This is a genomic window from Pseudomonas sp. Fl5BN2, assembly GCF_009908205.1.
In the GTDB taxonomy this organism is placed as follows: Bacteria; Pseudomonadota; Gammaproteobacteria; order Pseudomonadales; family Pseudomonadaceae; genus Aquipseudomonas.
This window is the reverse complement of record NZ_JAAARL010000004.1, coordinates 1-57,671: the sequence shown is the minus strand read 5'-3', so window position 1 is coordinate 57,671 and position 57,671 is coordinate 1. Positions and strand designations below refer to the sequence as shown.

The following is a 57,671-nucleotide window of genomic DNA, read 5'->3' as shown; positions in this document are numbered from 1 at the left end:
CGGGGGTGACTGCGCGACAATCCTCCAGGGCCGGATAGAAATCGATTACCCCGGCATCCAGGCGCTTGGGTGCCAGCAGCAGGTCCGGCACCGGGATGCTCGGGTTCGTCGGGCAGAGCTCTGACAGGCTGCTGGCCAGGACCTGGCGCAAGGCACAGGATTGCTGCACGGCTGCGACCAGGTCCAGCAGCTGGTCGAAGCACAGGATGACCCGCGCGCCGCTGTCCTTAAGCTGGTATTCCAGCTCCAGGGCCCGCGCCAGTGGGCTGACCGGGGCGTACACCGCGCCGCACTTGAGAATGCCCCAGAAGCCGATGTGCAATTGCGGGCAGTTGGGCATGTACACCGCGACCCGATCACCCGGGGCCACCCCCAGCTCGCTGAGCAGCGCCGCGCAACGATCGGAGAGCCGGTCCAGCTCGGCAAACGTCAGCTGGTAGCCATAGAAGTCCAGGGCCACCGCAGCCCCTTGCCGCTGCGCCCAGGTCCGCAGGTATTCGGTGAGCGGTTGCTGGCCATGGGGATACTGCGGGGCACGCGGCGTCCCTGCGGGCCAGGCCGCTTGTTGCAAGGCGCGAAGTTGTTGCTGATAGGCTGCAAGGTCCACGGTGTCTCCTGCTTATTGTTATCGGCAGGGCTATCTTAGGCAGCGTCCGACGCCCGGCAGAACCGACGGTTATTCATCGAGATTCATGAATGCGCTACATGGTTCTACCGCTCGCAAGCGGCTGCTAGCCTGCTGCGGGTCGAGACTGCGAGGGCACAACCATGAACTCACCGCATGAATGGTCGGGGCTGAGCCGGCTGGACCTGAACCTGTTCCGGGTGTTCGAGGTGGTGTACCAGGAGCGCAACCTGACCCGCGCCGCCTCGGTGCTGCACCTCAGCCAGTCGGCCATCAGCCACGCCCTGGCGCGGCTGCGGGTGCAACTGGATGACCCGCTATTCGTCCGCGAAGGTTATGGCGTGGCGCCGACGCCCCTGGCCAAGCAACTGGCGCCGGGGATCCAGGACGCCCTCAGCGGTTTGCGCCGCAGCCTCAACCCGGCCCAGGCCTTCGACCCCTTGCAGGACCGGCGGTGCTTCACCCTGAACATGCCGGAGCAGCTGGAACCGGTGATTCTGCCGAGGATCCTGGCGCACCTGAATCGACTGGCCCCGCACCTGGAAGTGCGCAGCACCAGCGTGCACTGGGCCGACCTGAAACTGGAGATGATTGCCGGGCGCATCGACCTGGCGATCGAGCTGTCGCGCCTGACCGATCCACAGCTGCAACAGCAGCTATTGCTGCAGGATTCCTTCTGTGTGATGGCCGGGCCGGGGTTTCACGGCGAGCTGACAGCGGAGCGCTACTTGGCCTCCGAGCACGTGGCGGTCACATCAAGGCGCCGCGGCATCTGCGTCGAAGACCTGGCCCTGGGGCACCTGGGGGTGCGGCGGCGCATTGGCCAGCACTGCCAGCACTTCCTCACGGCTGCGCAACTGGTGGCCCAGGGCGACGGGCTGCTGACCCTGACCCGCAACAATGCGCGACTGATCAATGCCGGGCTGCACAATCAGATCCTCGACATGCCCCTGACCCTGCCCGAGGTGTGCCTGAACCTGTACTGGAGCAAGCCGATGCAGAACGAATCGGCCAACCGCTGGTTGCGCGAGCAGCTGCTGGCGCTGGCGGGACGGGACTGAATCGCCTCCGGCGCTTGTGCCCGCAAGGTCCCTGGGGTGTAATCCCGCGCCGAGCCCACCCACGGAAGCCGCCACATGCATGAGTCCGCACGCCAGATTGTCAGCCTGTACCAGCGTCACGCCGAGGCCTGGGATCAGGCTCGTCAGGCCAACCCGGCGGCGTTCCAGCGCGAGCAGGTCTGGCTGCAGCGCTTTCGTGAAGTCATGGGGGAGGGCCGGCAGGTGCTGGATCTGGGCTGCGGTTCCGGCTGGCCAATAGCAGGCCACCTGATCGATAACGGCTACCAATTGACCGGCGTCGACAGCTCGTCCGCGCTACTGGACCTGTGCCGCCAGCGCTATCACGGACAGCGCTGGATCAACGCCGACATGCGCAGCCTGGCCCTGGACCAGAGCTTTGACGGAATCCTCGCCTGGAACAGTTTCTTTCATCTGACACCGGACGATCAGCGCGAGATGTTTGCGCTGTTCGAGCGCCATGCCGCGCCGGGATGCGCGCTGATGTTCACCAGCGGCCCGGCGGCCGGCGAGGCCATTGGCGAGTTCCAGGGCGAGGCGTTGTACCACGCCAGCCTGGACCCGGGGGAGTACTGCACCTTGCTGGACACCCATGCCTTCGAGGTGGTCCAGCAGGTCAGTGAAGATCCGCAATGTGACGGACTGACGGTGTGGTTGGCACGAGCGATTTACTGAGGTTCAGATCCCGCCGTGTTGCTTGGCGATGTCCCGCAGGCAGATGCCCAGTGCACGTAGCTCAAAGGAACCCGAGGATGAACGCCGGGCGTCTCGCCAGCGATTGCATGACCGCGTCGCTTGCATTGATGAACCGCTTGCGCTTGAGCATGTCGTTGGCCTGAAGCCGGTTATCTCAGTGCATCATCATGCTGTGGTCCGGCGCATTCAGCGCCCGGGCTTCGGCTTGCACCTTGATGGTTTCCTTCTCGCCCTTGGCGTTTTCCACAGTCAGGGTCAGTGGCACTTTGTCGCCGGCTTTGATCTGCCCGGTCAGCTCCATGAGCATCACGTGGTAACCGTGGCTGTCCAGGCTGACTTTCTGCCCGGCCGGCAGGGCCACGGCGTCCACTTGCTGCATGCTCATCACATCGTTGTGCATGCTCGACTGGTGGATCTGCACGTTCTTGGCCACGGGCGATTGCACCGCGATCAGCTTGCTGTCAGTGCTGGCAGTGAGGTCCATGAAGGCGCCGCTGGCGTGCTGGCCGGGCACGGTGGCACGGACCCAGGCGTTATCGACCTGGGTCGCGGCGCTGGCAGTGCCGGCCAGGCCCAAGAGGGAGATCAACAGCAGAGCGTGCTTGATACGGGATGGGCGTTGTGGCGAATTCATTAACAAACCTCCATGACAGTGAGCAGATCTTGCGCGCACTCTTGGGCGTTGAGGGATTGGGACAGGCCCAGGCGCAGGGTGCCCCGGGAGTCGAAGACGAAACTGGTGGCGGTGTGGGACAGGGTATAGGTCGAACCGCTGGGAATCTTTTCGTAGAACACGCCGAATTCCTTGGCGGTGGCCGCAGTCTGTTCCAGGGTGCCGTACAACGCTTCGAAGCTCGGGTCGAATGCCTTGACGTAGGCATCCAGCACCTCAGGCGTGTCGCGCTCCGGGTCGAGGGTGATGAACACCACTTTCAGCCGGTCGCCATCACGGCCCATCAGCTTCTTGGCCTGCGCGGCACGGGCCAGCGTAGTGGGGCAGACCGCCGGGCACTGGGTGAAGCCGAAGAAGATCATCGGCATCAGGCCACGGTAGCTGGACAGCGACTTGGTTTCGCCCTGGGAATCGGTGAGTTTGAAGGTCCGGCCGAGAATCTGATTGCTCAGGTCCTTGCCGTATTTGAAGGACAGTCGGGGACTGTTGTCGCAACCGGCGAGCAGGCCCAGGCCGAGGACCCCGGCGCTGGTGAGCAGGGTGCGGCGAGTCAGCAAAACACTCATGAAATAACGCCCTTTGAACAGCCAGACAGGCAAAAAACCCGCGCATGGTAGCAAACAGACGAAAGCCACGGCGGGCTAATTAGACCAATGCCTGCGGCTATCGGTCGCAGTCCGGGGCTGGCGGATTCAGCCAGGTTCGCGCTCGGGAGCCTGTAATTGACGCAGCCACAAGGCGATGTCTTGCACCGCATCCGCCATGCGACTGCGGCCATCGGCGTCCATCAGGCGGTGGTCGAGCCCGGGATAGAAGTGAAACGCCAGGCCCGGTCGGCCCGCTTGGCGCAGTTTGCTGATCATGCTCGTTACCGCCGGGACCGACACCGACTCATCGGCCGCCGATTGAATGATCAAGGCCGGGGTCCGAGTCGCTTGCAGCAACGCCAATTGATCCAGGCGCAACACCTCCTGCCACCAGCGGGCACCATGCCCGCTCACTTGCAGGCCTTCCGGGGGCTGATCGCGCACTTGCCGGGTAAACGCCAGCAGGCTCGCGCGCGACTCGCTTTTCTGCGCCGCCGACAATGGGCTGACGGCCACGCTGTGCAACAGGTCGTCGAGGAACCATTGGCCGCCGCCATTGAAGGCCACGGTGGCGTCGATCCAGTTCGAACGGGCCGCCAAGGCATGAGCGATGACTGCACCTTCGCTGCCACCCAGGGCGACGATGCGCGTGTAGGCGTGGCTTTTGCGCAGTTGACCGATGACCGCCAGCAGATCCTCCACACGTTGGCTCGGGCTGTCGTGCTTGAGGTAGGACGCTGGGCAATCCGCGCGCTCGGCCTCATTGCTGTAGGGCAACCTGGCATCGAGGCCGTACTTCTCCACGGTCAACACGTCCGCCTCGGGCATGGCCTGAGCCAGATGCCGATAGACACTGGGGATACGCGTCACGCTGTTGCAGTCCGAACCCTGGATGATCAGCAGCAAGGCCTTGGCTGATCTGGCCTCGGTGCGCTGCAGCAGGTAGTAGGCGATCTGTGAGCCGTCGGGCCGGGCCTGGCGCTGCTGCGCGGGCGTCGGCAATAGCGTATCGGCCTGGGCCAGAGCGGCAAGGATCAGCCACCCTGCTGCCATCCAGCGCACGCCGCGCTTCAATTTTCCACCGCCGCCATCTGCACCAGTGCCCGGACGGCCGCACGGGTGGCCAGGGTCAGGGGCTTGGGCAAGCGATCCAGTTCGAACCAGGCGATAGCGCTGTGTTTCTGCGGCTCACAGTTACGTGGCTGCATGGCCGGGGCTGAAGCCAGGTACACCGGCGACACCCAATGTTCCTGTCGCTCGGGGTCAATCTGGTCCACCACGCACAGCAGGCTGACGCCCTGCAGCGTCAGCCCTAGCTCTTCGAGGATTTCCCGGCGCATGGCCTGTTCCACCGGTTCCAGCCAGTCGACCTTGCCGCCGGGCAGACCCCAGCAGTCGGCTTCGGGATCGCGCCGGCGCTTGACCAGTAGCAGTTGACCATCGCGGACGATGGCGGCGCCGCACCCCAGGCGAGGCTGTTGTGGCATGGCAATTCTCCTTGGCGGCGCAGGTGTAACAGGCGCTGGAGGTTGCCCGGCGGCCTGCTGAGCGATCCGACACTATCGACTGCCGAGGATGACAACAGAGTGTTGCTTTGTTGCTTATTTGTAATTTTCTTTATAGCGCGCGAAGCCTGCGCCGCCTGTTCAATGGCGCAGCAAAGTGGCCGCGATAACCACCAGGGCCAGGAGGATCAGGATCCCCCCGGTGACTCTTTCCAACCAGGGCAGGACTCGAGAAAAACGCTCACGCACCGTCGCATTGCCAATGGCCAGCGCCACCAACAGGTCCCACAGCAGCACCACGCTGAACATCCACAAGCCGTAGATCAGCTTCCAGGCGGGGCTGGTCTGGCTCCCCACCAGAGACGCCAGGCTGACATAGAACAAGGCGTTTTTCGGGTTGAGGATGCCCGATACAAAGCCCATGCCCAGGCCGCGCCACCAAGTGGCAAGGTTCAATGCCCGGGTTTCGCCGGGACTGGCCACACCGGCCAGGGAACTGCCGCCGGCGTGGCGGATGAACAGCCAGCCCATATAGAGCAGATAGCCACACCCGGCCAGCTGGATCACCAGGAACAGCTGGCTGTCCGGGCGAAACACCGAGACCCCGCCGAAGGCCAGGACAATAAACAGACCGTTGGCCAGGGCGATCCCCAGGCAGGCACCGGTGGCTGGCTTCCAGCCTGAGGCCATGGACATCCGTGCCACCAGGAAAAAGTCCGGGCCGGGGGAGAGCAGGGCGAGAAAGTGCGCGGCGGCAACCAGCAGAAACTGTTGAATCATCGGTAAGACTTCCAGAGACCTGAGTGGCTGGAAGTCTGCTGCGCCCGGTGATCCGGGTATTGAAGAAAATTGCGCGGTCCTAGGCTTTGTACAGCCCCGGAGTGACACCGACATGGGCCTTGAATACCCGCTGAAAGTGCGCCTGGTCGGCAAATCCCAGGCGCTGGGCCAGGGCCGCCGAGGCCTCTCCGGCCTGCAGCGAGGTCCGGGCCTGGATGATCCGCTGGTTCAACTGATAGGCGTGGGGCGTCATCCCGGTCGCGCTGCGAAAAGCGCGGATCAACTGATAGCGGCTGATACCGGCCAACTCTGCCAACTGCTCCAGGGGGCACAGGGCCTGCGGGTCCTGCTGCAGCAGATCCATGACCCGGCGTACGCCGTTGCTGGCCCGGGCCGGATCGGCCGCCAGGGCAATCACCGGTTGGCCGCGGGCTGGGAAATCACCGATGAACTCGATCAGCGCAGCTTCCTTGTCCTGCCAGCTGGCGCTGGAAAACAGCAATTGGTTGAGTTGGCTGAAGCGCCGGTACAAGTCGTCATTGTGGCTCAGCAGCACCTGGCACAGCGGCGTCGATAGGCCCTGCCGCGACTCCTTGCGGATGTCCTCGACCCAGCGGGCCTGCAGATGCAGCATCTGGTAGCTCCAGGCGCTGTCGGCCTGGGGGTTGCAGGCATGGGCGCAATCGGCTGGAACAAACACCACACTGCCGGCCCGGATCAGGGTCGGCCCCTCGGCGCCACCGCTGAACACACTGACCCCACGGTCCACGGCACCGATGGACACCGTCGGGTGGCTGTGGGCCTTGTAGTTGGCGCGGCTGTCACAGGCCCGGCGACTTTCGACGTAAGGCAGGTTCGGGTCACGCCAGAATTGCGCTGTGGGGGTCATGGTGCAGGTCTGCGGTAAGGGGAGCGGGAGGTAGGCTAACAGGCAAGACTGTACGGGGACCAGTGTGGGCCGGAGCAGGGTGCTCGCCGGCCAGTCGGCGCCCCTGGGAGTACGGCGGGGAAAAAATCCGGCTCGGTTAGAACGTTTATTTCTCCGGGTTATGTAAATAGCTGTTTTTCACATATCCACAGCAGACGCAATGACGCTGAAAAGCCATTTCCATCCGCTATGAAATACAGGTCGCTGCTACAACGGACATTCTCGGCTGCGCCACGCTGGAAAGCGGGTCGCGACAGCCGTCGCCGCTGCAGGACCGGCCCCTTGCCGATCCTGCGGCGCTGCTTAGAATCCGCTCCATTCGCTTCATCCAACTATCGATACTTCAGGGAACAAGATCATGCTGAACGCCATGCAGATGCCAATGAACAGCGCCATGCCGATGATGCCAATGATGGGTATGCCGATGATGATGGCGACCATGAGCTGCGAAATGCTCGAAGACGGCATGCAGTGCAAGATGATGCCGGCCGCGGGCATGGACATGGCGATGTTCAAGAACAGCGCCGAAATGCTGCAGATGATGATGAACTGCGGCATGCCGATGATGATGCACTGCGCCAACATGAGCATGCTGTGCATGTCCCAGGCGGCCATGGCCATGCCGATGATGAACATGATGATGCCCATGCCGATGGTGGGTATGCCGATGCCCTCGATGAAGTGCGTGATGGAATGCACCCTGGTGGCCGACGGCATGCTGTGCAAGCTGATGCCCATGGCCGGCATGAACATGGACATGATGCAGAACAGCTGCACCCTGATGATGAAGATGATGAACGATTGCAGCATGCCGATGATGATGAGCTGCAATGGCATGCCGATGATGTGCTGCACCTGCTAAGCCAGCAACGGCTTCACGCAAAAGCCCGGCGGGGATGACTCCCCCGCCGGGCTTTTTATTGCGTGGGCCGATCAGTCCAGGCGTTCGGGGTGGGTCACCACCAGATAGGCCACGGCCTCACTGTCTGCCGGGTTGCGATAGCGATGGGGCTGATCGGCATAGAACAGGATCGAATCGCCCGGCGACAGCAAGTAACGCTCCTCGTTGACGCTGATTTCCAGCACCCCCTGGGCCACCACCAGATTCTCCTGGACGCCCGGCCCGTGGCCTTCGGAGCGGTCTTCACCCAAGGGCGCGATGCGCAACTCGTAGAATTCCGATTGGCGTGCCACGTCGAAGGGAAACAGCGCACGGCTGACGAAGGCGCCATTGGCACTGACCAGGCGTTTGCTCTGGCTCGCCGTGAGCAGCGCCACGCCCTCGAAGGCCCGATGCTCGAGAAAGGCCGCCACCGAAACCTTTAGGCCCTTGGCGATTTTGCACAGCACCTTGATCGACGGCACGCTGCGTCCGGACTCGATCTGCGCCAGCATCGCCCGGCTCACGCTGCACTGGCGGGCCAGGGCATCCAGGGACAGGTGGCGTTTGCCACGCAAGCGCAGCAGGTTCTGTGCAACCCGCTGGCTGATGGGGTCTTCGTCCTGTGCATGCAGGGGCACGAGGTCCAGCAGCGACGAGGCATCGCCGGCCAGAAAGCGCGAGGGGTCCTGAGCGTTCACCCGTGGCAGGGCTCATTGCCGTGCTGGGCCTGGGCCCATTGCCCGGCCTGGCAGGCGGCATTGCGCGCATAGATTTCCCACATCAGTTGTGCCCGTTGCTGAGCCTGTTTGCGTTTGCGGTAGCGGGCCAGGTCGATGAGGTTGTCAGTCGGCTGCATGGTGGGCACTCACTGTGATGACGAGGAGTCTCGGGTGAGCTGAAGAGTACGTGGATTTTCATATAGCCATAAATAATCAATATTCATTTATTAATTCTTTCTGATTCTATAAAAGGCCGATTTCGACTGGATCCGACCAATAATTCAAAAATATTTTTAAATGTGTATTTTTAATTCGCTGGAAATGTGCTGCTATCGCGTACCTCCTGGCTGCCCGTGCGCAGCGGTAATTGCTCTGAAATTTGGCTGGAAAGGGATGTCCTGCCGTTTCTCGTGACTTCTCGATCACGGCCATTACCCGGCGATCTGCATCGCCCTACCTGCGAGGAATAACAATGAACAACCTGAATCGCCTGTTTGTCGCCAGTACGCTGATACTGGCTTGCGCTGCTGCATCGTCCGCAGTGGCTGACCCGCACTTCACTCCCGTGGCGAGTTTCCAGGGGCATGGCACCATTCGTTTGCAAACCCCCGCGACCCTCCAGCAGACAATCGTCTGCAACATCAACATCGATGGCTCGGTCAATCCGCTGAACAGCGCCAAAATCACTTCGGCCAGGTTCTCGGGCAGCTCGCCCTTTTGCTCACTGCTGGTGGCCAAGAGTCTTTCCTGGCCGATGTACATGGACAGCCAGCTCAGCGGTGGCATTTCGGAGATGGGGCTGGCCCTGACCGGGACCTCCTCGAACTGCGGAATCAATACCATCCGTATCCAATGGAACAATGCCTCCTCCAGCTTGAACGCCTCCAACCAGTCGCTGGGGGGCTATTGCAAGCTCATCTCCCTGGATGTGGCGATTTTGCCGTTGCTGACGGTGGTGAATTGATCCCCGGTCGCTGTTAGCCCAGTTGCACCTGCCCCGGGACCTTCGGTCCCGGGGTTCTCGACGCTGCCTGCTGTGCGCTGCAGGCGGGGCAAGTTCCAGGCTCTCTTAGCTTATGCAAAAAGAGAATTTCAGGATGGTCTGTAAAGATCGTTATGGTCTATATGAATCCCCTGATCCCTGCCCAAGGAACCGCCCCATGAACCTCTCACGACGCCTGCGCGAATTGCTCGTCAGTGCCTTGCTCGTCACTCCCCTGGCCCAGGCCGCCGAGCCACTGGAGCTGAACGTCGGCGACCAGAACTACTACAACATCCGTGCCTCGGTGGAGGCTTCCGGGGTACTCGAAGGCGCGCCCTACAAGGTGCAGTGGAAACATTTCCAGGCGGCCGCGCCCCTGGCCGAAGCCTTGAACAGTGGCGCCCTGGACCTGGGCTTTCTCGGTGATTCGGGCTTCCTGTTCCTGGCGGCCAAACAGGCGCCGGTGAAGCTGATCGGGGTCTCCCGGCAGAACCCGGACACCATCGCGCTGCTGGTGCCCAAGGACTCGCCAGTGAAAACCATCGCCGACCTCAAGGGCAAGAAGGTTGCCTATTGGCCCGGTGCCTGGAGCCAGCAACTGACCCTGCGAGCCCTGGAGCAGGCCGGCCTGCCGGAAAACTACGTGGACTTCATCAAGCTGATGCCGATCGACGCTGCAGCCGCCTTGCCGCAGGGTGGCATCGACGCCTTCCCGGTGTGGGAACCCTACATTTCCCAGCAGATCGTGTTCTCCGGCGCGCGCCCGATCCTCACCGCCAAGAACCTGATGCCTGGTCTCAGCGCCGTGGCCGCATCCACTGCAGCCATCGACAACAAACACGCGGCCATTGCCGACTTCCTGGTGCGCCTGAAAAAGGCCCGGGCCTGGGTCGACAACCACACCGACGAATACGCCGATCTCTGGGCGAAAAAAGCCAACCTCGACCAGAACGTGTCTCGGCACTGGCTGCGCCAGGCACACCTGACCCTGGGGCCTGTGGACCCACAGGCTGCGGCAGACCTGCAAAGCACCGCAGACTTCCTGTTCAAGGTCAAAGCACTGCCGGCACCGCTGGCCACCGCGTCGATCATCGACCCTTCCTTCCAGCAGGCCCTGGCGGACTGAACCGCCTGCCACTCCTTGTAGCAGCCGGCTTGCCGGCGATGGCTGAGCCCCGGGCATTGGTATCGCCAGGCAACGTGCCGGGCAGGGCACTGGAAGGTCAGCAATGAGTACTCAATCCTGCTCCTATAATCCTTCCAGGCAGCCAGGCGCCGCGTCCTGGCCCAAGGAAGAGTTGACCGGAGCGTGTATGACATTCAGCGAAATAGCCTACGAACAACATGGACCGGTGGTCGTCATTCGCTTCAATCGTCCTGAGCAGCGCAACTGCATCGGACCTGTCACCCACCGTGAACTGATCGAAGCCTGGACCCGCTTTCGCGAAGACCAAAGCGCCCTGGTAGCGATCATCACCGGCACCGGCGACAGGGCGTTTTGTGCCGGCGGCGATCTCAAGGCGGCGGCGCAACTGGTGCCCTCCAGCGCCGAGGAAATCGCCGCCCATGACCGTGGCGAACGCCCGGGCATCATCGGCCCCAGCCGCTGGACCGACCTCTATAAGCCGGTGATCGCCGCAATCAACGGCGTGGCCTATGCCGGCGGCCTGGAATGGGCCTGTTTTGCCGATATGCGTATCGCCGAAGAGCATGCCTCGTTCGGCGTCACCTGCCGCCGCTGGAACATTGGCCTGGCGGACGGAGGCACCCAGCGCTTGCCGAGAATCATCGGCATGGGACGGGCCATGGAATTGATTCTGACGGGCAAGGTGATCGATGCCCAGGAGGCGTACCGTATCGGCCTGGTCAACGAAGTGGTGCCTAGCGGACGCTCGCTCAAACGGGCGATGGAACTCGCCAATGTCCTTGCCGGCCTGCCACAACCGGCCATGCGCTCAGATAAGGAAGCCGCGATTCGAGGTTACGGGCTCCCCCTTGCCGAGGGCTTGAAGATCGAAGCCCAGTGCTTCAATCGATCGGTGCATCAGCCCGAGACCCAGGAAGGTTTGCGCCAGTTCATCGAGCGTGACCATCCCGATCGCTCGGCCCGACAGCCATCCAGGACACCGGGAATTGTCAGGGACTGAGTGCCAAGGGCACGCCCAAGTCGACCTCGGCTTGGTGATTGCCGGAATTATCCCGGATTGTCATCATGCGTGCCTTTCAACACTCAACAGGACAGGGATTGCCGCAATGCCCATTTATCTAGCAGCTGAAAGTGAACTGAATGTAGGCCAGGATCTGGTACTGGAGGCTCCCGCAGAGGAAGGCTCGTTGGTCGTGGTTTTTGAAGACGATGGGCACACCGCTTACTTCTACGCACTGGATACTGCCGTCGCCGACAACCCGATTCACGATGCGCTGCATATCTACAACGTTGCCGATGTATCCGACAACGACAAGCCATCGGTGGTGAAAATCGGCTGGTCCATCGACCACCGCAAGGCGGTGCTGCTGATCAACGATTATCCCCACGCGGTATTCGATTTCGACGCCAGGCAGGGATATTGCAGATCCGGCTTTCCACCGCAGATGGGCAAAGGCTGGTCCGAAGGCGGTCATCAATGGGACGACGCCGCGCTCAATCTGTTTGCTTGATGACAAGCCTGGCATTGCCAGGCTTTTTTCATGATTTCAATCGAAGCGGAAGGTGTTTTTCCGGGAAGACTTCAAGTTTTAGTTAAAACGCTTCAATCCAAACGCTGATTATCATCGTCAGTTTTCTGACTCAGACTTCGTTCGTGCCTCCACGCTCTCTGGAGCAAGAAACGAGCGGTCTATGCCAGTCAGTTCTGCAACACCCTGCTGCCAATGCTTAACGGACGCTGCGCTATGACGCGGTTGTCTGCCACTTCATCCCCAGCCGGTGCGGCCGTTCATTCAGCCTTGGCCTGTTGCCACCTGCTGCTGCAACTGACCCAGGAGCGCGCGCCGCAAGCCGCCCCCCCGGCCCCAGCCCCGCCGCTTGACCTGCGCCGGGCGGTCAGGGATTACGCACGAACCGCCGGCGTCGAACTACGCCTTGAACGCCTGGCATTGACCAGGCTGACCCCGAAGATGGTGCCCCTTGTCTGGCGCAACCGGCACGGCGATTTCATCCTGCTGGCCCGGCTCTCTGACACCCAGGCACTGGTGCAGCGACCTTCAGTGCAGACCCCTGACGTGATGGACCGTGCGCAGTTGGCCGAGCAGTGGAGCGGGGAGGTGATTCGTCTGCGTCAGGGCGGCCTGCGTTTCGATCTGTCCTGGTTCATTCCGGAGCTGCTGCGCCACCGGCGGGTCTTGGGTGAGGTATTGCTCTGCTCGCTGTTGCTGCAGGTACTGGCCCTGGCGACCCCGCTATTCTTCCAGGCGGTCATGGACAAGGTCATGGTGCACCGGGCGCTGTCGACTCTCGACGTGTTGGTGATGACCTTGGTGGTGGTCGGCCTGTTCGAGGTGCTGCTCAAGGGCTTGCGTGAATACCTGTCGGCGCACACCGCCAATCGCATCGATATCGGTCTTGGCGTCAAGCTGTTCCGCCATCTGCTCGGCCTGCCGTTGCTGTACTTCAAGCAGCGTCAAGTCGGCGCGATCATCACTCGGGTCCAGGAGCTGGACAGCATCCGCGAGTTCCTCACCGGTTCTCTGCTGACCCTGTGTGTCGATGTGGCCTTCACCCTGGTGTTTTTCGCCGTCATGGCCTGGATCTCATGGCCGCTGACGCTGTTGGTGATGTTGACCCTGCCGCTGTATGTGTTGCTGGCCTGGGTCAGCACCGGCCCGCTGGAGAAGCGCATCGAGCAGCAGTTCTACAGTGCCGCGCGCAACACTGCCTTTCTCAATGAGACCGTGAGCAGCAGCGAAACCATCAAGAGCCTGGCAGTGGAGCCGCGCATGCAGCGGCGCTGGGAATCGCAGACCGCGGAGATGGTCGAGGCCGGGTTCGCCAGCCAGACCCTGGGCAGCGCCATCAGCCAGGCGGTGACGCTGCTGCAGAAAGTCACCGCGGTGGCGGTGATTTGCTGGGGCGCGAGCAAGGTCATCGACCTGCAGATGACCATCGGCCAATTGATCGCCTTCAACATGATGCTGTCCCACGTCAGCCAGCCCATCGCCAAACTGATCGACGTCTGGCAGCAGTTCGTCCGGGTGCGGGTATCGGTGGACAAGCTGGGGGACATGCTCAACCTGCCGGTGGAGCAGGCCGAGGGCGACCGCCCCCCAGAGCAGCCGTTGCGCGGCGAGGTGCGCATCGAGCAGTTGGCTTTCCGCTACCGTCCGGAACTGGCGCTGGTGCTGCGCGGCCTGGACCTGCATATCGCCGCCGGGCAGACCCTGGGTATCGTCGGGCCGTCCGGCTCGGGCAAGAGCACGCTGACCCGCCTGCTGCAGAAGCTCTACACCCCTGATGCCGGGCGCATCCTGATCGACGGCCAACCTCTGGCCGAATTGCCGCCGGCCTGGCTGCGCAGCCAGATCGGCGTAGTGCTGCAGGAAAACTACCTGTTCAACCGCAGCGTGCGGCACAACATCGCCTTGCGCCATCCCACCGCGTCCCTGGAAAGCGTGATCGATGCTGCGCGCCTGGCCGGGGCCCACGACTTCATCCTGCGCCTGCCCCTGGGCTACGACACGGTGCTGGCCGAAGCCGGCAGCTCGCTGTCCGGTGGCCAGCGGCAGCGTATCGCCATTGCCCGGGCGCTGATGGGCGACCCGCGCATCCTGATCTTCGACGAAGCCACCAGCGCCCTGGACGACGAATCCCAGGCGCTGATCCAGGACAACATGGCAAGCATCGCCCAGGACCGCACGGTGATCATCATTGCCCACCGCCTGTCGGCGGTGCGCCATTGCCAACGGATCATCGCCCTGGAACAGGGGCGCATCAGCGAGTCGGGCAGCCACCAGCAACTGCTGGCCAACGGCGGTTGCTACTCGCGGCTGTGGGCCTTGCAACAGGCGCTGCGCAAGGAGGAGGCATGATTTTCGGCTCACTGCTGCGCACCTTGCGCCGTGCCCGTCAGCGCCTGGGTCAGGCGCCGGCGCTGCTCAAGCGCAACCGCGACGAATACGAATTCCAGCCCGGCTACCTGGAAATTGTCGAGCGTCCGCCGGCACCCTGGGCGCGGGCCACGGCGTTGCTGCTGATCTTCAGCATCCTCCTGGCCCTGGGCTGGGCGATCCTCGGCTTTCTCGACATTCATGCCAGCGCCGCCGGGCGCCTGATGGTCTCCAGCTACACCAAGGTGATCCAGGCCCACGAGGCTGGGGAAGTGCGCGCCATCCATGTGCGCGACGGGCAGCGGGTCAAGGCCGGCGAGGTGCTGGTGGCGTTGAACCCGATCGGCATCGACGCCGAATTGAGCGAGCTGCAAACCCAACTGGACTTCAAGCGTCTGGAGCTGGCCCGGGCCCGGGCACTGCTGACCCCGGAGCCATTGCACAGCTATCAGGTGCCTGCGGGGCTGGATGCACAACAGGCAGCGGCGGCCCGGGAGCAACTGCTCAGTACCTGGAAGGAAATCAGCGCCAACCTCGACAGCCTCAACGCCGAGATCGCCATCAACCAGGCCAGTCAGCAGGCCCGGGGCAGCGAGATCAGTGCCCTGGGCAAGCTGGCGAGCAATGTCCGCAAACGGCTCCATGCACGCCGGGCGATGGCCGCCGAGCAACTGATGCCCCTGGTGGAATTGCTGGAGCAGGAGAAGGAGCAACTGGACGTCGAGCGTTCACTGGCCCAGCAACAGGCCGAGTTGCAGGTGCTCAAGGCCCAGGCCAGCAATCGCCGGGAGCAGCGCGACAGCTTCCTGGCCCGGACCCAGCGCGAACAGCATGAAGCGCTCAACCGCAGCCAGCAGGACATCGCCGTGCTGGAGCAGCAGTTGATCCGTGGCCGCGACCGCCAGCGCCTGCAGACCCTGCTGGCACCGGTGGACGGGGTGGTCCAGCAACTGGCGGTGCACACCCTGGGCGGCGCGGTGCAGGCGGCGCAGCAGTTGCTGGTGATCGTGCCCGAGGGCGCCGAGCTGGATGCCGAGGTCATGGTGCTGAACAAGGACGTCGGTTTCGTTCGGGCCGGGCAGCCGGTGGAGATCAAGGTGGATGCGTTCCCCTATACCCGCTACGGCACCTTGCGCGGCACCGTGGCCCATGTCTCGGGGGATGCCATCAAGGACGAGCAGCTGGGGCTGGTGTTCCCCACCCGCATCCGCCTGGAGCGCGCGGCAATCGCCGCAGGGCAGGGCTGGATGCCCTTGCAGGCCGGCATGAGCGTGACCGGCGAGATTCGCACCGGTGAGCGGCGGGTGATCAATTACCTGCTGAGCCCGATTCGCGAGTATCAATCCGAAGCGTTGCGGGAGCGTTGAGCATGACCACTGCCTGCAACCCCGCCGACGAACTCTTGCCGACGTTGCTCGACACCGGCCTGCACTCCCTGGCCTGGGCCGCCCGGCGTTTTGATTTGAGCATCAGCGTGGCGCAACTGACGCACCGCCTGGGGCGGGTCGAGGGCCTGGCCGACAGCCTTGACCTGCGGCGCTGCGCCGGCTGGATCGGCCTGCGCGCCCGGGCCGTGAACAGCCAGGTGCAGCGCCTGGACCACCTGCCGTTGCCGGCCCTGCTGGAAACGACCAACGGCTGGGCGGTGCTGGACGCGGTAGAAGGTGACCAGTTGCGCGTCTACTGGCCGCTGCTGGGGCAATGCCAGACCCTGTCTCGGGCGCAACTGGCCCAGCTCTGGCCGCCCCAGGGCCAGGTGCTGTTGCTGGCCGAGCAGCATGTGCAGGCCAAGGCCCAGGGGTTTGGGGTGTCCTGGTTCCTGCCGTCGATCCTCAAGCACGGGCGGCAGTTTCGCAGCGTGCTGCTGGTGTCGCTGATGTTGCAAGGGGTGGCCCTGGTGACCCCGTTGCTGTTCGAGAACATCATCGACCGGGTGCTGGTCAGCCGCGGCCTGTCGAGCCTGCAGGTGCTGGGCATCGCCATGCTGGCCCTGGCGCTGTTCGAGCCGTTGTTCGGCCTCTTGCGTTCCTGGCTGTTCAGCAATGTGGCGAGCAAGATCAACGCCGAGTTGTCGGCGCGCCTCTACCAGCACCTGATCCAGTTGCCGCTGGGGTATTTCCAGGGACGCCAGACCGGCGAGATCATCGCCCGGGTCGGCGAGATGCAACAGATCCGCCAGTTCCTCACCGGCTCGGCCTTGACCCTGGTGCTGGACCTGGCGTTCTGCGGGATGTTCATCGCGGTGATGTATAGCTACGCGCCGTTGCTGACCTGGGTGGTGGTGGGTTCCCTGGCCCTGTATTTCCTGTTCTGGCTGTGTGTGGGGCCCTTGCTGCGCAGCCGCGCCTTGCGCGAGTACGAGTTGAATGCGGCCAACACTGCCTTCCTCACCGAGGCCGTGACCGGCATCGAGACCATCAAGACCGGCGCCATCGAAAGCGGCTTCCAGCAGCAGTGGCAGCGCCAACTGGCGGCCTATGTGCGGGCGGCGTTCCACACCCGCATCGTCGGCATCTGGGCCGGGCAGGGCATAGGCCTGATCCAGAAACTCACCTCAGCGCTGTTGCTCTGGTGGGGGGTGATGCTGGTGCTGGACGGACAGTTGAGCCCCGGCCAACTGGTGGCCTTCAACATGCTCGCCGGGCATGTGGTGGAGCCGATCCTGCGCTTGGCCCAGGTCTGGCAGGACTTCCAGCACACCCTGATTTCCCTGCGCCGCCTGGGCGACATTCTCGACACCGAGTGCGAAAACGGCAGCGGTGGCCTGGCTTCGGTGCCGGCGCTACAGGGCGGGGTGAGTTTCCAGGGGGTGCGCTTTCGTTACCAGGAAGACGGCCAGGAGGTGCTGCGTCAGCTCGACCTGGAGATCCGCCCGGGGGAGTTCGTCGGCATCACCGGGCCTTCCGGTTCCGGCAAATCGACCCTGACCCGGCTGTTGCAGCGCCTGTATGTGCCGCAGCACGGGCGGGTCATGGTGGACGGCATCGACCTGGCCATCGCCGACCCGGTGGCCCTGCGCCGCAACATGAGCGTGGTGCTCCAGGAAAGCGTGTTGTTCGCCGGCAGCGTGGCCGAGAACATCCGCCTGTGCCGGCCCCAGGCCAGTGATGCCGAGGTGCAGCACGCCGCCCGCCTGGCGGGGGCGGCGAGCTTTATCGAGGCCCTGGCCCAAGGCTACGAGACCCAGGTAGGAGAACGCGGCGGCCAGCTCTCCGGCGGCCAGCGACAACGCATTGCCCTGGCCCGGGCCCTGCTGACCAACCCCGGGATCCTGTTGCTCGACGAAGCCACCAGCGCCCTGGACTACGAGTCGGAAGCGGCGGTGATGGCCAACCTGCAGGGCATCGTCCGCGGCCGCACGGTGATCAGTGTCGCCCATCGCCTCAATACCCTGCGCCATGCCGACCGGATTCTGGTCATCGATCAGGGCCGGGTGCTCGAACAAGGCACACACCAACAGCTGCTGGCCCTGGACGGGCTCTATGCCCGGCAGTGGGCCCTGCAGATGAAGGACTGACCCCACCGACGGCAGGAGGATTCACCCACCAGTCATGTCTCCCCACCCCGCATTCCCCTAGGCAGCCTTTCGCAACGCGAAGGGCTTTGCTCAAAACAGACAAAGGATCACTGCAATGGCTTCCATGTCCAAGGACTTCACGCGCCTGCTCAATTCCCTGATCGATCAACAGATCAAGGCCGCCGGGCGCCAAACCGAATGGTTCAACATGAGTGCCGACGAGCGCGCCGCGTACATCGGCGAGGTCGGCGAGCGCCTGCTGGATATGCAGCAGAGCACCCTCAGCGTGCTGGCCGCCCAGCACTTTCAGATGCAGGACAACCCGGTCTCCCTCGGCGACCAGTTGCAGACCCTGCAACAACGGCGCAAAGAGATGAACGCCATCGCCGACACCCCGGCCACCAGCGCCTACAAGCAGCAGCTGGACCGCGACATTCTGTTGTACAGCCGGCAGGACGCGGCCGTCAGCCGCTATGACAAGACCTGGACCAAGGCCCTGGGCGTGCTCGGCTCCGCCGGCGGGAAAAAACCCGACCTGAAGGGCCTGACCGCCGATGGGCCGGCCAAGCAGGGCAAGCTCGCCAAGCGGATCAAGGGCCTGGAGCAGCAACTCGAGGTGCAGGTGGCCGACACCACCTTCAGCCAGACCTACGTGAACCTGTTCTCCGAGTTGCAGGCCTACAAGGAGGTCAGTGCCCGCTACGACGCCTTGCTCAAGGCCGCGCCCAAGCAGCAGGCCGCGAGCCTCGCAGCGCTGGCCAAGCCGCCCCGGGCTTCCGACGATCTGCCGGTGAATATTTCCCTGCTGATGATGGAAGAACGCCCGGGCTACATCCGCATGAACGTGGCGCTGGTCAATGCCAGTACCGACGGGCGCTTCAAGGACTTCTACCTGGACGGCGGGCGGCTGGTGGTGCCCACCGATGGGGTGCTGAACTTCTCCTTCGGCACCGCGGCCCGTTCCCTGGCCTGGCAGCAACAGTACCGGCTGAAGAACGAGCCGCCGTCCATGCGCTCACCGACCTATGCGCCGATCCGCTCGGTGCTGGTCAAGACCGGCTTCGTCGAGCAGTACTTTGCCCACCACCTGGTGTCGGAAAGCTCGTTGCGCGAAGGCTTCAAGGCCCAGGTCCTGAGTGACGGCCACACGCTGCTGCTGACCAGCGTCGATCGCAAGGTGCCCAACCAGGTCGGGGTCCAGGTCTCGGGCCAGTCGCCGAGCACCAGCTTCCGCCGCGAAGTGCCCCTGGGCAGTGCCTTGAGCGAGCTGATCAACCAGAACGCCGACATCACCAGCTTCCAGACCATCGGCCTCGAAGACTTCCGGCAGAACAGCTACCAGCCGGACCGCGACGGGGTCTTCGTCAACATCCACGAGCTGGAACGCTCGGTGGGCTTCACCGAGCGCCAGTACCTGCTGGAAATGCCCCAGGGCGGCGAGTTCCGCGCCGCCACGCCGTTTGCGCTGATGAGCGTCGACGGCGACAAGGTCAGCAGCAGCCACCTGAGCAAGGCCCAGACCAAGGCCCTGTACCAGTACAACGCGGCGTTTTTCGACAAGCTGGAACAACTGCGCGACGGTGGCACCGAGGCCAGCCGCCTGTTCGAAGGCAGCAGCGAGCGCGCGAACTTCATCCAGCAACTGAGCCGCCTGCTGGAGCGCAACCACATCACCCCGGCCGGGGTGCTGATGCCGCAACACATCCGTGCCAGCCTGCGGGATATCAAGGGCAACAACCTGAACAAGGTGCTCTGGGAGCAGTCCTTCGCCGCGTCGGTGTGGCAGAGCCGGGATAGCGACGGGCTGCTGTTCGGCCTGGCCGACAAGCTGGCCCAGACCCCGGCGCTGGCCAAGGTCCTGCAGGGCGGTTATGTGCAGAGCGACATTGCTCAGGCCAAGCTGTTGCTGGCACCGCTGTATGAGCAATGGCGGGCGCAGGCGTTCGAGACAGAAACTCAGCGGGTCGCCACTGCCAACGCCGAACAGCACCCTGGCAACCCCAAGGTGCATGTCTTCGATCAGGTGGCGGTGGAGCGCGCCCTGGACAGCAAGCTGCTGAACCTGTTGTTGCGTGGCCCCGCAGGGCTGGAGGCGGGGGATGCCCAGCTGCGCCCCGGGGTCGAGGCGCAGTTGGCCGGCGACCAGGGCCGCAGCCTGCGCAAACAGGCACTGTTCCATGCCCTGCGGCCGGCGGCCGACAGCTTTTCCAAGGCTGCGGCGCCGGTCAATGGCCACCCCGAGCTGGCACCGCCCACCGGCGCCGACAAGCTGGTGATCAACAACCGGCTGAATCAGCCCGACCCGTACCTGATCCTCAACACCCACCCGGAGCAGGCCCAGGCTGCTGGCACATTGCTGATCGAGGACGACAAGTACCGCAGCTACAACCAGTTCCGTCCCGACCCGGCGAATCCCGCCAGCCGCTACATGAGTGACCTGGACACGCCGTTCGTGGGCGGTATTTCCGGAACCACCCAGACCGTCAGCAACGTCTTGCCGGAATTGTTCGGCGGTGCCCTGAGCGTCAAGCAGTACTGGCAGTTCCAGATGGCCAACGCGGCCTTCATGATCCGCAACGGCTATCACTCGTTCTTCGAGACCCTGTATGTGGCCGCCCGTTATGAACCCCAGGGACCGGACAGCATTGGCCCGGACATGCTGCAAATGTTCGACCGCTACCGTGCCGAGGGCAGTACCCAGGCGCTGCAGGGCCAGTTGTACGACGGGGTGATGGAGCGCGTCCTGCCGATCGTCAATCAAGGCCTGCCAGCCAGCGAGGAGTTCCATGCGCCGCGTTTCACCCGCGTCGGGCCAATGCCCGCGCTGCTGGGGCAGGCGGCCAAGGACCTGCAACTCAAGGTCGGGCTGGCGTCGCTGGGGGGCGGGGCACCATCGCGCCAGGGCAGCGCCGACATTCAGCAGTTCAGCGCCGACCCTGTACAGTTCGCCAAGACCCACACCCTCAGTGCCGAGGCCCTGGTCAAGTCGGGGCGTTTGCCGGCCCAGGGCAATGTGCAGTTGGTCAAGGTGGCGCCGAACCTGTACGAGCTCGAATACACCGAGCATGGTGCCAATGAGATTGCCGCCGCCGGCAACAGTGCGCCGGCGTATTTTCTCGGCTACAACGGCCCCAACCAGAGCAATGACGCGCCGGCCTATGTGGACATTCCCAAGCATGGCGCCGAGGGCAGCTTCCTGTTCACCGGCACCCTGTCGGGCTGCTCGCTGGTGGTGACCAGCCTGGACGCCAACACCTTCCGGGTCTACCACGACGGTCGGGTCAACAGCTCGCTGCTGTACGACAACGTGGTGATGGCCGTGGACTACAAGGACTATCAGGTCGCCGGCACCGCCGAGGGCCTGGCCGCAGCCTACATGCAGTATGTGGACGGCCAATGGCAACTGGTGTTCCAGCGCCAGGAGTACCAGCGTGAAGGCCAGATGGTCTGGCCGAAGTTGCGCGACGGCGCAGAACCCCTGGCGATCCAGACCGCCGACACCCAGGTGACGGAACGCAACCGGAGCGAGTTCGCCGCCTACCGCGAACAGGTGCACCAGAACCTGAAGAAAGTCGCGGCGCAGTTCGGAGTATCGGCTGACGGGGTGGCCGACGGCGTCTACCGCGACGGTGCGTTTGCTCCCGAGCATCCGGCGATCGCCGCCTGGAACCAGCTGCGCGAAGCGGTGCAGGCCAAGGTCAGCGCCGATATCCAGCAACTCTCCGAGCAGCGCTATCAACTGCAGGAGCAGCGCCGCACGGCCGGCGACAAGGCCCTGATCGACCAGCAGATCAAGCAGATCAACCTGACCCAGGACTACTACCGGGCGCAGTACGATCCGGTGCTGCGCGAAGCCGGTTCGGTGGAAAAGACCTGGCTCTGGCAGCAGATCAAGGCCAAGGACGGCACCGGCGCGGTGGTGCGCACCGACGATACCGCGATCCAGGGCTCGGGCGAGGAGCGGGCCAGCAGCGTGGGCGAGCGTTATGCCACCGCCGAGGCCTACCAGCGGGGCGCGCGGGGCACGGCCTTCAGCGATGGCCTGCGGGATTTTCGCCAGACCAAGATTCCCGGGGTGGACGACAAGATGTCGTCCCTGGAGATGAAGCGGCTGTTCCTCGACGGCCAGCTCACGCCCCAGCAGCGTGGCGCCCTGAGCGGACGCATCAGCGAGACCGCCCAGGCCGAGTACATCGACAAGGTGCTGCGCCAGACCGCGGTGTTCAGTGAAGACTTCCGCACTGCCGGCAGTGTCTTCAGCCAACTGGCGCCCCAGGACTTCTACCTGTCGCTGGTGGGCGACCGCTCCGGTGGTCGTTGCTACCCCTTGGTCCGGGCCATGGCCGTGGCCCTGGCCAGTGGTGGCGAGGCGGGGGCCAACAGCCTGGTGCAGAAGCTGTTCCTGGCGTCCGCCGACCCGCAGGCCGGCAGCTCGACCTTGCTCAAGAACAGCCTGATCCGCCTGCACTCCAATGTCGACGCGGTGCAGGCGTCGACCGAGGTGGGGCAGCTCAAGCTGTCCGAGGTGGTGGCGCGGCTGGCCGCCAGCAAGGGCACGGCGATGTACGCCCTCAATACCCAGAACCATTCGATGATGGTGGGCAGCACCTCGACCGCCGAGGGCCAGCGCTACTATTTCTACGACCCCAACGTGGGGATCTTTGCCTTCGACTCCACCAAGGGCCTGTCCCAGGCCATGCAGCAGCACCTGGTGAAGCGCAACCTGGCCGCGCACTACGGCTCGTTCGGCAGCAAGTCGTTGCCGGCCTTCAACCTGATCGAGATCGACACCGGCAAGATGGCCGAGGTGCCGGTGGGCAACGGCCTGAACGTGGCCGATCTGTCGCGTCCCGAGGAGCTGGCCGGGGTCATTGGCCAGCGTCGCCAGGTCGAGCAGGCGCTGGACGCCCGCCAGCGGGTCAGTGAAGACCTGCGCCTGGGCGCGGCACTGACCACCTTCGACGCCGAGCAGTGGGGCGCGCGCTTCGAAGCCGCCAGCACCCGTCTGGCCCGGGAGAACCAGCTGGGCAGCCAGTGGATACCGATCATCGCCACCTCCGAGAAAACCCCGGAGGGTCGCTATCAGGTGCAGTTCATCAACCGTGACCAGCCTGAGCGCACGCAATTGCTGACCACTCACGATGACACCTTTGTCGAGTTCCGCCATTTCGTCGATGAGCACATGCGGGTGTTCAATGAGCACTTCACTCTGGAGCATGGCCAGATCCGGCCCCGCGCCGGGGTCGGCGAAGCACCCGCGGTGGATGGCCTGAACGCCGGCTTCGCGGTACAGACGCTGATCCAGTGGTTTGCCGACAAGAACCGCAAGGACGCAGGCCAGGGCACGCTGTCGCCGGACCTGGCCACCGCGTTGAAGATCCACAGCTACCTGGGCCTGGCGCAGATCGGCCATGGCACCGTGCAGGATGTGGCCAATGTCACCAAGCTGGTGCAGACCGCCTTGCGCGGCGAAGCCATGGCCGCCGAAACCTCACTCAAGGACTTTGCCTCGACCCTGGGGCACACGGTCAACGAAGGCGCGGGCCTGTTGTTTGGCGGGGCCATGGTCGGCCTGGATGCCTACGAGCTGGCGCATGCCGAGAACGATGTGCAAAAGGCCGTGTTCGGCACCCAGCTGGCGTTCGATTCGGCAAGTTTTGTCAGCGGCGCGGCGGGTATCGGTGCCGGGCTGATCGGTGCCTCGACAACAGCGGCGGTGCTTGGTGGCGCGGGGGTGATTCTCGGTGGCCTGGCGGTAGGGTTCACGGCACTGGCCCAGGCCTTTGGTGCGGTGGCCGAAGATGCCAAGGCAGTGGGGCGTTACTTCGACACCCTCGACAAAGCCTACCAAGGCAACGGCTATCGTTATGACGAGAAACAACAGGTGCTGGTGCCGCTGGCCGGGGCGGTGGTCAAGCGCCTCGACCTGCGGGCCAACGAGGTAGGTTTCGACAGCCAGTACATATACCGCACCCATCACGGCTCCACCGGTTCCGGGGCGATCAACTACTTCTTCTGGGCCGGGGACTTTCCGCGGATGATCCACGACCGCGCCCAGGCGATCGAGGTACGCAGCGGCATTGGCCACGGCGACAAGCCGCCCAAACTCGAACACGGTGACAGCAGGACGGTGATCCTGCCGGGCACGCCCAAGTCCTACATCAGCTACGAGTACATGATCCTGCCGGGGGCCACCACCCGGCATGACACGGGTTTCGATGTGATTCGCAAGCTTGAGCAGGACCGGCGCTTCGACTACGACTTCTACATCTTCCCGAGCGAGGAGACGATCCGCCGCATTCACCAGGAGTACGTCGAGACGCCGGTAGAAGTGCTGCTCGATGGGCACAACCGGCAATTGGTGATACCGCAGCTGCCCAAGGAGCTGTACGGCTACCTGCGCTACGACATCCAGGGTGCAGGCGGCGAATACCTGATCGGCCTCAACGAAGGCACCGAGGTCAGGCTCAGCAACGAGGCCGGCAGTCAGCCGTCACGCTGGATCATCGACAGCAGCCAGCTTGAGAGCGACAGCATCAGCGTGGCGAAGGACCACTTGCTGGTGGGTGGGGTCAAGGTCAAGCTCGATCCGGCCCAGAGCGGGCAGGTGCTGCTGGTCAACGCCAAGGGCGAAGTGCGTGCGGCCGATTTTGCCAGCCAGACCACCTACGTGGTGAAGGAAGACGCCAGCCAATGGCAAGTGCCCGAGCACCGCATCGAACAGCACCTCAAGGAGCTGGCCCAGGCCCATCAGCTGCACGGCCAGTACGTGCTGGTGGAGAACTACAAGCACGGTGAGCGCAATGTCGGCCGGGCGTACTACGACGTCGCCAACGACCGCATGCTGTTCACCGACACCGATGTGCAACAGGCGCGCAACGCTCAGTTGGGGGCGGTCATCGGCGAGCATGCCTACTTCGTCGATGCCGAGAACGCCGCCGCCTGGCGCGTCGATATTGCCAGCGGCAAGGTCGATGCGCAGTTCGCCCCTTCGTTCAACCAGAGCGCCGGCCAGATCAGCCGGTTCTGGCAAGAGGGCGATGCGGTGTATCTGGCCCGCCGCTATCAGCTCAAGGAGCGGGAAGCCGAACTGAGCTTCCGTATCCTCGGTGACAAGATGGAGCTGGTGGGGGTGGTCGGCGATGAATCGCTACTGCAACTGTCGGCAAGCAACAGCCAGCATGGCAAGGACGCCAAGACCCTGCTCAATACTTTGCTCAAGGGCTACGAGGCTCAGGCCACCCAGCGCGACACTCCGGTGTACAGCCTGGGCGCGTCCCTGCTGGAGCCGACCGCGGCAGAGCTGATCACGGTGTTTGGTCTGGATAACGCCAAAGTCGCGCACCGCTACTGGGTGCGCAGCAGCGACGGCATCGTGATCAAGCCGAACCTGGCACCACCGGCCGGGCAAGCGCCGCGTGCCGATGCCCCGGGTCAGGCGCAAAGCGCCTGGCAGATTCCGGCGGATCTGGTGTTGGCGGGCAGCCTGGCGCAGCCCGGTGGCCAGGAAGTGTTTTATTTCTACAGCAAGGCGCAGCAGGTGCTGTTCCGCCAGGAAGGGCCGGGGCAGAAGGTGCTCGATGCCGGCCAGCCAAGCGCCTTGCGCCTGACCACGCCGCCCCTGGCCAATGTGCTCAATCTCAATGGCCATCTGCTGGCCGTGACCGAGGACGGGCGCGTGGCGCGGGTCGAGTCCTCGGGACGTCTGAGCTACGAAGCGGTCAACGAGCATTGGCTCAAGGGCCGTGCCAACTGGTGGCAGGACCTGGCCAGTGTCAACGGCAGCAACGCCACCCTGGCGGTATTCGGAGCCAAGGCCGGCGATGGCAAGACGGCGCTGGCGGTGTGGTACCACAACGGCCAGGTGGTGGTGGCTGCGACCGAGCTGCAAGGCAAGCCGCTGCAGTTTCTCGGCTTCGACAGCGCCAGCTCCAGCGCGCGGCTGTTCGAGCCCGAGAGCGGCAAGCTGTACCTGCAGGCACCGCTGAGCCCCGAGGCACTGCAAGCAGCCTTTGGCGGCGATGAGGTGCTTGAGGCCTCGGCGCAACTGCCCACGGCCACGCTGTTGCTGCCCGAGGTGCCCCTGCGCTCGGCCGTCCAGGTCGATGCCGGGGTGCGCCTGACCACGCGGCAGGGGGAAATCCTCTTGCGCACCAATAACGGCGATGTACAGCTGGTGGCGGTCGACAAGGGCTGGCAGCAGGCGCATGCGGGCAATCTGCCCCAGGCGCTGGCGGCAGTGACCGGCCAATGGGGCGCCAAGGGCGTACTGACCCTGCATGGCGCCGAGACCCAGGGCTGGTTCGATATCGCCAGCGGGCGCTTGTATGCCAGCAACGACATTCCTGCCGCCAGCGACTTGCGCTTTATTGGCGTGGAAGCCGGATCGCCGCGCTCGGCCTACGTCTACAGCCCGACCGAGCAGGCACTGTACAAGGTCAAGGAAGGGGCGGCGGTGAAGCTCGGCCACTACGGCAATGTCGAACGTATCGGCTCCTCGCTGCTGCTGCAGGGCATGGCGGGGGCTGACGCTCGGGATGACCTGGCGCCTCCCCTGATTGCCGGGGTCGACAGCGTGGTGCTGCACGGTGGCAGTGCCGACGATACCTATCGCCTGAGCCCGGCAATGTGGGCGCACTACCGCACGGTGGTGATCGACAACGACGATCCCGGCCTGGCCCTGGATCGCCTGTTCCTGCCGGTGGCCGATGGCAACAACATCCTCGTCAGCCGCCAGGGCGAGGACGTGTTGCTGACCGACGTCGGCAGCGGCAGCGCCCTGGTGCTGCGCCAGGTGCTAGGCAACCAGGCTGCGGCGCATCGGCATCTGCAGATCGAGCTGCAAGGCGACTCATCGGTGATCACCGTCGACCATCTGCTCAAGGGCTTCGCCCAGACCGGGCTGACTCAGGGCGGCTTGTTCGAGCTGTCCTCGCGTGAGAGCAAGCCCGTGGCGGACAGCAATGCCATCGACTCGGCGGCGGCGCTTGAGGGCCCGAGCCTGGCCAAACTGAGTGGGGCCATGGCGGCCTTCGCCGACACCGGCGGTGCTCGCGAGCACCTGCCACAAAACCGTCAGGCCGCGCAGGCGGTGCTGGTGCCACCCCTGAGCTGATCGCACGGGAGTCATCACAGGAGGGGCGCAAAGCCCCTCCTGTCTCCTTGTTCCAAGTACATTTTTCCCCTTGTGTAGAAACCGACCATGATCAAACCGATGATTTCGCGGCAGCGAGCCCTTGCCGGCTGCCTGCTCGCCATCCCATTGCTGGCGCAGGCCGCCCAATACCCGCCCCAGGCCATGCCCAGTGATCTCTGGCGGGTGTACCTGGATGCCCGGCACAACAACAGTGAACTGGCGGCGGCCCACGCCGACCAGGCCGCCCGTGCCGAAGCGGTGCCCCAGGCCCGGGCAGGCCTGCTGCCGACGCTGTCGGCCAGTGCCGACCTGAACGCCACCAGCACCTCCCTGCAACAGCCACGGCAAGACACCCGGCGCAGTGGCACCAGCTACCAGGCGGTGCTGAATCAGCCGATATTCCGTGCCGATCGCTGGTTCACCCTCAAGGCTGCCGAAGCCGAAGACCAGCAGTCCCAGCTGGAGCTGGCCGCAGCCGAGCAGAAACTCATGCTCGACAGCGCCTTGGCCTACTTCGGCCTGCTCAAGGCCCAGGACGCCCAGGCGGCGGCCAAGGCTGAAGAGGCCGCACTCAAGCGCCAGCTCGAGGTGGCCGAGAAGGGCTTGCAACTGGGCTTGTCGGACCGTACCGATGTACTCCAGGCCCAGGCCGGGCATGACACCGCACGGGCCAACCGGATCGTCGCGCAGAAGCAGACCGACGATGCCTTCGAAGCCCTCGACACCCTGACGCACCAGCAATACCAGGCAATCCAGGGGCTGCGCCACGACATGCCAGTGCTGTTGCCCGAGCCCAACGACGCCCGGCGCTGGGTGGACACCGCAGTGCGCCAGAACCTGACACTGCTGGCCAGCCAGCAAGCCCTGGAGGCGACGCAGCAGACCCTGAGCGCGCGCAAGGCCGGGCACGCGCCGACCCTGGACGCAGTGCTGCGCTACCAGAGCGGTGACAACGACACCCAGGGTTACGGCAACAGCGATATCCGTGGCAACGGCTACGGTGGCAATGTCGAGCAGCGGACGGTCGGACTGCAGTTGAACATTCCACTGTTCAGTGGCGGCCAGACCCGTTCGCAGGTGCGCGAAGCCCACCAGCGGATGAACCAGCGCGAGTACCTCAATGACGGTTTGCGCCGGCAAGTGGTGGAGCAGACTCGCAACCTGTATCGGGGCCTCAACAGTGGTGTTGATCAGGTCCACGCGCGGCGCCAGTCGATCATCTCCAACCAGGGCGCGGTGCTGGCCTCGCAGATGGGCTTCCAGGTGGGAACCCGCAATATCGTCGATGTGCTGGAAGCGCAGCGCCAGCTCTACAACGCCGTGCGCCAGTACAACAACAGCCGCTATGACTACATTCTCGATACCCTGCGGCTCAAGCAATCGGTGGGCACATTGTCGCCCCAGGACCTCAAGGCGCTTTGTGATTACCTCAAGGCCGACTACGATCCAGACCTCGATTTTCTGCCACCGGAGTTTCCACGCCGGCTGGCAAAGCGCTGACCGGGCCTGGCAATGCCCCAGGCAACTGCCGGCGGGCACAGGTTTTTCAGGTAAAGGGGGACGCGGTTGTACAGGTTATTGGACTTCTTCGACAGCCACAGGCGGTGCTGTTATGCCCTGGGTGTGGTGATCGCAGTCGGTGCTGCGGTGGCGCTGGGCAACTACTACCGGGTGCAGGTCGAGGACGTCTACCAGGCCAGTATCCAGATGCAGACCCAGGAGCAGGCGCAGGACCTGCAGCAATGGAAGTCCAGCGGTTTTGCCATTGGCGCGCTGTCGATCCTGGGCCGGCACAACCCCGCGCTGAAACGGGTGGTGCTGGAGCCCGAACCCTCTGCAGATCTGATGGAGCGGGCCAGCATGCCCCTCAAGACCCTGTCCATGGTGGTGGGGGCCAACCATGCGTTCGTCCTCAACCGGGACGGCGTGGTGGTGGCGGCCCATGACCATCAGGGGCGCACGCCGCTGGGGCAGAACGTGGCCTTCCGGCCCTATTTCAAGGTGGCGCTCGCAGGCGGCAGCAGCGTCTACGGGGCAATCAGCGTCACCACTGGCACCCGCATGTTCTACATGGCGGTGCCGATCTTCGAGTCGCGCACCCGCCAGGACCAGGTGATCGGGGTGCTGGTGGCCCGTTTTGACGGCGACATGCTCGATGCCAGCCTGAGCAAGCAGTACAGCGACGACCTCAAGATGATCCTGTCGCCCAGTGGCGTGGTGCTGGCCGCCAGTTCCCCGGACTTTGTGCTCAAGTCCGAGCGGGCCTGGCCGTGGAACGAGTTCACGGGCGCGATCCGCCGGCAGTTCAGCGATTATCCGTTTGCCAACGGGGTGCCCGAGCGCCTGCCGTTCGATGCCCATCAGCCGGTGGTCAGGCTGGACGGCCGCCGTTACAGCCTGTCCCGGGTGGATTTTGACTGGAATGACCCAAGCGGTCCGTGGACCCTGATTACCCTGGGCGACCTGGATGCGCTGCTGCCGGGCGAGCAGGTGCTGTTGATCAAGGGCTTGAGTGCCGTAGTGTTTTTACTGTTGCTGTGGGGCGGCCTGCGGCGTCTGGCCGATGCCCGGCGGCACAAGCGCGACGTGGCGCAGATCGAGCAGAGCGAACAGCGCCTGGACATGGCCCTGCAAAGCGGCGCGCTGGGGCTGTGGGACTGGAACCTCAGCCTGGGCACGGTGATCAACAACGATGTCTGGTTGCAGATTCTCGGCTACAGCAAACAGGAAATGGAACAGGCCTTCGGCCATGGCCTGGAGCGCTGGACCTGTCTGGTGCATCCGCACGACTACGAGCCGGTCATGGCCCGGCTCAAGGCGCACCTCAACGATGAAGTCGGCGAGTACCGCGCCGAATACCGCATGCGCAACAAAGACGGGCAATGGCTGTGGGTCCTGGACATCGGCAAGGTCATGCAGCGCGATGCCAATGGTGAGCCGACGCGGGTCACCGGGGTGTTGCAGGACATCAGCGAGCGCAAGGCGGTGGAAACGCAAATCCAGCAATCACGACGCGATGCCGAGCTGGCCACCCAGGCCAAGTCGGAGTTTCTCGACAGCATGTCCCATGAGATCCGTACGCCGCTGAACGCGATCATCGGCATGGCCCACCTGGCACTGGACTTGCCGCTGGAGCGGGTGCAGCGCGACTACATCGAAAAGATCGACCGTGCGGCGAAACATCTGGTGGGCACCATCAACAGCGTGCTCGATCTGTCGAAGATCGAAGCCGGCAAGCTGAGCATGGAGCAAGTCTGCTTTGACCTGCGGGAACTGGTGGACGATGTGTTGCTGTTGGTACGCCAGCGTGCGGAGGAAAAAGCGCTGCGGCTGTACCTGGATATTCCGGCCTCGCTGCCAGGGCGTTATGTCGGTGATCCACTGCGCCTGGCCCAGGTGCTGACCAACCTGGTGGACAACTCGATCAAGTTCACCGAGGCCGGCCATGTCTGTATTGGCGTGTGCCTGGTGCGACAGTGGGGCGACAAGGCCCGGCTGTGCTTCAGCGTCACCGACACCGGGGTGGGCCTCAGCGATGAGCAGCAGACCCGTTTGTTCAATGCCTTTGTCCAGGCGGACCTGTCGATCAGTCGGCGTTACGGCGGCAGCGGCCTGGGGCTGACCATCTCGAAGAAAATCGTGCAGATGATGCAGGGCGACATAGAAGTACGCAGCAAACCGGGGCAGGGCGCAGTGTTCAAGTTCAGCGTGCAGTTGGGCATGCCGCAATTGCCGCTGCAAGCGCCATCTACCTCAAGCAGCGCCACGCCTGCCGTACCAGCGGTTACCGGCGCGGGGGTTCTGTGCACGAGCAACGACTATGCCCAGCTGCTGGCGGGCACGCGGGTGCTGGTGGTCGAAGATAACCGGCTCAACCAGGATGTGTTGCAGGGCTTGCTGCAGCGCGTCGGCATACAGGTGCTGCTGGCGGCGAATGGCGCCGAGGCCTTGCGCCTGTTACTCGAAGGAGGGCGCTTCGACGCTGTGCTGATGGATTGCCAGATGCCGGTCATGGACGGCTACGGCACGACGCAGAAGATTCGCGCTTATCCGCACCTGAAGGCGCTGCCGATCATCGCCGTGACCGCCAGTAGCCAGGCCGATGTGCAGGGCAGGGCGCTGGCTGCCGGAATGAGCGACCTGCTGAGCAAGCCCCTGGAGGTTACGGTGCTCTATCGGACCCTGGTGCGCTGGATCAAACAAGTGGAAATGCCGGCGGCGCAGACTCCGCCACCGCAAGCCGCGAGCCCCCGGGGCATGACCTACGAGGGAATCGACAGCGTGCTCGGGCTGGCGGTGGTTAACCAGGACCTGGCGCTGCACCAGAAACTGCTGGCGGATTTTCGTGATACCCAGCAGCAGATCATCGAGCGCTTGTGGCGTGCCCATGCTGCTGAGGACCTACCCGTGATCGGCTTTCTTGCCCACAGCCTGCAGGGTACCGCCGCAAGCATTGGCGCCACGGCGGTCAGGCAAGCCGCCAGGCAATTGGAGGAACACTGTACCGGGCAGGCTGACCTTGCGCCGCTGATCCAGCAGTTGGCGCAGTGCCTTGCGCCGGTACTGGCCGGCCTGGCGTCGCTGCCGGCGGCGGGCGATGAACGTGCTATGGAGAACCAGGGGCTGGACGCTGAGCTGATGCCCAGGCTGGAGCAGCTGGCGAACCTGCTGCGCACCCATAATGCGCAGGCTCTGGCGATGATCGATGAGCTGTACGAGCAACACCCGGGCGCTGCCCTGCGGGCCATTCAGGAGCGGATATACCGGCTGGAATTCCAGCAGGCCCATGATCTGCTCGTCGACTTGCGCACGCAGCAGAGCTAGCCAGCACTCTGAGTCAGGGCCAGATAGCGGGCCATGCGGTCCGTGCAATGCTCGACCAGACATTGATGCAAGGCGCGTAACGACGAGGTGATCTGCGAGCGGTGCGATACCACCAGGCTCAGCGGCGCAGCGTCGGACTGCCAGCCAGGCAACAGCGGCAGCAAGCGACCGGCGAGCAAGTCTTCGATGACATTCAACAGCGGCAGATTGACCACGCCGTGGCCGGCCAGTGCCCAACGCCGTGCGGCATCGCCATCATCACAGCAAAAATGCCCCTGTACAGCTACGTCCTCGACCTTGCCGGGCGCATGGAAACGCCAGCGGCTCTCCGGGCGGCCAATGCTGTGGCAGATGATGCACTCATGGGCACTCAGCTGTTCCGGCGAGTCGGGCTCGCCATGCTCAGCCAGGTAAGCGGGCGCGGCGCAGGCGATAAAGTAATGCTGCTTGAGCACCGGTAGCTCGACCAGGTCCAGCGCCAGGCTTTTGCCATAGCGCAAGGCGGCATCGAAGCGGCCCTTGAGCAGATCCTCTTCCTTGTCGCTCAACGCCAGCTTGATATGCATTCGCGGCCGTTCCTGCTTGAGCCGGGCGAGCATATCCAGCAGCAGATTGCGGCCCAGGTCGGAAGACACCGTAAGCTCCAGCATCCCGTCATCGTGACTCAATGAGCGCTTGCCGTTGGCCAGGATCTTCAAGGCGTGCTGCGCACTTTCCAGGTAGCGCGCACCCTCGGGAGTCAGTTTCATGGTGCGCGTGGACCGCGTGAACAGACGCACGCCAAGACGGTTTTCCAGGCGCTTGAGCCCCAGGCTGGCGGCAGCCGGGGTGATCGACATGATGCGAGCGGCGGGCGACAGGCCCTGCAGTTCGGCAATCAGAATGAACAGCTCCAGATCTGCGAAGTTAGGCATTGGCGAGGCTCACAGTCCGTTCAACGGTCGAGAAAGGTCTGTGAAGACCTCAGCAAGGCCGCCGAGAGCGGCTCCGGACCGCCGGCGATGCATTGCTCGAACCCCGGCTGCTGGTACATCTGGCGCATGGCTTGAGCATGGCGACTGGAGAGGTCATCGGTACTGGCTTGGAGCAGGTTCAAATGGTAGTTCAGCGCAAGGGCGAACAGACGGGCCGAGTGGGGGAGTTGCTCCCACGTTGCCGGGCTGCATGGGCCCTTGAGCACGGTTTCGGCGTGGGTGATTTTCCAGGCGAGGTTGAGGGTGCGGTCTTCCGGCTCGGCGTGGGCGAGAATCTCCTCAATCAGCACCCGACTGTGGGCCAGCGCCTGATCGATACGGCTGCCCGGCTGGTTGAGGCCCATCAAGGCCAGGCAGGCGGCGCTGCGAAACGCCGCGGAGTCGCTCTGGGTCACACTGCCGTCGAGCAGGATGGACAAGGTATCGAGCAGGGCTTCGAGGCGGATCTGCCGATTGCCGGCCAGTTGCAAGGCCAGGGCGCTGATAAAACCGTCGCGCATGTCACTGCCGGCCGAGGGCTCCGCGACGGGTTGCAGGTCATGCAGGGGTTTGTTGCGATAACCCAGTTGCGTCGCCACCCGGGCCAGCACCACCGGAGGCGAAATCGGCTTGGCGATGTAGTCGGCGGCGCCGAGCAGCAGGCCCATGCGTTCGTCTTCGACGCTGCTGCGCGAGGTCAGGAAAATCACTGGAATGGTCGCAGTCGCCGGGTGGCTCTTGAGCTCGCTGAGCACCTGGAAGCCATCCATCTCGGGCATCAGGATGTCGAGGATGATCAGGTCGGGGCAGGCGCTGCGCGCCAGTGCCAGACCACGCTCACTGCTCTTCGCCAGCAGCACTTCATACTCGGTCGTCAGGGTTTTCGAGAGCACGATCAACGATTGCGGATCGTCGTCGATCGCCAGGAGGGTATAGGGCTTGGGAACATGCTCTGCGGGCATGACGAGGGGGCCTGAACAAGATAGGGCGGCAGTCTATCTTATTTTGGCGACACCTAGCGTGCTGCTTGCCAAGTCAGCGTCCACACCAGGCGCAGCAGGGCATGCACTGCTCTCTGAAACATCTCTGAATCAAGATCAATCGTGCGCTATTGATGACCCTTAGCTGCGCAGTGCCTGATCGAATAGTTAGTCTTCTGCAGAAACCAAGAGAGCACGGAGTTGAGCCTTTAGTTGACCCTCTGAAATATAACTCAACTAAATGGTTATTTAGTTTAGTTGTTTATAAAATCCACATTGCAAGGGCAGGGTAGTTTGTATGGGCGCTGATGAATTTGATAAAGGGCAGATCAAAGCTATCCTATTACTTCCAAAAACGTGTTGAACATCTGGGCAGGAGCCAAAAAACATGACAGGGGAAGATCTGATCAGGGCTATAAGAAATAACAATACACTCATGGGGCTGAATGATTGTCCTTCCGTGCCAGTTCAAATGAGCTGCGCTGTTTACGGGAAGGTGCAAAATGACATTGGCAATGATGTCATTAAACGTACTGACAAGAACATGAATGAAAAAATCAATCAGGCACTTATATTTCTTGGTGCGCATTCGGAGACAGCTGTTTGGCACTTTAGTACGGGATCAAAAGTTCATCACTTTGTCGTTATTCCTTGGTACAAGCAGTCAGCCCCTCAGGGGATAGTCTATACGGTGTTCATGGCCTACGAGAAACAATACATGGTGGTTAACTATGTAGAGCATAACAATCCAGCTCCTGGTGAGGTTAAAGGCTACAAGACAGTTTGGACAGCAAACGACCTAAGAACCATGCTCTCTGACTTACTCACTAAGGGCAGCGCTTGGCAAGAATATTTCGGTAATGTTGGACCCGCCCATGCAGATGCAGTCCACTACTTTAAATACAAGATAACAACACTAAACTCCGCAGTTGCCAACGTGAGTCAATACAGAGAGCTCTGTCGGTAGGCTACTTGAGCATCCAGGCGACTGCCTCACGCTTGGCCTGCGGTTACCCAAAGCCCACCTTCAGTATTTCGATGTGCCGGTGGGCCTTGGCCTGGAGCTTTTTGAGTCTGGCATTCTCCAGCTTGATCTTTTGCAAACGTTACGAATTTCGAGAGAGGCCGCTAGGTGCTCACCGACTGCTGGTATCCGTATGAGTCAAGCAACTGGAATTTTCCGATCCAGTGCCAGTTGAGTTCTGGATTGGCTATTACAAGGAACAGAGGACTCAGGATTGGTTTGCCCTAGATCACATTGCTGAGGCCTAGGCACGAACTGCAGCAAAGTGATCTAGGCATGGCTTGAAATCTGTCGCCACAGCCCCCCAAACAGCCATGATAGTATTCGCATAATGTATATTATGTTAAATAACAGACTATATCAGATGTGTTCATGTGCTTCGTAAGACCTTGATTCGACAAAATTGCTTTTGCCGTCCTGCGCCAATCGCGATTTGAGTGGAAAGTCCCCCTCCAAGCCCCTCAACCCCTTGAGTTCGAGGCAATCGGTACACACCAACTGACTTATCACTTCGTGGTATGTGCTCGCTGCGCCTTTGGCACCAAATGGCAAGTTTCCATCGGGGTGTTCTTATAGAGTTTGAAAAGGTAATGCGAACTTAAAAATGCCGTGAGCTGGCCCAGCGCCGCCGCCGTGTCTCGGCGGACTTCTTGTCCGGCACGCTTCTGGCCGCAGCATCCTGACTCACCCACACAGCTAGGCCATCATGGAGAACGCTTATGAGTAGTGGAACCCCCAACCGTACCTGCACCGGTACCCTCACCACCTCGTGCCGGCTGGTGCTGGTCGACACCAAGTACAGCATCAGCGACGCCAACTGGACCACCACCCCGCCGACCTCGGTGCCGGCCAAGACTGCGACCACCGTGTTCGTCGCCAACGGCAGTACGCCGACCGGCGAGGTCACCTACCAAGCCGAGGACGGCACCCGTTTCATCCTGCAGTTCAGCATGAACGGCACCAACTCCGCGAACATCCTTGGCGTCGGTGGCAGGGTTTCGTCGTACAAGTACGACAAGACCTTCCCCAGCACCGGCGACATCATCACCGTCTCCTACTCCCTGTTCAACATCTGAGAGGAAGCCCGTCATGAGCTACACAATGTCCGTGGACCGGGTGATCCAGCTTGCCCGTTGCGACGATTTCCCCGAGGCGAAGATCCGCGAGATGTTCGCCCAGTACAACGCCACCGAACTGCCCCTGGAGATCCTGGCGACCCTGCCGATCCCGCTCCCGGTGAAGGTCTTTCTTGCCCTGCAGGACGAGTTCTTCAGCGAAGCGGAATTCCGCGAACTGTCGCTGGCTTTCGCCAAGCACGCGGCCAGCAGCGACCCGGCAGTGGAAAGCAACCACTTCGTAAGCAGCGTCATCAGCGCCTACGAACAGGCCCTGTTGGAGACCCGCAGCCTGGCACGTGGCGTCGCCCTCAACGCCAATACCCGGCAACAGGTTGAGGGCTACCGCGGTGCAGTCAAGGCGTTGATGGAACCCATGACCCAGGCGCTGCGCAGTGGCAACGGCGCGCCGTTAAACACCGTCGCCGCCTATGAGGCGGTGTGGTTCGCCGGCTACGAGCACTACGGCATTGCCTGCCGCAACGCCGCCTCCTGCTCGGTGGCCGCGGTGCCCAAGGTGAAAGCCGACGCTGCCCTGCAATGGGTGCTGGACAACGCCGTCGCCGTGACCCAGGCCCGGGCGGCCTGACATGGCCAGCACCAGCGCCGCCCTGAACGTCGCAGCCGCGCTCGCCCGGCTGCGTCGCGGTCCACTGCTGCAAGCCACGGCGGGATCCTCCGCCGTGGTTGCCTTTCCGCCCCTGGAACAGATGCTGCCGCACCGGCCGCCGTTTCTCCTGATCGACCGTGTCCTGGCCTGGGCCCCGGACGACCATGTGCTGCACGCGCAGCGCCGGGTCGATCCCGAGGATCCGGTGCTCGGCGGGCATTTCCCCGGCAACCCGATCTACCCCGGGGCGCTCCAGGGCGAAGCCATCGCCCAGGCCGGCCAGTGCCTGTTGCACATGGTCAGGGGCTGCCCGGCGCAACCGCTGGACGTCCTCGCCACGCGGGTATTCGGCGCCCAGTTTCTTGGCCAGGTTCGCCCTGGCGACATCATGGACATCGAGGTACGAATGCTCGACGACAACGGCATGCTGGCGGTCTTCGGCGGGCGCATCAGCGTCGCCGGCGCGGTGCGCAGCGTGGTGGTGATGGAGGGCTGCCATGTCTGAAACGCCCCATGTGGTAGTGACGGGGATGTCAGTGCTCACCGCCCTCGGCGAGGACCCCGGCAGCCTGCTCGACAACCTGCTGGCCGGGCGCTCGGGCATTCGCCGCTGGAGCAGCTTCGACCGCGAGATCGCGACCAAAGTCGGCGGCAGCCTGGAAGGCTTCGATCCGCGCCCCCGCCTTGCCGCCCTGGCCGACAGCCTGACGGATGCGTCGCGCCTGCGCCTGCGCCGGGCGAGCAACCGCCTGCCCTGGTCCACCGCGCTGTCGGTGCTGATGGCCGGGCGCGCCTGGCAGGACGCCGGGCTGTTCGACCTGCCTGCAGACGATGACGGCGAAACCGCGATCATCGTCGGTGGCCACAACATCGGCCAGAACTACTGCTACAACAATTTCCGCCAGTTTGAGCAGAACCCCGACCATATCGACGTTCAATACGGCCTCGCCGGGCTGGACTCCGACCATGCCGCCGTGGCCTCGGAAGTCCTCGGTATCCGTGGCCCCAGCTACAGCGTCGGCGGTGCCTGCGCCAGCGGCGCCCTGGCGCTACGCGCGGCGTTCAACGAGATCCGTTTCGGCGATGCCGAACGGGTCGTGGTGCTGGCCCCGGTGCTCGACTACTCGCCGCTGGAGCTGCATGCCCTAGCCCTGATGCAGGCGGTCAGCCAGCGCTCCTTCAACGATCACCCTGAACAGGCAAGCCGGCCTTTCGACCGCCGCCGCGAAGGCTTCGTCCCGGCCCACGGCGGCGCCTGCCTGATCCTCGAACGTGCCGACCTGGCCCAGGCCCGCGGCGCCGGGCCGCTGTGCGAAGTCCTCGCCGTGGCCGCCCGCTCCGATGCCAGTCGCCAGCCAAGCCCGCAGGAAGGCGGCCAGACCCGCACCATCCAGGCCGCCCTGCGCGAAGCCCGCCTGCAGCCCGGCGATATCGATTTCATCTGCGCCCACGCCACCTCGACGCCACTGGGCGACCTTACCGAGGCGCGCTCGATCCGCCGGGTATTCGGTGCGCACCTGGACCGGCTCAAGGTCAACGCACCGAAATCCATGCTCGGCCATACCTGTTGGTCGGCGCCGCTGGTGGAGCTGGTGGCGGCCATCGCGCAGATGCGCGCCGGGCAGTTGCACCCGACCATCAACCTCGACGACCCCGACCCGGAACTCGACTTCGATGTCTGCGCCGCCGGCGCGGTGGCGCATCCGGTGCGCTACCTGCTGAAGAACGCCTTCGGCTTCGGCGGCAACAACTGTGTGGCGATCCTCGGTCGCTGGGAGCCTCGTCCATGAATTTCCTCGTCACCGGCGGCAGCCGCGGCATCGGACGGCGCATCGTCGAACAGGCGCTGCTGGCTGGCCATGATGTCGCCTTCACCTGGAACAAGGGCGCCGAGGCCGCCACCGCGCTGCAGCGCCACGCGGCCGAGATCGCCCCGCAACGACGCTGCCTGGCCCTGCGCCTGGACATGGTTGACGACGCCGCCATCGATGCCGTCTGCGAAGAGGCCGACCAGTTGCTGGACGGCATCGATGTACTGGTGGGCAATGCCGCGATCAACCGCCCGAGCCTGGCCGTGTCGCTGCCCGACGCCGACTGGCGGGCGGTGATGGAAGTCAACCTGGACGGCAACTTCCGCCTGTGCCGGACCCTGCTGCCGGGCTTCATCGCCCGTCGCCGCGGGCGCATCGTCCTGCTCTCCTCGGTGGCCGCCCACGGCATGAGCGGGCAGATCGCCTACAACGTGTCCAAGGCCGGGCTGATTGCCATGGCCGCGACCCTGGCCCGCGAATACGGACGCCGCGGCATCACCGCCAACGCCCTGGTGCTGGGCCTGGTGGACACCGACATGAGCCGCGAGACGGCGGCGCCAAAAACCTTCGAACACTGGCTCGGGCAATGCCCCAGCGGCCGCCTCGGCACGCCGGACGACGTGGCCCAGGCCGTACTGTACCTGGCCTCCGACGGGGCCGCCTTCATCAACGGCCAGGCCATCCACCTCACCGGTGGCCTGAACTGGGTGCCATAACAAGGAGCGACGCAATGCACGATATCCACGAGACGGTTCGCGAAGTGGTTCTGCGCCATACCGAGACCGCCCTGGCCTTCCTCGACCTCGGCCCGATCGACACCCAGTTGCGCTTCGACCACCTCGGCGCCAGCAGCCTGGACATCATCACCATCGTCTCCGACGCCATGCGCGAGCTGCGCATCAAGGTACCGGTAGAACAGCTCAACTCGCTGTCGAGCATCGACGCGCTGATCGACACCCTAAGCGGCGCCGTGGCCGCCCGCGCGAGCGCCTGAGTCATGGCCTGGTCGCTGGAGATTCACCACGTCGATGTGAAGAAGGCCGGCGACGCGACCCTACGGTTTCCCGCCAGGCTTTTGAAAACCACCACCACCCCATCCTCTGGATTGGGATCGTCAGCGGTTTGGGCGGCGAGGCTAAGATGGGCCGGGAAAACTAGGTCTATGAACATCAATCAATGAACAGTTGCATTCATTTCGAGAGCATTGAGTCAGCAACCTCAGGTCCGCGTGCTGCTTATGAACATCTGACATCGCCCACTTGTTAAATACCAGGTCATGTCATGGATGTTCACGAGCTGCCTAAGCCACTGATTCTGTCAGCGTCGCTAATTAAACGGAACACCCCGCCTTCATCTATATGATTGAATTTAAAGAAAAAAATCATGGTTCGTATGAAAACACTACAAAGTGGTCGTTAATTCACCGGAAACCGGGGCTGTAAATCCGTACGCATTCACAATGCTGTTGACGTATTTCCGGTTAATTTCTGTCGTTTTTCCGGTTAATGGATGGTGTCTTTCCGGTGATTTAGATGCACGTTTTTGAACGCTGATTTCCTCTAACCCTTGTATGGCCTGCTTTACGAGCAGTTTCGTAGGTGAAATATTCGGAAAATACATTGACGATGGTTTGCGCGTTTTCCGGTTAATTACAGAGTGCCCCTCACTAACAGATTTATCTAATGCCACTGTTGGTTCAATCATGCCTACTATCAGCCTCTTGAAATGAGCATGCCTTGAGAACTGGGGTTTACGGTCCGACGTCCAGTGGTGGACTATGACTTTGTTTGCACATAGGAGCCTACTATGGCAGCGCATCGGGACACTGCCTTTCGGGAGCAGCAAATGCTTGAGATCGCTAAGAAAGCGATCCTCGGTTGGTGTCCGGTTTTGTAGGGGCGAGTCCAGCTTGCATCGCCGAATGGCCGCTTCAAGCCAGGTGCAGACTCTGAACGTTTCGACTTCTACGGTGGGGACTATCGGTGGACTGACAGCTTGACCTTGCGACTAATCCATGCGGAATTACGGGATATCTATACCCAAGACTTCTTCGGGATACTCCACACATTTTCGCTCGGGATGGGTAAGTTTCGATCTGATATCCGGGTGTTCAACAGCCGCGACGATGGCCAGGCCAAGGCCGGGAAGATCGATAACCTGAACGTAGGCGGGATGTTCAGCGCGGCCTCGACGTTCCGCAGTGACAACGAAACACGAATAAACATCGACTACACCATCAAGATCTGGTGAACCAGTTGGCCTTCCCCGCCCTTAACTCCTGCTGTGCACCCAGTCGCACATAGCGCGCAGCTAGCGGGATAATGGCCCTCTCCCCCACACGCTTCATAGGATAACCCGTACCATCAACGCTAATCGGCTGCCGGGGAAGCTCGTTGGTCACGACGATTCCGAAGCCATGCGCAGCACCTGCTCCTTCCTGGAGAGTCAAGACAGAAGCGTCCGTCAGCTATCGCCTATTTCGAATTGAATGGGGGCAACTACGAGTCAGCCAAGCACCCGTAGCATCTTTTCACCGGCCCCAGTACTCACATGCTACAGCGGGTACTGCAAGCCAATAATGCCCCCTACTCACAAGGCCCCGCCTAGGGGCCTCTACTTCTTCCATTTGATCACTTTCCAGCGCGTCTTCTCAGGCCCTGGCCAGCAGTGCTCCAATCATTGACGCACCAAGCGAACATCAGTCTTCCATAGCCTGCAGAGCTTGTTGCAGTCTCGGGCCTATGCAACTCAGGGCCTGTGGGCCCAACATGTTTTCATGACTGCAGTTGATCTCATGGACAGTAATCCCACCAGTAATATGGGCCTGCCATCCATACGGATCGTGTGAGACGCCCCCTTCATCCAGGCTTAGTGCCTTGAAAAACAGCAGGTCCCGATCAAAGACATCCGGAGAAAAGCTGCGCAATAGACGTGGCGCATCACGAAACTCGGCCAGGATCTGCTCGAACAACGACGCCTCATAGCTGGCCAGAGGGTGCTCGGTGCATGTCAACCTGAGTTTCAGGCTGGCAATGGTCAGTGCCTCGCCCGGCTCCGGCGGCCCGCCCCCCAACGACTCGAACAACGCCCTGAGGCTCTCCTCATCGCTGCGTTCCATCTGCCGATACAAATTCCATATCGGATAGCCATCGAGAAATGCCAGGAAGGATACGCGTTCGTCCTGCTGCTGCAGCAAGGTCGCGATCTTGTGCGCCAGATGGCAGCCGAACGACCATCCGAGCAAGGCATAGGGCCCATTGGGCTGAACGCGGCGAATGTGCTCCAGATAATCCTGGGCCATTGCCTCGAGAGAGTGCGGAGCCTCGCCGGTACTCAGTCGACGTGCCTGGATAGCATACAGGGGACGGTCGCCTAGATAAGGGATCAGCCCCGCATACGACCAACCCAGGCCGCCGCCTGGATGCAGGCAGAACAAGGGTTGGTGCTGACCGTCGAGCTTCAGCGGCAACACTACATCCAGCGAACTGTCGTGCACCTCGTCTTCCAGGCGCAGGGCAAGCAAGGCAACCGTAGGGGCTTCGAACAAGGCGCGGATACCGAGCCGGACATTCAGTCGGGTAGCGACTCGATTCATCAGCCGGGCAGCCAGCAGCGAATGCCCACCGATCTCGAAGAAGTTATCGTCGATGCCCACACTGTCCAGTTGCAGAATCGAAGCGAACAGTTCGCATAACAACTCTTCTCTGGGAGTACGGGGCAATTGCGCCTGTCGCTGGACAAACTGGGGCGCCGGTAGAGCGCGGACATCGATCTTTCCGTTTACCGTCAGGGGGAAGCTCGTCAGCGTCATCATCGCCGCCGGCACCATGAAGTCCGGCAGTTGTTGTTTCAGGTAGGCAATAAGCACTGACGCCTCGCAGACCTGCCCCGGTTCCGGGATCACGTAAGCCACCAGTTGCTTGCCACCCTGGGCACTATCCCCGGCGACTACCAATGCCTGGGAGATCAGTGGATGGCTGCAAATGATGCTTTCCACTTCGCCAGGCTCGATACGGAAGCCGCGGATTTTCACCTGCTGGTCAACACGACCGACAAAGAGCAACTCACCATCATGTCGCCAGCGAACGATGTCCCCGGTGCGATACATACGACTGCCCGGAGGGCCAAACGGGTCCGCCACAAAATGATCCGACGTCTGCCCGGGACGTTTTAGATAGCCACGGGCCAAGCCGCTGCCGGCGATGTACAACTCACCTGGCGCACCAATGGCCGCTGCTTGCAATTGCTCGTCCAACACATACAGTCGATCGTTATCCAACGGCAGACCGATGGGAATGCAAGTGTATGGAGCATCGATGTCGGTAATCCGATGGCTGGTGACAAAAGTGGTGGTCTCCGTCGGCCCATACACATTAGAGATCTCGATCGATGGCCAGCGCTCACGAACCGTCCGGACCGCATCCCCCGAGATGGCTTCGCCGCCGGTAAATACCTCCTGAAGACCCTGCAGCGAAGCCACTTGCTCCTCAGCCAACAGGCGGAAAAGCCCCGAGGTTAGAAAGGCGCTTGTCACCTCATGCTCGACGATGGCACGGGTCAGGCTCGGTACGTCCAGCTCATCGCCCGGCACAATGATTGCCTGATGTCCATTGAGCAAGGTGGTCCACAGCTCGTAGGTCGACGCATCAAAAGCATGGGCCGAGTGCAGCAATACCCGGCGCGGCTCTACGGCACACCAGCGCTGGTCGCAGGCCAAGGCAATGATATTACCGTGGCTAATCGCAATCCCCTTGGGTTCGCCGGTGGAACCTGAGGTGTACATGAGGTAGGCCAGGCTTTGCGTATTCTGGTGCGGGCGATCGATGGCCTCCGTGCTCCCCTTCAACACGCTGCCAGCCATCACCGTCTCTATCAGTTCAACCTCAGGCAACGCTATGGCCGCGTGCGCCTCATCGACCAGCAGGATGCGCAACTGCGCCTCGTCAACGATGTGTTGCCAGCGCTCCTGTGGATCACTGCTGCGCAGCGGCACATAAAAGCCGCCAGCCTTGATCACTGCCAATGTGGCAATGACCCATTCAACGGAACGCTGCATCAACAACCCAACCCCGGACTCGAGTTGTACGCCACGGGCCAGCAGGTGCTGTGCCAATTGGTTGGCCCTGGCATCGAGCTCTCCGTAGCTCAGCCTTCGCTGCTCGCAGACCAGTGCTATTGCGTGCGGCGCACGCGCGACCTGCCTGGCGAACAGCGCGTCAAGATCCAGGTTGGGCAAGCGCAATGCCGTGCGCCGATGGCTGCCGAGCAAGTGTTGCTTTTGAGCCTCGCTCAGCAGTTCGATCTGACTCAAGTGCTGCCCGGGCTGTTCGGCGACTTGGGCCAGCAACCGCAGGAAGTAGGTGGTGAAGGCCACTATGCTCGCGTGATCGAACAGGTCACTGGAGTAATCGACCTGTGCCTCCAGCGCGATGACCTGGCCTTGCGCATCCATGCACTCGTCGAAATTGCAGGTCAGGTCGAATTTGGCCGGGGTAAAGCCTATCGGCTCGGCAGTGACCTGCAGCTCTGGGAAATCAGCGCTGCCATGGCTGTTGTTCTGTAGCACCAGCATGACCTGGAACAGCGGGTGCCGCGACTGACTGCGCTGCGGATTCAAAGCTTCAACCACGCGGTCGAAAGGCACGTCCTGATGGGCGTAGGCCCGTAACGAATACTCGCGCAGCTGTGTCAGCAGTGCGTTGAATGCCGGATCTCCCGCCGTACTGACACGTATCGCCAGGGTATTGACGAAAAAGCCCACCAGTTCGGCAAGGGCCTCTTCGGTGCGCCCCGCCACCACCGAGCCGAGGGTGATGTCATTACCGGCGCCGAGTTTGCTCAACAGACTCGCCATAGCGGTTTGCAACAACATGAACAGTGTCACGCCCTCCTCTTGCGCCACGGTTTTCAGGCGTTTGTAGAGTGGCTCGTCAATCCGGTAAGTGACACGCCCGCCCTGATTGCTCAGCACCAATGGCCGACGCCGATCTGTCGGCAGCGTTACTTCCTCGGGCGTACCCGCCAGGGTCTCGACCCAGAAGTCGATTTGCCTGGCCATTTGGCTTTGCCGGTCGCTGCCATCCCCCAGGAGCCTCTGTTGCCACAAGGCATAGTCCGCATACTGCACGGGCAATGGCTGCCACTGCAGCGGTTGCGCGCTGCAGCGTGTCCGATAGGCGTGGGCCAGATCTCGCCAGATCGGCCACAATGAGCCGCCGTCGCACGCGATGTGATGGAACACCAACAGCAGGACGTGTTCCTGTGCTTCGGGCAATGCAAAAAGCCATCCACGAACAGGCAGATCCTTGCTCAGATCAAAATCGCAGGTGGCAGCCGCATCCAGCCGCTGCGCCAGGTCATCAGTGACCAACCTATGACACTCCAGCTCGATAAGGGCCGCATCTGGCGCAAGAATGTGCTGATACGGTTGCTCCTCGTGCAGGCAATAAAGCGTGCGCAGGATCTCATGTCGAGCCAGCAGGTCGTTCAGTGCCCCTTGCAGCGCAAGCGGCTGCAGCGGGCCTCGCAAACGTAACGCCAAAGGCATGTTGTACGTGGCTTGATCATCCAGCTGATCAAGCAACCACATGCGCTGCTGTGCGAACGACAGCGCGGGGAACGCCTCGCGCGGTTGCGCCGTCAATGCTTGTCGTGCCTGCTGGCCATCGCCCAGACGCTTTGCCAGTTGCGCCACTGAAGGCGCTTCGAACACCGCCCGAATCGGCAGGTCGATTGCAAAACGAGTGCGGATCCGACTGATAAGGCGCATGACCAACAATGAATGACCACCCAGGCTAAAGAAGTCATCGTCCATCGCCAGCGCTTCCACCCCCAGAACCTCGGCAAATAGGCTGGCGAGGATTTCCTCCTGCGGGCTGTCTGGCTGACGTCGCCCCCCCTGGCTGTGTAACACCGGTGCGGGCAAGGCGCGGCGGTCCAGCTTGCCATTGAGGGTCAACGGGAAAGCCTGTAACGACACTATTGCCGTTGGCATCATGTAATCAGGCAAGCGACTGACCAGGTACTCACGCAAGACCTGAGTATCGACCCCAGCCTCCTCATGGGCCGTGACATAGGCAACCAACTGTTGTTGGCCTGGACGATCCTCGCGGAGCAAGACCACCGCGTTGGCCACTTGGACATGCTCGGCCAGGACCGACTCGATCTCCCCCAGCTCAATGCGAAAGCCACGAATCTTCACCTGCTGGTCGGCTCGGCCGAGATAGCTGAGACTGTTATTCTCGCGCCAGCAGGCCAGGTCACCGGAGCGGTACATGCGCGTACCCGGTGCACCGTGAGGATCGGCGACAAACCGCGTGGCGCTCAGTTCGACCTGGTTCAAGTAACCCCGGGCAAGTCCGGCTCCGGCGATGTACATCTCGCCCTCGACCCCGACGGGCACCGGACGCAGGGCATCATCCAGGACATAGATCCGTAGATCGGGAATCGCCCCACCGATCAGGCTGTCACGCTGGTTGCGCACCAATTCCTCATGCAATGCCTGGTAGCTGACATGCACGGTGGTTTCCGTAATGCCATACATATTCACCAGCGTCGGCGTATCCGCTGCATGGCGCAGATACCAGCGCTCGACCTGTGCCAGGTCCAGGGCTTCGCCGCCAAAAATCACATAGCGCAGGCTCAGTCGATCACCCTGCTGCGGCGCTTGCTGATCGGCCTCGATCATTTGATAGAACGCCGACGGCGTCTGATTGAGCACCGTCACCTGTTCATCGACTAACAGTTGCAGGAACGCTAAGGGCGAGCGACTGACTTCATAGGGTACTATCAGCAGGCGACCGCCGTGCAACAGCGGGCCCCAGATTTCCCAGACAGAAAAATCGAAAGCGTAAGAGTGAAACAACGTCCAGACATCCAGGCTGTCGAAATGAAACCAGTGTTGGGTCGCTGCGAACAGACGGACTACATTTCGATGGGAGATCAACACACCTTTGGGATTTCCAGTAGAGCCCGAGGTGTAGATGATGTAAGCCAGGTTGTCGGGGCTCATGGGCCGAACCAGCTCCCAGGCCTGCAGATCCTCACCGTCGAAACCGTCGATCAGCGCCCGCCCGCTCTCGTCGTCGAGCACCAGACAGGGCACCCACGAATCTACGCACTGTCCGACGTCGCGCTGAGTCAGCAGCAGCCGTGGTTGCGCATCGGACACAATGAACGCGATCCGCTCCGGGGGACTCTGCGGGTCCAGCGGCAAGTAGGCTGCCCCGCTTTTGAGCACCGCCAACAAGGCCACGATCATCTCTGTCGAGCGTGTCAGGGTCAGCGCCACGACTTCCTCGCACCCCACCTCCTGGCTCACCAAATACCGCGCCAGACGGTTAGCACGGCGATTAAGCTCGGCGTAACTTATCTGGCCACCTTCAGCGCTCAAGGCAATGGCCAGCGGCGTCTGCCTGACCTGCTCCTCAAAGATCCGTGTCAAGCTGGCGCCTATTTGTGGGCTCGACATCTCCGGCCATTGCAGGGCCTGTTGTTCCCGTGGCAACAGCAAAGGCAATAGGCCTATGGGGCGGTCGGGGTATTCGACCATCGCCTGCAGCAGATACTCGAAGCGCTCCGCCAGCCGCGCGACTGACTTGTCATCGAACAACGACGGCAGCCAACTGAAACGCAGCTGCAATTGCTCGCCTGGTACAGCGACCAGGCCCAGCGGGTAATGCGAGGCGTCGCCTCCTGTATGCCCGGCCAAGCATATAGCCAGCGCTGCTTCTGGCGAATCGCTAGTGCCGTCCAGCAACGGATAGTTTTCAAAAACCACCAGGGTGTCAAACAACTTCTCGTGACCGCTGTCGGTCTGAATCGTGGTCAGTTCCAAGTATTGGTGCTCAAGGAGCCTGGCCTGCTCCGCCTGTACCCGTTGCAGCAACGTGGAGAAGGACTCCGCCAGGCTAAAGCGCAAGCGCAACGGCATGGTATTGATCAGCAGACCGACTATCTGCTCGACCCCCTCCAACTCCCCCGGACGCCCGGACACCGTGACTCCGAACGTTACATCCTGAGTGCCGCTCATCTCTCCCAGCAAGACGCCCCAAGCCCCCTGGATCAAGGTGTTGAGGGTGACTCCAAGGCGCTTGGCCAACTGCACCAGTTGCAAGCTACGGTCTTTGCTCAAGTCATGGCACAGGGCCTGCGGGCGCTTGTCCTGACTCACCCGGCCCTTGCCCAGGCAGGTAGGACTGGATAACCCCGCCAATGTGTCCGACCACACCTGTCGCATCTGCTCCTGGTCGCGTTCACTCAGCCACTGCAGGTACTGACGATAGGCCGTCGCAGGAGGTAACCCGCGACTGTCACCGCCAGTGTTATAGAGGCTGAACAACTCCTTGAGCAGCACGGGGATCGACCAGCCATCGAGCAATAGGTGATGATTGGTGAACACCAGTTGGTGAAGCCTGTCGCTGAGCCTGATCAGGGTAAAACGCAGTAATGGCGGGTCCTGAGGGTCGAAGCGCTGCGCATAATCGGCCTGCAGCTCTTTGTCTAGAGCCTGTCTCTGTAGCTGCGGGGACAGTTGGCTGAGGTCGATCTCGCGCCATGGCAGCGGTAACCCGCTTAGGACGATCTGCGCCGGCTCGGCCAACTCTTCATACTCGAAGCCCGCGCACAGATGCCGATGGCGTTGCAGCAGGCATTCCACGGCATGCTTGAGAGTCGCGCTGTCCAGCGTTCCCGCAAGCTCGAAAACTTGCTGGACATGGTAGGCATCGCTACCTTCGCTGTCGTAGAGCAGATGGAACAGCAAGCCTTTCTGCAAAGGAGACAGGGGAAGTATTTCAACCACTTCAATATTCATTTTTTCTTCTTCCACTTGCTTTGCAATTTGTCGAGAGCCAACTGCTCCACGCTAACCATGCCCAGGTCGGAAGGCGTCAGCCCGCCGACTCCAGATGTTTTGCCCAGTTGGGAAAATGCTCGCAACCAGTGGAACCAACGCTCGGCCAGAGCCTGGATATCAGTGGCGCTGAACAGCTGCACGGCCCAGGTCCAATTGGCGACCAGCACCGTCTCTCCCGAGCGCTCCTGGGCTACCGCGTTCAATGAAATTCCATGAGGTAAGGCGAAATCGGCATCGGCCGCCGGATCGAGCAGGACCGAGTCCTTGATCGGCGTCCAGTCGCGCTCGTTGCCGGCCGCCAGGCGGCCCATGTAGTTGAAGCCGATCTGCCTGCTACCCATGGCGGCCAATTGCGGCGCCGTCGTCGGATCGAGATAACGCAGCAGCCCGAAATCCAGACCATTGCCGGGCACCTGACGCAGTTGTTCCTTGATTCGTTTGATCGCCTGCCCCAGGCTGGCCGGATCCTCGATCCGCACCCGCCCCGGATCCAGGCACACCGGGTACAGACTGGTAAACCAACCGACCGTGCGCGACAGCTCGGTGCCGGCCATGGCTTCTCGACCATGGCCCTCGACATCCAGCAGAACCGGCGTGCCCTGCCCGACCGTGAAGCGTCGACGCCAATCGCCGATAGCCAGGGCAAACGCCGCCAGCAGTACATCATTGACCCCACCATGGAAGAGCGCCGGCACACTGCCGAGCAAAGGCTGGGTAAAGCTTCCAGGCAACTCGACCTGCAGGGATGAGCTGTGCTGCGTGGTGTCTTGACCAGGGTCGAGGGCGCGCGCACTCAACAGCGGGTCGGACGAACTCAATACCCCTGTCCAATACGGCAGCTGTTCGGCGCGCCCCGCGGCTTCGGCCGCCAGCCTGTGGGCCCAGGCACGGAATGAGGTCTGTACTGGAGCCAGCACGGGGGTTCTGGCGGCGACCAGCGCCTGCCAGGCCGCTTCCAGATCGGACACCAGGATGCGCCAGGAAACCCCGTCCACCGCCAGGTGATGCAAGGTCCAAAGCAAGCGCCCCGGCTTGTCCGGCCCACGCTCGAACCACACCACCGCCGTCATGCGCCCCTGCTCGGGCGACAGCCGCCGTTTGGCCTGCTCGGCATGGGTCACGATACTCTGGCGCAACTGCTCGTCATCCAGCGCCGCGGCGTTGACCACTTGCAGCGTCAGTGCCGACTCGGCCTGATCGGTGCCTAGGACTTCCAACTGCCAGGGCTGACCTGTGCTACGTGTCGCTCGCAGCCGCAGCACATCGTGATGTCGCACCAGCAATGCCATGAGCTGACGCAACGCCGGTGCGCTCAGTTGACTGGGCACCTGGAGCAATACCGATTGAGCGAAACCCTCGATTGAACCGGGATTGTCCGCCAGCCAGTGGATGATCGGCGTGGCCGGCAAGGTCCCGACAGCGGCGATCTGCTCCTCTCCAGATGCCTCGTCAAGCGGCTCGAGCTGCAGGGCCAGGGCCGCTGGGTGCTTGTGTTCGAATATCTGCCGGGGCAGCAGACGCCAGCCTTTGAGCCGGGCACGTGCCACCAGTTGAATCGCCGTGATGCTGTCGCCACCCAGCTCGAAGAAGCTGTCATCGATCCCGACCTGTGCCAGGCCAAGCACCTCGGCAAACAGCTCACAGAGCGTCTGTTCCTTCTGGTTACGTGCCCTGCGCGCATCGCTCTGAGTCAGCTCGGGCTCGGGAAGCGCACGCCGATCCAGCTTGCCATTCGGTGTCGTCGGAATGCTCTCGAGCTTGATCAGCGCGGCGGGCACCATGTAATCCGGCAACTGCGCGAGCAGATACTGACGCAGGTTCCTCGGATCGAAATCCGCGTCATGGGGAACCACATAGCCCAGCAACTGCTTATTGCCCGAGGCACTTTCGCGCATGATGACCGCGACCTGAGCCACCGCCGCGTGCTGCAGCAATACCGACTCGATCTCCCCCAGTTCGACCCGGAAGCCGCGAATCTTGATCTGCTGGTCCGCCCGCCCGACAAAGATCAACTGGCCATCGGTGCGCCAGCGAGCCACATCGCCACTGCGGTACATCCGGCTTCCCGATGCCCCGTAGGGGTTGGCCACAAAGCGCTCCGCGGTCAGCTGGGGCTGTTTCATGTAACCGCGGGCCAGCCCCTGGCCAGCGATGTACAGATCACCGTCCACCCCCGGTGGCACAGGTTGCAGGTAGCGGTCCAGGACATAGACCTGGCTGTTGATGATTGGTGAGCCGATGGACGGCGGGGTGCGCCCTGCCAAGGGTGGGCTGATGGTCGAGCAGACAGTGGCCTCGCTGGGGCCGTAGGCATTGATCATGCGTCGCCCCCTGGACCAGTACTCGACCAGTTCCGGCTGGCAGGCATCGCCTGCTACCACCAGGGTATTCAGCGTTGGCAGCGTATTCTCGCGGGGCATGACCGCCAGGCCAACGGGCGGCAAGGTGGCGTGGGTCACCCCCTGCTCGTCGATCAGCCGACTCAGGGCCTCGCCCGGCAACAGGCTGTCGGCATCGGCGATGACCAGTCTGGCCCCATTGAGCAGCGCCATGCTGATGTCCCAGAACGCCGCGTCGAAGCTTGGCGATGCAAACTGCAGAACACGACTCTGGGCCGTGACCTTGAATGCCTCTCGCACACTCGTCGCCAGGCTGTTGATGCCTCGATGGGTCACCCACACCGCCTTGGGCCGCCCTGTGGAGCCTGAGGTGTAGATCACATAAGCCGCATTATCGACCTGCAGGCCGCTGGACAGCGAAACGGCCGGGCTGTCGCTCAGGCTGGCCAACAGCGCTTGAGTCTGAGGGTCATCCAGATACACGCACGGGCAGGCGGCGGAAAGTTTGTCCGAGGTCGCTCGGTCGCTGAGCAAGAGCCGGGGCGCGGCGTCTTCCAGCATGTAACGCAAACGCTCCTGCGGATAGTCCGGGTCCAGCGACAGGTAGGTAGCGCCGGCCTTGAGGATCGCCAGCAGACTGACAATCATCTCCACCGAACGTGGCAAGGCGATAGCCACCACGTCCTCGACGCCGATGCCCTGCATCCGTATATGCCGCGCCAGCCGCTCGGCTCGCTGATTCAGCTGGGCATAGGTCAGGCGGATGCCATCGCCGAGCAGCGCCGGCGCATCGGGGCTGTGCCGCACAAAATACTCGAACTGTTCGGGGAAGGTCCTGGCCGGCAGCGTTTCGCGATGGTTGGCGCTCCAGTCGACGAGGATCTGCTGACGCTGCTGTGGAGCCAGGATCGGCAGTTGCGCGATCGGCGTGTGCGGAGCCTGTACGATGGCCGAGATCAGGTTGATGAAGTAACCGGCGATGCAACTGACCGTCTGTGCGTCGAACAGGTCCGTGGCATATTCGATCTCCCCTCTGAGTTCACCGGCCAGGCCATCGTGCAACGGTCCCTCGATGATATTGAAGGTCAAGTCGAATTTGGCCACCGGCAGTTGCGGCACCTCGACCCGCGACTGCAGCCGATCCAGCTCAAGAGCCCCCCTCGCCTGGTTCTGCAGGACCAGCATCACCTGAAACAGTGGATGGCGGGCCAGGGAGCGTTCCGGGTTGAGGGCCTCGACCAGCGTCTCGAACGGTACCTCCTGGTGGGCATACGCCTGCAGCGCCTGCTCACGCACGCGCTTGAGCAAGGTGTTGAAGGACGGATTGCCGGATACATCGGTGCGCAGCACCAGGGTATTGGTGAAGAACCCCACCAAGGGTGCCAACGCGGCATCGGTGCGCCCGGCAATGGCCATGCCCAAGGGAATGTCGGTGCCGCTTCCCAGGCGGTTCAGCAGCACCGACAAGGCTGCTTGCAGGAGCATGTAGAGGCTTGCATTGTGCTGGCGCGCCAGGGTTTGCAAGGCTTGGTGCAGGGCCGGTTCGATCTGGAAGTACAGGTGCTCGCCACGGTAGCTGGCGGCCAACCCGCGTGGCCGGTCAAATGGCAGCGGCAGCTCTTGAGGGAGATCGTCGAGGGCCTGCTTCCAGTAATCGAGCAGCCGGCTCAGTGTGCTTTGCGCGTCGTGTCCATCCCCCAGCAGCTCATGCTGCCAGAGCGTGTAATCAGCATACTGCACGCTCAACGCCCGCCACTGTGGCGCCTGCCCCTGGAGGCGAGCGTTGTAACTTGCCGAGAAGTCCTCCATCAACGGCTCCAGAGAAGCACCATCGCTGGCGATGTGGTGCATCAACAGCAACAACACCGACCGTTGCTGGTCCTGGCGGAACAGCCAGGCGCGGAACGGGTTTTCCCGGGCCAGATCGAAAAGATGCAGGCTGGCCTGCGCCAGCGCGCCGGGCAGCTGTTCGGCGGTCACATCGTGGCAAAGCAGCTCGCAGGCCGAAGCCTCGGCACCGACGATGTACTGATACACCTGGCCATCGGGCTGCTCATGAAATTGCGTGCGCAACGACTCGTGGCGCTGCACCACATCGTTCAAGGCTGCCGCCAGCGCCTGCTCATCCACAGTGCCATCGAGGTGCACTACCAGCGGCATGTTGTAGGTGGCTTTACGACCCTCGATGCGATCGATCAACCACAGCCGTTGCTGCGCGAAGGACAACCGCAGTTGTTCCGGACGCGGCCTGGCCTGCAAGGCCGGACGGGCCGGAGCGCCCTGCGTCAACTGCTCGCCGAGCTGCGCCACACAGGGCGCCTCGAACAGGCTGCGCACACTCAACTCGACATTGAACGCCTTGCGAATACTGTTGATCAGGCGCATGGCCAGCAGCGAGTGCCCGCCCAGCTCGAAGAAATTGTCGTCGATGCCGACCGCGTCAATCCCCAAGGCGTCGGCGAACAGACGGCACAGCAGGTCCTCCTGAGCGTTGCGTGCATGACGCCCCTGCCCCCCGGTGAACTCGGGCGCCGGTAGCGCCCGCTGATCGATCTTGCCATTGGCCGTCAGCGGGAACTGTTCCAGCAGCGTCACCGCCGCCGGCACCATGTAGTCCGGCAAATGCGTCCGGGCATGCACGATCACACTCGCCGGCTCGCAATCCGCCCCCTCTTGCGCAATGACATAAGCCACGAGCTGCTTGCTGCCCGGGCGGCCCTCGAAGTCCTTGACCAGCACCTGGGCGACGCCAAGACACTGCGCCAGAACTGCCTCCACTTCCCCGGTTTCAATACGGAAACCGCGAATTTTCAACTGACTGTCACTGCGCCCGAGATACTCCAGCACCTGATCGGCGTGCCAACGCACCAGATCGCCGGAGCGGTATAGACGCTCGCCCGGGGCACCGAAGGGGTTGGCGACAAAGTGTTTGGCAGTCAACCTCGGGTTATTGACATACCCCCTGGCCAGGCCGGTACCGGCGATATACAACTCGCCCTGGACCCCCACCGGAACCGGCTGCAGATAGTTGTCCAGGACATAGACCCGGGTATTGTCCAGCGGCGAGCCGATGGGCACCGAGGTGGTTTGCGGCGGCTTCGAGCGCATCCTGTGCAGCGTGGTAAAGGTGGTGGCTTCAGTCGGGCCGTAGCCATTGATGATCGTCTGGTGTGGATGACGGGCGAGCAAGGCGGCAACAGCGGCCTTGGGCAGCACATCGCCTCCGGCCAGAATCTGCCGAACCCCGGCCAGGCAATCTGGCTCCTCTTCGGCGATCAGGCGGAACAAGCCTGCGGTCAACCACAGCGCCGAGACGTCCTCACGCACGATGATGTCCGCCAGGCTGGCGACATCCAGTTCGCCCCTGGGGGCGACGATCAGCCGCCCGCCATGCAGCAAGGGAACCCAGAACTCGAAGGTGGAGGCATCGAACGCTATCGGCGAATGCAGCAGCACCCGTTGATAGTCATCCTGGCGCCAAGACTGATCGCAGGCCAGGCTGATGACATTACCCTGGGTAACCGCGATCCCTTTCGGGGTGCCGGTCGAACCCGAGGAATACATGATGTAAGCCAGACTGTCTGGGGCAACTTGACGCTGCGGATCAGCGAAATCCCCGGCAGGCAAGGTAGCGTCTTCATCGACGAACACCACATGTTCCACCTGCAGGGCCGGCATCCCGATGGCCGAGTCGCTCAGCAGAATCCGCACACCCGCGTCATCCAGCATAATTTGCTGGCGCTCGACAGGGTCGCCAGGGCGCAGAGGCACGTAGGCGCCGCCCACCTTGATCGTCGCCAGCATGGCCACCACACATTCGATCGAGCGCTCCAGCAGCAGGCCGATACAGGGCTCGCCACCGTCGGCCAGCGCCAGCAGTCGATGGGCCAACCGGTTGGCCAGGGCATTCAACTGCCCATAACTCAAGCGCTGCTGCCCCGCGCTGACCGCGATCGCCTCAGGTGTACGCCGTACCTGGCGCTCGAACAAGGTCGCCAGAGAGCCTTCAGGCAGCGGGCGACAGGTATCGTTCCATGCCTGCAACACATCTCTGCGCTCTGCTGGCGCCAGCAAGGCAAACTGGCTGATGCGTTGCTGCGGCTGCTCGACAACGGCCGTGAGCAGCCTGGCAAAACGCTCGGCAAAAGCGCTTACGGTGCGCGCCTCGTAGAGGTCCGTGGAGTATTCGATATGACCGCGCAGCAGCCCCGCCGCACGATCCTCATCGAAGACGAATGACAGGTCGAACTTTGCCGTGGTGGCTTCCAGTTCCTGCTGTTCGACTCTCAGCGGGGAAAAGTCCGCCGTGGAGCGCTCGTGGTTCTGCAACACCAGCATGATCTGGAACAACGGATGCCGGGACAGCGAGCGAACGGGATTGAGCTCTTCGACGATCCGCTCGAAGGGCACGTCCTGATGGGCGATCCCTTGCAGGGTGGTCTCCCGCACTCGGGCAATCAGTGTCGGCATATCGGGGTCCCCGGAGAGGTCCGTACGCAGCACCAGGGTATTGACGAAGAAGCCGATCAAATCGGTCAGCGCCTGATCCGTTCGCCCATCGACCGGGGCGCCCAGAAGAATATCGGTGCCCGCTCCCATACGATGGAGAAACAGCGCCAGGCAGGCCTGGAGCACCATGAACAGACTGGCGCCGTTGCTTTGCGCCAGCCCCAGGAGTGCCGGATACAGCGATGCCGGTAACTCCAGCGCGACCTGGGCCCCTTGATGGGTCGGCAACGTTCTACGAGGATGGTCGGTGGCCAGGCTGAGTTCGTCAGGCAGACCGGCGAGTTGCTGTTTCCAATACTGGATCTGTTGTTGGCCGGTAGCGCTCGGAGCCTGCTCATCCCCCAGCAATTGCCGTTGCCAGAGGCAATAATCGGCATATTGCACGGGCAGCGCTTGCCAGTCCGGCGCACCGCCCTGGCTCCAGGCGCGGTACGCCGTGGCCAGATCGTTCATCAGCGGCCGCAGCGAACCACCGTCTCCCGCCGAGTGGTGGACCAGCAACAGCAACACATGGTGTTCGGCATCCAGGGCATAGAGCACACCCTTGACCGGCAACTCCCGAGACAGCTGGAAATGTTGCCGGCTGGCTTGTAGCACGCACTGCTGCACCTGATCGGCCTTGACCTCTTGACGCTCGAGCTGAAACACCAGTCGCGTGGCCTCGACAACCTGCTGGACCGCCACGCCCTCCTGCCGCAACAGCAACGTGCGCAGGCTCTGATGGCGCAACAGCACATCCCGCACGGCGAGACGCAGGCTCATCTCGTCCAGCGCCCCCTCGATCTGTAGGACCAGCGGCATGTTATAGGCGGAGCTGGGAGACATTTCCTCGAGAAACCACAGACGTTGCTGGGCAAAAGACATCGGCAGGAGCGCCGGGCGTGGCCGTTGTTCCAGCGCCGGGCGCAAGGGGGCAAGCCCACTGCGGCCAATCACCTCACACAACTGCCCGACCGTAGGCGCATCGAACACGGCCTTCAACGGCAACTCCACCTGGAATATCGAACGCAGGCGGCTGACCAATTGCATCGCCAGCAGCGAATGGCCACCCAGGTCGAAGAAGCTCTCGTCAACTCCCGGTGGCGCGATTGCCAGCACCTCGGCAAACACACCGCACAACACCTGTTCCTGGGAGGTTATGGCGCCTTGCGCGCTGCGGGCCTCGAACGTCGGCGCAGGCAGCGCCGCGCGATTGATTTTGCCGTTGGGGGTCAAGGGCAGTGCCGGCAATATCATGATCGCCGCAGGCACCATATAGTCCGGCAGCTGCTCGCCGATCGCCTGCCGCAGTTTTCGACTGGATAACGCCTGACCTTCATCGGCCACCACATAACCCACCAACTGTTTTGGCTCGGCCCGGGCCACGACCACCGCACTTTTCACCCCGGGGCAAAGTCCCAGCGCCGCTTCAATCTCCCCCAGTTCAATACGGTAACCGCGAATTTTCACCTGATTGTCAGCACGTCCCAGGAAGTACAGGCACTGGTCCGAGCCGAAATACGCCAGGTCGCCAGTGCGGTACATCCGGCTGCCTTTGCCCCCATAGGGATTAGCGACAAAACGGTCACTGGTAATGTCCGGTCGCGAAAGATAGCCGCGTGCCAGCCCCTGTCCGGCGATATACAGCTCGCCGGCCTGGCCGGAAGGCAGCGGCTGCAGGCCCGAGTCGAGAATGTAAACCTGGGTATTGAGGATCGGGCTGCCGATCGACAAGGCATCGCCGGCGTCACTGTCCAACCTGTGCAAGGTGGACCATATCGTGGTCTCGGTCGGGCCGTACACGTGATAGACCCGGTGCGCCAGGCGACACATGTCTCCGGCCAGGCGATTGGACAGCGAATCACCGCCCACCAGCGCTGTCAGAGACGCCAAGGCTTGTGGCTGGTGCTCCACGAGACCCTGCCAGAGGGCAGGCGTACCTTGCAGGTGGGTGATCCGCTGGTGGCTGATCTGCGCCGCCAGCAAAACCGGGTCGACCGCCACCTCCCGGGAGGCAATGATGACCTGCGCCCCGCTGATCAGCGGCAGGAACAGCTCCAGGCCGGCGATATCGAAACTCAAGGTGGTGGTCGCCAGAAAACGGTCGCCTGGTTGCAGTTGCACCTGCCGCTGCATAGAGAACAGGAAGTTGCTCAGGCAGCCATGGGGAATGACCACGCCCTTGGGCGTCCCGGTAGAACCCGAGGTGAACAGTACGTAGGCCGCATCGAGCGCATGACTAGCCGCCCTCTGGGGGTTTTGCGCAAACTGGCGACTGATCCACGTCCGCACCTGTGCATCGTCCAGTGCGCAGCATCTCACCCCGCGAGCGGGCCAATAGCGCCCCGTGTGCTCGACCAGCAGCAGAACCGGCTTGGCCACTTCAACGATGGTGTTCAGGCGTTCTTGCGGATAATCGGGATCCATCGGGATGTAGGTCGCCCCGAGTTTGGCGATGGCCAGCAAGGCCACCAGCATCTGCGTCGAACGCGGCAGCGATACCCCAACCCCGTCCCCC

Annotated in this window: 34 protein-coding genes and 1 pseudogene (1 of these 35 running past the window's edge); 21 read left to right on the top strand and 14 right to left on the bottom strand. The window is 62.8% G+C overall.

The features are described 5' to 3' along the window. Nucleotides 1-607, bottom strand: partial view of an AMP-binding protein gene (locus GV819_RS06590; RefSeq protein WP_161754704.1) — the beginning only. 1,085 nt of this gene lie to the left of the window's left edge; 607 of the gene's 1,692 nt are visible here — the first part of the coding sequence; its start codon is at nt 605-607; its stop codon lies off the left edge, out of view. A gap of 161 nt (nt 608-768) precedes the next feature. Between GV819_RS06590 and GV819_RS06585 the strand changes: the two genes are divergently transcribed. Both GV819_RS06585 and GV819_RS06580 read left to right on the top strand, forming a co-directional pair. Then, on the top strand, nt 769-1,686 hold the full coding sequence (locus GV819_RS06585; protein WP_161754702.1) for a LysR family transcriptional regulator: 918 nt from the start codon (nt 769-771) through the stop codon (nt 1,684-1,686). Between the two features lie 75 nt (nt 1,687-1,761). After that, a complete protein-coding gene (locus GV819_RS06580; RefSeq protein WP_161754700.1) occupies nt 1,762-2,379 on the top strand; it encodes a class I SAM-dependent methyltransferase in 618 nt (205 codons plus the stop codon). A gap of 175 nt (nt 2,380-2,554) precedes the next feature. Here GV819_RS06580 and GV819_RS06575 read toward each other — a convergent pair whose 3' ends face one another. From GV819_RS06575 to GV819_RS06550, 6 genes are all read right to left on the bottom strand, one after another. Next, nucleotides 2,555-3,034: a copper chaperone PCu(A)C gene (locus GV819_RS06575; RefSeq protein WP_161754698.1), complete on the bottom strand. Its 480-nt coding sequence runs from the start codon at nt 3,032-3,034 to the stop codon at nt 2,555-2,557. Then, nucleotides 3,034-3,639 carry an SCO family protein gene (locus GV819_RS06570; RefSeq protein WP_161754696.1) on the bottom strand — a complete coding sequence of 202 codons (606 nt, stop codon included), beginning with the start codon at nt 3,637-3,639 and terminating at the stop codon, nt 3,034-3,036. Before GV819_RS06570 ends, GV819_RS06575 begins: the two co-directional genes overlap by 1 nt. 126 nt (nt 3,640-3,765) lie before the next feature. Beyond that, the gene (locus tag GV819_RS06565; protein ID WP_161754694.1) at nt 3,766-4,713 is read right to left on the bottom strand and encodes an alpha/beta hydrolase family protein; all 948 of its coding nucleotides are present in this window, start codon (nt 4,711-4,713) and stop codon (nt 3,766-3,768) included. Between the two features lie 17 nt (nt 4,714-4,730). Beyond that, a complete protein-coding gene (locus GV819_RS06560; RefSeq protein ID WP_161754692.1) occupies nt 4,731-5,147 on the bottom strand; it encodes an NUDIX hydrolase in 417 nt (138 codons plus the stop codon). A 159-nt stretch (nt 5,148-5,306) separates the two neighbouring features. Next, nucleotides 5,307-5,942 (bottom strand): LysE family translocator, encoded by a 636-nt coding sequence (locus tag GV819_RS06555; protein WP_368668879.1) that lies wholly within the window; start codon nt 5,940-5,942, stop codon nt 5,307-5,309. Nucleotides 5,943-6,024: 82 nt separating this feature from the next. After that, nucleotides 6,025-6,834 carry an AraC family transcriptional regulator gene (locus GV819_RS06550; protein WP_161754688.1) on the bottom strand — a complete coding sequence of 270 codons (810 nt, stop codon included), beginning with the start codon at nt 6,832-6,834 and terminating at the stop codon, nt 6,025-6,027. 397 nt (nt 6,835-7,231) lie between these two features. On the opposite strand from GV819_RS06550, the gene GV819_RS06545 reads away from it, so the two are divergent. Then, nucleotides 7,232-7,735 carry a hypothetical protein gene (locus GV819_RS06545; RefSeq protein ID WP_178124724.1) on the top strand — a complete coding sequence of 168 codons (504 nt, stop codon included), beginning with the start codon at nt 7,232-7,234 and terminating at the stop codon, nt 7,733-7,735. A gap of 71 nt (nt 7,736-7,806) precedes the next feature. Here the strand turns inward: GV819_RS06545 and GV819_RS06540 are convergent, their stop codons facing one another. Beyond that, a complete protein-coding gene (locus tag GV819_RS06540) occupies nt 7,807-8,394 on the bottom strand; it encodes a helix-turn-helix domain-containing protein (RefSeq protein WP_372242052.1) in 588 nt (195 codons plus the stop codon). Nucleotides 8,395-8,450: 56 nt separating this feature from the next. Continuing rightward, nucleotides 8,451-8,612, bottom strand: coding sequence for a hypothetical protein (locus GV819_RS32925; RefSeq protein WP_178124725.1), 162 nt, complete (start codon nt 8,610-8,612; stop codon nt 8,451-8,453). 335 nt (nt 8,613-8,947) lie between these two features. On the opposite strand from GV819_RS32925, the gene praB reads away from it, so the two are divergent. From praB to GV819_RS06490, 10 genes are all read left to right on the top strand, one after another. Beyond that, the gene (gene praB / locus GV819_RS06535) at nt 8,948-9,439 is read left to right on the top strand and encodes an alkane oxidation protein activator PraB (RefSeq protein ID WP_161754684.1); all 492 of its coding nucleotides are present in this window, start codon (nt 8,948-8,950) and stop codon (nt 9,437-9,439) included. A gap of 196 nt (nt 9,440-9,635) precedes the next feature. After that, nucleotides 9,636-10,583 carry an ABC transporter substrate-binding protein gene (locus GV819_RS06530; RefSeq protein ID WP_161754682.1) on the top strand — a complete coding sequence of 316 codons (948 nt, stop codon included), beginning with the start codon at nt 9,636-9,638 and terminating at the stop codon, nt 10,581-10,583. 187 nt (nt 10,584-10,770) lie between these two features. Next, entirely contained in the window at nt 10,771-11,604 is an 834-nt protein-coding gene (locus GV819_RS06525; protein WP_161754680.1) for an enoyl-CoA hydratase/isomerase family protein, read from the top strand. A 106-nt stretch (nt 11,605-11,710) separates the two neighbouring features. Beyond that, nucleotides 11,711-12,115, top strand: coding sequence for a DUF2251 domain-containing protein (locus tag GV819_RS06520; RefSeq protein ID WP_025127310.1), 405 nt, complete (start codon nt 11,711-11,713; stop codon nt 12,113-12,115). 234 nt (nt 12,116-12,349) lie between these two features. Continuing rightward, entirely contained in the window at nt 12,350-14,482 is a 2,133-nt protein-coding gene (locus tag GV819_RS06515; RefSeq protein ID WP_161754677.1) for a peptidase domain-containing ABC transporter, read from the top strand. Continuing rightward, entirely contained in the window at nt 14,479-15,867 is a 1,389-nt protein-coding gene (locus GV819_RS06510) for an HlyD family type I secretion periplasmic adaptor subunit (protein WP_161754675.1), read from the top strand. Before GV819_RS06515 ends, GV819_RS06510 begins: the two co-directional genes overlap by 4 nt. Before the next feature lie 2 nt (nt 15,868-15,869). Beyond that, nucleotides 15,870-18,017 (top strand): type I secretion system permease/ATPase, encoded by a 2,148-nt coding sequence (locus GV819_RS06505; RefSeq protein ID WP_161754673.1) that lies wholly within the window; start codon nt 15,870-15,872, stop codon nt 18,015-18,017. Between the two features lie 115 nt (nt 18,018-18,132). Next, nucleotides 18,133-27,132, top strand: coding sequence for a TcdA/TcdB pore-forming domain-containing protein (locus GV819_RS06500; RefSeq protein ID WP_161754671.1), 9,000 nt, complete (start codon nt 18,133-18,135; stop codon nt 27,130-27,132). Between the two features lie 87 nt (nt 27,133-27,219). Beyond that, nucleotides 27,220-28,653: a TolC family outer membrane protein gene (locus GV819_RS06495; RefSeq protein ID WP_161754669.1), complete on the top strand. Its 1,434-nt coding sequence runs from the start codon at nt 27,220-27,222 to the stop codon at nt 28,651-28,653. Nucleotides 28,654-28,731: 78 nt separating this feature from the next. Further along, nucleotides 28,732-31,977 carry an ATP-binding protein gene (locus GV819_RS06490; protein ID WP_161755267.1) on the top strand — a complete coding sequence of 1,082 codons (3,246 nt, stop codon included), beginning with the start codon at nt 28,732-28,734 and terminating at the stop codon, nt 31,975-31,977. On the opposite strand, the gene GV819_RS06485 is transcribed toward GV819_RS06490, so the two are convergent. Together GV819_RS06485 and GV819_RS06480 are read right to left on the bottom strand one after the other, a co-directional pair. Continuing rightward, on the bottom strand, nt 31,974-32,891 hold the full coding sequence (locus GV819_RS06485; protein WP_025127304.1) for a LysR family transcriptional regulator: 918 nt from the start codon (nt 32,889-32,891) through the stop codon (nt 31,974-31,976). The two genes, GV819_RS06490 and GV819_RS06485, sit on opposite strands and share 4 nt — an antisense overlap. Nucleotides 32,892-32,911: 20 nt before the next feature. Continuing rightward, the gene (locus tag GV819_RS06480; protein WP_161754667.1) at nt 32,912-33,892 is read right to left on the bottom strand and encodes a response regulator; all 981 of its coding nucleotides are present in this window, start codon (nt 33,890-33,892) and stop codon (nt 32,912-32,914) included. 406 nt (nt 33,893-34,298) lie between these two features. On the opposite strand from GV819_RS06480, the gene GV819_RS06475 reads away from it, so the two are divergent. The 7 genes from GV819_RS06475 to GV819_RS06445 all read left to right on the top strand — a co-directional run bounded on the left by GV819_RS06475 (nt 34,299) and on the right by GV819_RS06445 (nt 39,464). Continuing rightward, nucleotides 34,299-34,877: a hypothetical protein gene (locus GV819_RS06475; protein WP_161754665.1), complete on the top strand. Its 579-nt coding sequence runs from the start codon at nt 34,299-34,301 to the stop codon at nt 34,875-34,877. 776 nt (nt 34,878-35,653) lie between these two features. Further along, complete coding sequence (locus tag GV819_RS06470) at nt 35,654-36,010, top strand: hypothetical protein (protein ID WP_161754663.1); 357 nt, start codon at nt 35,654-35,656, stop codon at nt 36,008-36,010. A gap of 13 nt (nt 36,011-36,023) precedes the next feature. Continuing rightward, nucleotides 36,024-36,638 (top strand): hypothetical protein, encoded by a 615-nt coding sequence (locus GV819_RS06465; RefSeq protein ID WP_161754661.1) that lies wholly within the window; start codon nt 36,024-36,026, stop codon nt 36,636-36,638. A gap of 94 nt (nt 36,639-36,732) precedes the next feature. Further along, nucleotides 36,733-37,164 carry a 3-hydroxyacyl-ACP dehydratase FabZ family protein gene (locus GV819_RS06460; protein ID WP_161754659.1) on the top strand — a complete coding sequence of 144 codons (432 nt, stop codon included), beginning with the start codon at nt 36,733-36,735 and terminating at the stop codon, nt 37,162-37,164. Beyond that, nucleotides 37,157-38,449, top strand: a complete 1,293-nt coding sequence (locus GV819_RS06455) for a beta-ketoacyl-[acyl-carrier-protein] synthase family protein (protein WP_161754657.1) — start codon at nt 37,157-37,159, stop codon at nt 38,447-38,449. Before GV819_RS06460 ends, GV819_RS06455 begins: the two co-directional genes overlap by 8 nt. Continuing rightward, nucleotides 38,446-39,186, top strand: a complete 741-nt coding sequence (locus tag GV819_RS06450) for an SDR family NAD(P)-dependent oxidoreductase (RefSeq protein WP_161754655.1) — start codon at nt 38,446-38,448, stop codon at nt 39,184-39,186. The genes GV819_RS06455 and GV819_RS06450 overlap by 4 nt, the downstream gene beginning before the upstream one ends. A gap of 14 nt (nt 39,187-39,200) precedes the next feature. Next, nucleotides 39,201-39,464 carry an acyl carrier protein gene (locus GV819_RS06445; RefSeq protein WP_161754653.1) on the top strand — a complete coding sequence of 88 codons (264 nt, stop codon included), beginning with the start codon at nt 39,201-39,203 and terminating at the stop codon, nt 39,462-39,464. A 407-nt stretch (nt 39,465-39,871) separates the two neighbouring features. Here GV819_RS06445 and GV819_RS06440 read toward each other — a convergent pair whose 3' ends face one another. Then, nucleotides 39,872-40,174, bottom strand: a complete 303-nt coding sequence (locus GV819_RS06440) for a hypothetical protein (RefSeq protein ID WP_161754651.1) — start codon at nt 40,172-40,174, stop codon at nt 39,872-39,874. A gap of 240 nt (nt 40,175-40,414) precedes the next feature. Between GV819_RS06440 and GV819_RS06435 the strand changes: the two are divergent. Beyond that, nucleotides 40,415-40,720 (top strand): annotated as a pseudogene (locus tag GV819_RS06435) (OprD family outer membrane porin); the annotation flags it as partial. Nucleotides 40,721-41,168: 448 nt separating this feature from the next. Here GV819_RS06435 and GV819_RS06430 read toward each other — a convergent pair. Together GV819_RS06430 and GV819_RS06425 are read right to left on the bottom strand one after the other, a co-directional pair. After that, nucleotides 41,169-48,284: an amino acid adenylation domain-containing protein gene (locus GV819_RS06430; RefSeq protein WP_161754649.1), complete on the bottom strand. Its 7,116-nt coding sequence runs from the start codon at nt 48,282-48,284 to the stop codon at nt 41,169-41,171. After that, nucleotides 48,281-57,671: non-ribosomal peptide synthetase (locus tag GV819_RS06425; protein ID WP_161754647.1), on the bottom strand; the 9,391-nt coding region annotated here is incomplete at its 5' end. The genes GV819_RS06425 and GV819_RS06430, both read right to left, overlap by 4 nt.

Bases quoted from the DNA above. Each gene is read 5' to 3' on its own strand.
- GV819_RS06495 (WP_161754669.1), top strand. From the start codon at position 27,220: ATGATCAAACCGATGATTTCGCGGCAGCGAGCCCTTGCCGGCTGCCTG.
- GV819_RS06550 (WP_161754688.1), bottom strand. From the start codon at position 6,834: ATGACCCCCACAGCGCAATTCTGGCGTGACCCGAACCTGCCTTACGTC.
- GV819_RS06570 (WP_161754696.1), bottom strand. From the start codon at position 3,639: ATGAGTGTTTTGCTGACTCGCCGCACCCTGCTCACCAGCGCCGGGGTC.
- GV819_RS06500 (WP_161754671.1), top strand. From the start codon at position 18,133: ATGGCTTCCATGTCCAAGGACTTCACGCGCCTGCTCAATTCCCTGATC.
- GV819_RS06450 (WP_161754655.1), top strand. From the start codon at position 38,446: ATGAATTTCCTCGTCACCGGCGGCAGCCGCGGCATCGGACGGCGCATC.
- GV819_RS06510 (WP_161754675.1), top strand. From the start codon at position 14,479: ATGATTTTCGGCTCACTGCTGCGCACCTTGCGCCGTGCCCGTCAGCGC.
- GV819_RS06440 (WP_161754651.1), bottom strand. From the start codon at position 40,174: ATGATTGAACCAACAGTGGCATTAGATAAATCTGTTAGTGAGGGGCAC.
- GV819_RS06545 (WP_178124724.1), top strand. From the start codon at position 7,232: ATGCTGAACGCCATGCAGATGCCAATGAACAGCGCCATGCCGATGATG.
- GV819_RS32925 (WP_178124725.1), bottom strand. From the start codon at position 8,612: ATGCAGCCGACTGACAACCTCATCGACCTGGCCCGCTACCGCAAACGC.
- GV819_RS06525 (WP_161754680.1), top strand. From the start codon at position 10,771: ATGACATTCAGCGAAATAGCCTACGAACAACATGGACCGGTGGTCGTC.
- GV819_RS06430 (WP_161754649.1), bottom strand. From the start codon at position 48,284: ATGAATATTGAAGTGGTTGAAATACTTCCCCTGTCTCCTTTGCAGAAA.
- praB (WP_161754684.1), top strand. From the start codon at position 8,948: ATGAACAACCTGAATCGCCTGTTTGTCGCCAGTACGCTGATACTGGCT.
- GV819_RS06560 (WP_161754692.1), bottom strand. From the start codon at position 5,147: ATGCCACAACAGCCTCGCCTGGGGTGCGGCGCCGCCATCGTCCGCGAT.
- GV819_RS06530 (WP_161754682.1), top strand. From the start codon at position 9,636: ATGAACCTCTCACGACGCCTGCGCGAATTGCTCGTCAGTGCCTTGCTC.
- GV819_RS06520 (WP_025127310.1), top strand. From the start codon at position 11,711: ATGCCCATTTATCTAGCAGCTGAAAGTGAACTGAATGTAGGCCAGGAT.
- GV819_RS06575 (WP_161754698.1), bottom strand. From the start codon at position 3,034: ATGAATTCGCCACAACGCCCATCCCGTATCAAGCACGCTCTGCTGTTG.
- GV819_RS06470 (WP_161754663.1), top strand. From the start codon at position 35,654: ATGAGTAGTGGAACCCCCAACCGTACCTGCACCGGTACCCTCACCACC.
- GV819_RS06480 (WP_161754667.1), bottom strand. From the start codon at position 33,892: ATGCCCGCAGAGCATGTTCCCAAGCCCTATACCCTCCTGGCGATCGAC.
- GV819_RS06585 (WP_161754702.1), top strand. From the start codon at position 769: ATGAACTCACCGCATGAATGGTCGGGGCTGAGCCGGCTGGACCTGAAC.
- GV819_RS06445 (WP_161754653.1), top strand. From the start codon at position 39,201: ATGCACGATATCCACGAGACGGTTCGCGAAGTGGTTCTGCGCCATACC.
- GV819_RS06580 (WP_161754700.1), top strand. From the start codon at position 1,762: ATGCATGAGTCCGCACGCCAGATTGTCAGCCTGTACCAGCGTCACGCC.
- GV819_RS06465 (WP_161754661.1), top strand. From the start codon at position 36,024: ATGAGCTACACAATGTCCGTGGACCGGGTGATCCAGCTTGCCCGTTGC.
- GV819_RS06485 (WP_025127304.1), bottom strand. From the start codon at position 32,891: ATGCCTAACTTCGCAGATCTGGAGCTGTTCATTCTGATTGCCGAACTG.
- GV819_RS06475 (WP_161754665.1), top strand. From the start codon at position 34,299: ATGACAGGGGAAGATCTGATCAGGGCTATAAGAAATAACAATACACTC.
- GV819_RS06505 (WP_161754673.1), top strand. From the start codon at position 15,870: ATGACCACTGCCTGCAACCCCGCCGACGAACTCTTGCCGACGTTGCTC.
- GV819_RS06565 (WP_161754694.1), bottom strand. From the start codon at position 4,713: ATGGCAGCAGGGTGGCTGATCCTTGCCGCTCTGGCCCAGGCCGATACG.
- GV819_RS06515 (WP_161754677.1), top strand. From the start codon at position 12,350: ATGACGCGGTTGTCTGCCACTTCATCCCCAGCCGGTGCGGCCGTTCAT.
- GV819_RS06455 (WP_161754657.1), top strand. From the start codon at position 37,157: ATGTCTGAAACGCCCCATGTGGTAGTGACGGGGATGTCAGTGCTCACC.